Source organism: Pectobacterium atrosepticum, assembly GCF_000740965.1.
GTDB classification, from domain to species: domain Bacteria; phylum Pseudomonadota; class Gammaproteobacteria; order Enterobacterales; family Enterobacteriaceae; genus Pectobacterium; species Pectobacterium atrosepticum.
Genome location: NZ_CP009125.1, coordinates 3,055,210 through 3,112,108 on the forward strand (window position 1 = coordinate 3,055,210; position 56,899 = coordinate 3,112,108).

Here is a 56,899-nt window from a genome sequence, read left to right on the forward strand (position 1 = left end):
AATCCAGCCATGCCCACGACAAACAGGCGGCGTCGCCCAAATATATCTCCCAATCGGCCACCCGTAATCAGCAGCACACCGAAAGCCAGTTCGTAACCCGCAACGATAAAGCCGATCTGCGCGAAGCTGGCACCCAAGTCGGCCTGCATGCTGGGGATGGCAACATTGACCACGAACAGATCGAAGATCGTAACAAAGCCCGCCATGAGCAGCACAGACAGACCGAGCCAAGGCGGACTATTGGCCGTCGTCGTTACAGCCGAAGCACGATAAGTTGAGTTCATGTTGTCTATCCTTGTGTATCGCGAATTTATGTATCAAGAGTCATCACGCCATCATTCTCAAACCTCTTTTAAACGATTACAATTTAACAACTTATGCTATTACTAAAAGTAACTCGGTAAACGATGAGAACATTGGAGAGAACTCGCCACGATCTGGCGGCCTTTTTGCGCGCGCACCGCGAACGGGTGTCACCCGCTGATGTAGGTTTGCCCAGTGGTGGAAGACGGCGCACGCCGGGGCTGCGACGCGAAGAAGTGGCCGCACTGGCCGGGGTCGGCCTGACCTGGTATACCTGGCTCGAACAAGGACGCGACATTGGTGTGTCAGCAGCCTTTTTGGACAGCCTGGCACGGGTGCTCAAACTTGATGCGGCCGAACGTCGCCATCTGTACCTGCTGGCACATGAACGGCCACCTGTCGAGCCGGGTAAGACGTGGTGCGTGGTTCCACCACTGGTACGGCGTCTAATGCACGATCTGGCCCCGCATTCAGCTTACATACTCAATCTGCGCTGGGACGTACTGGCCTTTAATGAACCGGCGAACCAGTTTTTCGGCTTTGACGCGCATCCCTCCGAGAGACGTAACCTGCTCTGGCTCTTGTTTACCGATCCGTTGTTGCATGAGCGATTTGTCGGCTGGGAGAAACAAGCACCACAAATGTTGTCGAGTTTTCGCCGCGATTTCGCTCGCGCAACGCAGGAGGCTGATATTCATGAGCTAGTGGATGAACTGGAACAAGTGTCGCCAGACTTCAAAATGTGGTGGCGTCAGCATGATGTGCATGCGCCGTGCAGTGGGGTTCGCCAACTGATGATTGAGGGCAAGCCTGAAGCCTTCGAGCACACGTCGCTGACCATCGATGAAGATCGGCATCTGCGCCTGGTGGTTTATGCGCAGCAATCTCAGGAAAGAATATGATATGGCGCTGATGCGGTATCAGAAAGATAGACAAATATACGATAGGATCTCGCTACATAAGCAGATAAGAGTCTCGCCGTTCATGTTTTGAAGACCGTTTGATGATAACCATAAAAAAGGGGCTTTCGCCCCTTTCTGCAACTCCCCAACAACTCATCAATGGTTACGGATGTAGTCGTCCATATCGGTTTTCAGGTTATCGGATTTTGTACCGAAAATTGCCTGAACACCGGAACCTGCCACAACAACACCTGCTGCGCCCAGTTTTTTCAGGCCAGCCTGATCAACTTTAGCCACATCGCCTACGCTAACGCGCAAACGAGTGATGCATGCATCCAGGTTAGTGATGTTTTCTTTACCACCAAACGCGCTAACCAGTGCAGCAGCCATTTCGGTGCTGTCCTGCGAAACTTGCTCAGATGAGCTATCTTCACGGCCCGGCGTTTTCAGGTTCAGCTTAGTAATCAGAACGCGGAAAATGGTGTAGTAAATCAACGCATAGCACAGACCCACAATCGGGAACAGCCACAGGTTGCTACCGTTGCCGCTCAGTACCACAAAGTCGATCAGACCGTGAGAGAAGCTTGTACCATCACGCATACCCAACAGGATACAGATTGGGAACGCCAGACCCGCCAGAATCGCATGGATCACATACAGGATCGGCGCAACAAACATGAATGAGAACTCAATTGGCTCAGTGATACCCGTCAGGAACGAGGTCAGTGCCGCAGAGATCATGATACCGCCCACTTTCGCGCGGTTTTCTGGTTTAGCCGAATGCCAGATAGCAATCGCCGCCGCTGGCAGACCGTACATTTTGAACAGGAAGCCGCCGGACAATTTACCCGCAGTTGGGTCACCCGCGATGTAACGTGGGATATCACCGTGGAAAACCTGGCCAGCCGCATTGGTGAATTCACCCACTTGCATCTGGAAAGGTACGTTCCAGATATGGTGCAGACCAAACGGTACCAGAGAACGTTCAACGACACCGTAAATACCGAATGCCAACGTCGGGTTCTCATTCGCTGCCCAGTGAGAGAATACCTGGATAGCACTACCGACCGGTGGCCATATGAAAGACAACACCGTACCGATAATGATTGCCGTCAGACCCGAAATAATCGGTACAAAGCGTTTACCGGCAAAGAAGCCCAGATACTCAGGCAGTTGGATGCGGTAGAAGCGGTTAAACATATACGCGGCAATCGAACCGGCAATGATCCCGCCCAGAACACCGGTATCTGCCAAGTGCTTCGCAGTAATCTCGGCAGCCGGTAGATTAAGAACTATCGGCGCAATCGCCGCCATGGTTTTCACCATGATGCCGTAAGCCACCACCGCCGCCAGTGCGGAAACACCGTCATTGTTGGTGAAGCCCAGGGCAACACCGATAGCAAAAATCAGCGGCATGTTGGCAAATACCGAGTCACCAGCCTGTGCCATGACGCTGGAGACAATTTCAGGTAACCAGCTAAAATTGGCCGAACCGACACCCAGCAGAATACCTGCGATAGGGAGTACGGATACGGGCAGCATTAGCGACTTACCTACTTTTTGCAGGTTTGCGAATGCATTCTTGAACATAATTGAGTGTGCTCCTGAGTAATAGTGCTTTTACTTCTGATACTTCATCTATAAGCAAAGGTGGGGAGGATGGCCTTTGCGAGTTGGGGTGTCTTAGCCCCCTTTAATTTTTACGCAGAGTAAAATAAATAGCGTTCACAATGTTTGATTGCTATCACGTTTCCACAAGCCAACAGGCTGAGAACGAACAGATATTGCACTTTTTTGTGATATATCGCTAAAAAACACGCCCCCCTGAAGAGGAAAAACCTGATCAAGGGGATTATGTGTCGCTATTAATTACACGGGTAAAAAAAACTCGGCTATTCTCAGCCACTATTGTGCTGTGGTCAACCGAGCCGGATCGATGTGAAACAGGCGGGAAAAGTTTTCTGTCGTGGCAGCCGCGAGGGTTTCCAGCGATGTACCTTTCACTACGGCAAGGTATTCCGCGACATCACGCACATACGCAGGCTGGTTTTCCTGACCTCGGAATGGGACAGGCGCTAACCAAGGGGAATCTGTCTCAATCAACATCCTATCCAGCGGTACGTAGCGCGCTACGTCACGCAATTCCTCTGCATTACGAAACGTCACGATCCCAGAAAATGAGATGTAGAACCCCATATCCAGCAAGGCTTTTGCCGTGATCAAATCTTCCGTAAAGCAGTGTAGAACGCCACTGCATTTCTCCGCGTGTTCGTCACGCAGAATTGCCAGCGTATCTTCACGGGCAGCTCGCGTATGCACGATGACTGGCTTATTCAGGTCATTGCCAATCCGAATATGTTCGCGAAACGATTCCTGCTGTTGGACTTTCGTTTCCTGCTGATAGAAATAGTCCAACCCCGTTTCCCCCATTGCCACCACGCGACTGGCGCTGGCTAGCTCACGCAGTTCGGCATAATCATAGGGGGCTTCCTGATTGAGGGGATGAACACCGCAGGAAAACGCCACGTTATCACGCTCTCCGATCAACTCCACCATGGCACGATAGCCGGGCAGCGTTGTCGCCACCGCCAGAAGGAAACCGACATCGCGGCGTTTCGCTTTCTCCAGCACGTCGGAGACGTCTTTATGCAATGACTGATAATCCAGACCGTCAAGATGACAGTGGGAATCCACTAACAACATGATATTTACTCGATAGTAATTAAACAGAAAATGGATGGCTGTCGCGCTTAACCGATGAAGCAAGCGTGCGTTCGCCATCAAGAAGGCGTTCCGTTAACAGCAGTTCACGATTCACACCGGTGACAGTCAGCAATTTTTGTCGGCAAGCCAGCCACTGTTGCAGTTCATACTGTAAGTGCGCAGAAGGTTCGAGCGCCAGACGCTCAACCAGTTCGATCTGATCCTGATTCACCAGATGCTCACGGGCTCCCTGTTGCCATTTCATTGCATCCAGCAGTAGCGCGGCCAGCCAGTGAATACGTGCATCCGCATCGTCATGATTCAGTTGTGCTATCAACGAAAACTGGTCCCGTGAAGTCATCGCAGCAGAAAATGTTTGGCACAGCACGCTCCGCTGCTTCCAACGTTCTGGCTGCAATAATGCTTCGGCAGCGAGCGGCGCGCCCGATTGCAATCTCAATGCCGTACGCAATGCCTTACTATCATGACGATGGCGCGTATTCAGCCACAAGATACTCTGCGTCTCATTCGGCACATCCAGATAGTGATACAGGCAACGACTGCGTAAGGTTGCTAACAACCGAGCCGGCTCACGGCAACCCAATAAAAAGAAGGTATTTTGTGGGGGTTCTTCCAGCGTTTTCAGCAGTGCGTTCGCTGCGGCTTCTGTCAGTTGCTCAGCGGAAGCCAGCCAGATCACTTTTGCTCCGCCCTGTCGGGAGTGTTGGTATACTTTTTCCACGACGTCACGCACCGGATCGACACCCAGACTGTGCTTGCCTTTCTCCGGGCTCAGCACATGCCAATCTGGGTGCGTTCCCGCAGTCATCAAATTACAAGAATGGCACTGGCCGCAGCTTTTCATTCCGTCAGGTCGCTTGCAGATTAGCCAGCGACTCAGCGCATAAATAAGCGATTCATCACCCATGCCCGGCAGCGCATGCAGCAACACCGCATGGTGGCCTCTGCCTGCCTGATATTGACTGATAAGCTGCCGATAAGAGGCATTCAGCCACGGATACCAATCCATCAGTACTGTACCTGTACGACAGGCTGCAATCCTTGTTGCTGCAACCACTGCTGTAACGCGGCCTGAATATCCGCACTGACGGCATCAATAGATTGTGAAGCATCGATCGTCAGGATGCTGTCATCCTCCGCCGCCAACGCCTGATAGCGGGTACGTGTGCGATCAAAGAAAGCCAGCGACTCTTGCTCGATTCTATCCAGTTCGCCGCGTTGACGCGCACGCTGCAAACCGATGGCTGGCGGCAAATCAAGATAGAGCGTCAGGTCCGGACGAAAATTACCCAGCACGGTATCGCGCAGTGAGCGCAGCAGTTGCTGATCGATCCCACGTCCACCGCCCTGATAAGCCTGCGAAGAGAGATCGTGGCGATCGCCGATAACCCATTTCCCATCTGCCAATGCAGGTTTGATGACATTATCCACCAATTGAACTCTGGCCGCGTAGAGCATCAAAACTTCCGCTTTGTCGGTGACCTTCTCATCGGCCATACCTTGCTTGATGAGTTCACGTAGCTTCTCCGCCAACGGTGTACCGCCGGGCTCTCGCGTGAACAGCACCTCTTTCACACCATGTGATCGCAGCGTTTCCACAACAATATTGCGCGCCGTGGTCTTCCCTGCGCCTTCCAATCCTTCAATGACGATAAATTTACTGTTCATCCCGTTCCTTTAACGCTGAGCGGTATACCTTTACAGCACGATTATGGTCTGCAAGGTTAGTGGTAAAACTGTGTCCGCCTTTTCCATCCGCCACGAAATACAGATACGACGTTTTAGCAGGATGTGCAGCCGCATCCAATGACGCTTTCCCCGGCATCGCGATCGGCGTCGGCGGTAAGCCGGTGATGACATAAGTATTGTAAGGCGTCGGCGTATCTAATGCTTTACGGGTTATCACACCTTTATAGTCATCCCCCATGCCATAAATCACCGTGGGATCAGTTTGCAACCGCATACCAAGCCGTAAGCGATTGATAAAAACGGAAGCGACCTGCGTGCGTTCTTCATTGATTGCCGTTTCTTTTTCAATGATTGACGCCATCGTCAGCAACTCGTCAGGGGTCTTGTAGGGTAAGCCTTCTTCACGCCCTTTCCATACGTCATCCACCGTTTTTTTCATACGCTGATGCGCACGCTGTAACAGGGCGCTATCGCTCGTACCGGCCGTGTATGAATACGTGTCAGGATAAAACCAACCTTCCGGGTTCGCCTTATCGTTGATTTCCAACTGAGTGGCGATGTCCTGTTCGGTTTTATCGGCCAGCGCATGCTTGATATAAGGTGCCTGCTGTAATGTGACAATCCACTCTTTTAGACGTGAACCTTCAACAAAGCGGATGGTAAATTGCGCTTCCTTGCCGCTGGACAGTAAGGCCAACATCTCGCGTACGGTCATTCCCGTCGTAAAGCGATACGTACCTGCCTTGAATTTTGCCAATTCAGGCTCGATACGCAGCAGCCACGGAAAAAACGCACCATCAGTAATAATTTTTTGATCGAGAAGCAGCGTTTCCAGCCCTTCTCTTCCCGTACCGGCCGGAAGCGTGAAAATAGTTTCTTTTTCGATAGCCAATGGAGAACCAGCAAAACGCTGCATTTTCTGCCACGCTACCAGCAACATCAGAACAACAGCGGCGATAATCAGCAAACCAATTTTCTTTTTTTTCATAAATCAACCATCTACTAGCAGTCAGAACTCAGGAATTGATAAAGCTCTCGGGAGTGGTAACGCCAGACATGCGCCTGATTCACGGGGACTATCGGCATTAATGCGTTACAAATCAGCACTTCATCCGCGTCAGCCAATGTGTCTACTGATTCACTGACGATCTGGAGATCGAAGTCAGAATCTGCCAGCAAGGCAATCATATGCTGTCGCGCAACGCCATCCACACCTGATTGAGATAAATCCGGCGTATAGACACGATGATCCTTACGCCAGAATAAATTAGCGGCACAGCATTCCACTAGCGCACCAGAGGTGTCAAGCACGAGGGTCTCATCGGCTGGGGTCTGGTCAAGATGTGCACGAATTAACACTTGTTCAAGCCGATTCAGATGCTTGATTCCCGCCAACAGCGGGTTTTTAGCTAACGCCACAGGGCTCAAATTCAGGCTAATACCCTGCTCACGCCAGACGGCATACTGCGCAGGATAATCTGCCTGCATGACTATTCGGGTTGGCTGCACACAACCTTGCGCACTATAACCACGCCCGCCGACGCCACGCGTTAGCATGACTTTCACTACGCCGCTCGATCGTCCCTGCGCTGCGCTTATCATTTCAACGTGCAGATCTTCCCAGTCAACGGCAGGAAATAATAAGCGCGTAGCAGCCTGTTGCAGTCGTGCGATATGTCGATCGAGCCAGACAATCTCGCCATCACATATTCTGGCGGTCGTAAAACAGCCGTCACCATACTGTGTACCCCGATCGAGTACCGAGAGCTGTTCCTGTAACTGACCATTAATCCACAGCATAATAAGCTCCACGTCATTCATCGCCGTCAGCTTGCCAGTAAAGCGGCATCGTAGACAAGCAGGTGTGTCTGATTTTATTCAGGCAAAAAAAAACCCGGAAACCGGGTTTTTTATGACGCTATTGCAATCAAACTTTACGGAAGATCAGAGAACCGTTGGTTCCACCGAAACCGAAAGAGTTGCAGAGTACGTATTCCAGATTGCTGACCTGACGCGCCTCATGCGGCACAAAATCCAGATCGCAGCCTTCATCTGGATTATCCAAGTTGAGCGTTGGCGGAACAGCCTGATCGCGCAGAGCAAGAATACTGAAGATTGACTCCACCGCGCCTGCTGCACCCAACAAGTGACCCGTCATGGATTTTGTCGAGCTAACCAGTACACGACTGGCGTCCGCACCAAACACGGATTTCACGGCCTGTGTCTCAGCTTTATCACCCGCAGGCGTAGAAGTGCCATGCGCGTTGATATAACCGATCTGGCTCGTTGACACACCAGCATCACGCAGTGCGTTCTCCATCGCCAGCGCGGCGCCTGAACCGTCCTCCGGCGGAGACGTCATATGATACGCATCGCTGCTCATGCCAAACCCAACAATTTCTGCATAGATTTTCGCACCGCGCTTTTTCGCGTGTTCATACTCTTCCAGCACCATGAGGCCAGCGCCGTCGCCCAGTACAAAACCATCACGATCTTTATCCCACGGACGGCTTGCCGCCTGAGGATCGTCATTGCGCGTAGACAATGCACGAGCGGCACCGAATCCACCGACGCCTAATGGCGTACTGGCTTTTTCTGCACCACCGGCCAACATCACATCCGCATCGTTGTAGGCAATGATACGTGCGGCATGGCCAATATTATGCACGCCAGACGTACAGGCAGTAGCGATAGAAATGCTGGGGCCACGCAGTCCGAACATGATAGTAAGATGCCCAGCCACCATATTGACGATGGTTGACGGTACGAAGAACGGGCTGATTTTACGCGTGCCACCGTTCACCAGCGCAGTGTGGTTCTCTTCAATAAGACCCAGACCGCCGATGCCGGAACCAATCGCCGCACCGATACGCGGAGCGTTTTCTTCCGTTACTTCCAAACCGGAGTCCTGCATAGCCTGAACGCCAGCAGCAACACCATATTGAATAAAGGCATCCATTTTGCGTGCTTCTTTACGCGAAATGAATTCCTCAGAATTAAAATTCTTTACTAAGCCAGCAAAACGCGTTGCGTAGGCACTAGTATCGAAATGGTCGATCAGGCTGATACCACTCTGACCGGCAAGAAGAGCACTCCAGGTAGACTCAACTGTATTGCCGACAGGAGATAACATGCCCAGTCCGGTCACAACTACTCGACGCTTAGACACGCTTATCCTCCAGGGAGGGAAAAAAAAGACACTGCGGGACAAAAAAACTTAGGCGGTCGAATGACCGCCTAGATATGTTCGCTTACTGCTGGTTAGCCTGAATGAAATCAATGGCTGCCTGAACAGTCGTGATTTTTTCAGCTTCTTCGTCTGGAATCTCAGTATCAAACTCTTCTTCCAGAGCCATTACCAGCTCAACAGTGTCAAGAGAATCAGCGCCGAGGTCATCAACGAAAGAAGCATTGTTTACGACTTCTTCCTGCTTAACACCAAGCTGTTCAACGATGATTTTCTTAACGCGTTCTTCGATAGTGCTCATACTCTTAAATTTCCTATCAAAACTCGCTTTCGCGATGGTTTTCGTAGTGTATAAAATGTTTGAAAAGATGCAACAAAATCTCGGCTGGTCGAACCACGATTTTGTGCTATTTTGCGGTTATCACCGCAAATAAAGCAAATAGTTTTCGAGCTTTTTAGATCATATACATGCCGCCGTTGACATGCAATGTTTCGCCAGTAATGTAAGCAGCTTCATCAGAGGCTAAAAATACAACAGCACTGGCGATTTCTTTAGCATCACCGAGTCGGTTAGCTGGAACCGACGTCAAAATGCCTGCTCGCTGTTCTTCTGTCAATGCCTGAGTCATATCTGTTTCGATAAAACCAGGCGCGACCACGTTGACCGTAATACCACGAGAAGCCACTTCACGCGCGAGGGATTTGCTGAACCCAATCAGCCCCGCCTTCGCTGCCGCGTAGTTAGCTTGTCCTGCATTGCCCATCGTTCCCACAACGGAACCGATGGTAATGATACGGCCAAAACGTTTCTTCATCATGGCACGCATAACTGCTTTAGACATACGGAATACCGAGGTCAAATTGGTATCCAGAATATCGTGCCATTCATCATCTTTCATACGCATCAGCAGGTTATCACGGGTGATACCCGCGTTATTGATAAGAATATCAATTTCCCCGAATTCTGCGCGAATTTCTGCTAACACGCTTTCTACTGATGCTGCATCAGCAACATTCAGCATATAACCTTTACCGTTCTCACCCAGCCAGCTGCTAATGGCTTCAGCACCTTTTTCGCTGGTTGCAGTACCAATGACTTTTGCCCCGCGAGCAACCAACGTCTCGGCGATGGCACGCCCTATACCACGGCTTGCACCGGTAACCAGTGCAATTTTCCCCTCAAAACTCATTGTCTTCTCCGCTCTTATTTCTCAATCGCCGCTGATAGAGAAGCAGGATCGTTCACCGCAGCTGCTGTCAGGGTATCGACGATTCGTTTGGTTAAGCCAGTCAATACTTTACCCGGCCCGACTTCTAATAGTGACTCAACGCCCTGAGAGGCCATGAATTCAACACAGTCAGTCCAACGTACTGGGCAATGAAGTTGTCGCACCAGCGCATTGCGAATCGCTTCTGGTGTGGTTTCGATACTTGCATCTACATTATTTACAACTGGGATGACCGGAGAATTAAATGTCACGGATTCCAGTGCCACAGAAAGCTTCTTCGCAGCGGGCTCCATCAACGCGCAGTGTGACGGTACGCTGACAGGCAAAGGCAACGCGCGCTTCGCGCCAGCAGCTTTACACGCAGCACCAGCACGCTCAACGGCATCTTTATTACCCGCAATCACTACCTGCCCCGGTGAGTTGAAGTTTACCGGCGATACCACCTGCCCCTGCGCGGATTCTTCACACGCTTTGGCAATCGCATCGTTATCGAGGCCGATAATGGCATACATCGCACCAGTGCCTTCAGGCACCGCTTCTTGCATCAGTTTGCCACGCAATTCAACCAGACGAACAGTCTGTTGGAAATCCAGAACACCCGCACAAACCAGTGCAGAATACTCACCGAGGCTATGACCAGACATCAACGCAGGAGTTTTTCCTCCCTGCTGCTGCCAGGCACGCCAGATAGCAACAGAAGCGGTCAGTAACACAGGCTGTGTCTGCCAGGTTTTATTCAACTCTTCAGCTGGCCCTTGCTGGGTAAGCTGCCACAAGTCATAACCTAACACTTCGGAAGCTTGAGCAAACGTTTCGGTAACGACCGGGTATTCTGCTGCAAGTTCAGCCAACATCCCTACCGTCTGCGATCCCTGACCGGGAAACACCATTGCAAATTGCGTCATATCACAATCCTGTTTAATTAAAAGCGAACCAGCGCGGAACCCCAAGTAAAGCCACCACCGAAGGCTTCAAGCAGCACCAGTTGTCCTGGTTTAATACGCCCATCGCGTACCGCTTCATCAAGCGCTGAAGGCACGGAAGCCGCAGAGGTATTACCATGACGATCCAGCGTCACAACCACTTTGTCCATCCCCATGCCCAGCTTTTTCGCCGTGGCACTGATGATACGCAGGTTAGCCTGATGAGGCACCAGCCAGTCTAATTCACTTTTGTCCAGTTGAGCCGCTTGCAGCGTTTCTTCAACAATGTGTGCCAGTTCAGTCACAGCCACTTTAAAGACTTCATTACCCGCCATCGTCAGATAAGCAGGCTTATCAGTATGGTTACGATCCTGATGAGGCAACGTCAACAACTCGCCATAGCGGCCATCGGCATGAAGATGGGTGGAAAGAATACCCGGTTGCTCTGATGTTGTTAACAACACGGCACCCGCACCATCACCAAACAGAATAAGCGTACCGCGATCTTCAGGATCCAATGTACGAGACAACGTATCGGAACCGATCACCAGTGCGTATTTCACCGCACCGCTTTTAACGTATTGATCGGCAACGCTCAGCGCATAGGTAAAACCCGCGCAGGCAGCAGCCAGATCGAAAGCAATCGTATCTTTGATCCCTAATAACTGCTGAACCTGACAGGCTGAGCTAGGGAAAGCATGGCTTGATGATGTTGTAGCAACAATTAGAAGGCCGACTTCAGAAGCATCGACATTCGCCATCTCCAGCGCTTTCTGCGCGGCACGGTATCCCATGGTCGCAACGTTTTCATCCGGCGCAGCAATACGGCGCTCACGGATTCCAGTACGTGTGACGATCCATTCGTCCGTCGTTTCCACCATTTTTTCTAAATCAGCGTTCGTCCTGATTTCTTCAGGCAGATAGCTGCCTGTTCCGATTATTTTTGTATACATGTACGCTTAGTCACTCTTGGGTAATACTGCTTCTAGACGAGCGGCAATCCGCTCGGGAAGCTGCCGCCGTACCGTCTGCATTGCCTGTTCAATAGCAACCGCAAACGCTCTCTGGTTTGCTGCGCCATGGCTTTTGATTACAGTTCCCCGCAATCCTAGCAGGCATGCGCCATTATATTGATCGGGATTCAAATGACCGAAACGCTTTGATAAGCGTTTTTGTAACAAACGTCCCAGCCATTTCAACCACCAGGATCGCTTTTGTTTTTGCTCTGGGCCTGAAGCAGGAGACTTCAGCAGTGACAGGAACATCCTTACCACGCCTTCCACCGTTTTCAGTGTGACATTACCCACAAAGCCGTCACAGACCATCACATCCGTTTTTCCCGTCAGCAGATCGTTGCCTTCCAGATAACCGATATAATTTATTGATGGTGTCTCTTTTAGCTGTGCCGCTGCTTCACGGATAGTACTCAGCCCTTTGTTTTCTTCTTCACCGATATTCAACAACGCGACCCGAGGATTCGTCAGTTCCAGCACTTCTTCTGCCATCACTGAGCCCATCACAGCAAACTGAACCAACATTGTGCTGTCGCATTCAACATTAGCCCCCAGATCCAACACAACTGTCTTTCCGTGCTGCTGGTGAGGTAATACCGACACCAATGCAGGTCGCTCAATGCCTTCAAGTGGCTTAATCAGGAGCTTAGCCAGTCCCATAAGCGCACCCGTATTGCCTGCACTCACACAGGCCTGTGCCCTACCGTCTTTAATCAACTCAAGCGCGATGCGCATTGAGGTACCACGGCTCGCACGAATAGCCTGCGACGGCCTCGCATCACTAGCAATAACCGACTCCGCCGGAACAACTTCTAAGCGAGAGAGTAAATCAGAATCGACTTTGGCAAGTAATGGAGTAATCGCAGCAGGATCGCCGACTAATAGCAAATTGAGTGCTGGATTAGAAGCCAGTGCCTGCAATGCAGCAGGCACTGTTACGCAGGGACCAAAATCCCCGCCCATCGCATCTAACGCCAGAGTTAGGCGTGTCAAGGTATTGCCTTGCAAATAATTCGCAAGAATTACTTGGCAATGACCTTGCGACCGCGGTAGTAACCATCCGCAGTGATGTGGTGACGCAGGTGAGTTTCGCCAGAAACTTTATCTACGGATACAGAAGAGGTAGTCAGCGCATCATGTGAACGACGCATACCACGTTTGGAACGGCTAGGTTTGTTTTGTTGTACGGCCATGGACCTTACTCCTTAATTACTTATGCTTTAAACTGGCTAATACGGCAAACGGATTTGGTTTTTCCGCCTCTGCAGGCAGTTGACCAAAAACCATGTCCGCTTCGGACACTTCACAGTGTTCAGAATCATGTACCGGGGCGATAGGCAACATCAGAATAATTTCATCCTCAATCATTGCCAGCAGATCGACTTCGCCAAACTCATCAACGCCGATCGGCTCATACGCTCCCGGTAACGCTTCGGCCTGCTCATCATTGACGACCGGGCTGAAACAGAATGTCGCATGGACCTGATGTTCAAACGTCTTTCCGCAACGCTGACACATCAGTGTCACCGCAACGTCAGCGTTACCGTCAATCACAGCCAGACGCTGATTATCAATATTGAAAGATAAAGAGGCCTGAACATCACTATCCACACTCACCACTGACTCGGCAATACGCTCTACTTGTTCAGACGAATAGATACCAACGTAATCTAAACGTTTCTGAGCAGTACGGACCGCGTCAAGGGTTAAGGGTAATTTTACCTTTTGCATAGGGCGCGCATATTAACGTCGTAACGACATAGAGTCAAAGAAAAAGGCAGTTATACACCGCCCTTCACCAATATTCGCTTCCAGAGCGGCACACAGTTTAAAATGCCTTTCATCATTACGCTACGGTTTATCAAAAAATTATGCAGCAGATCGTTCTCGCCTCAACTTCGCCTTACCGTAAAGCCTTATTGGAAAAGCTGACGGTCCCCTTTGTCTGCGCGTCGCCAGACATCGATGAAACCCCTCGCATTGGCGAAAACGCCATCGATCTCGTGATCCGTCTTGCTGAAAGCAAAGCACGAGCGCTGGCCACACACTACACCAATCATTTGATTATTGGTTCCGATCAAGTTTGCGTACTGGGGAATTCCATTACGGGAAAACCGCATAATAAGATTAACGCAACACGGCAATTACAGCAGGCCAGCGGAAAATGCGTTTCCTTCTTTACCGGTTTAGCGCTTTTTAATAGCGCAACCCAATCAATACAGAGCATCGCAGAGCCCTTTGATGTGTATTTTCGTACACTAACGGAAGCTGAAATTGACGGCTATCTGGAGAAAGAGCAGCCATGGAACTGCGCGGGGAGTTTTAAAAGCGAAGGGTTGGGTATTACCCTCTTTGAACGGTTATCTGGTCGAGATCCAAATACGCTCATTGGATTGCCGCTGATCGCGCTAACACAGATGCTACAAAAGGAAGGTTTGAATCCATTGACAGTGAGAAATGAATAGGGATAGCCCGATGAAGCGCTATCCCGATAGATAAAAGCATATAGATATGAGTGGTTAGCTTTTTGTCTCGCGCAACACCTGTAGGCAGCGGCGTAATCCATTATCCAATGGCGCTTCGACTCTCAACGTCTCGCCAGTATTCGGGTGCTCAAAACGCAGCGCCTGCGCATGCAGGAATAGACGTTTTAAACCCGAACCTGCCAGTTGCCGATCGAACTCGCGATCGCCATAACGGTCGTCAAACGCTATCGGATGTCCGGCATACTGGGCGTGTACACGAATTTGATGTGTACGCCCGGTAACTGGGCTCGCCCTCACCAGAGTTGCGTGTTCAAAACGCTCTTCTATTTTAAAACGTGTTTCTGACGCTTTACCTTCGCTGTTTACCCGTACTATGCGTTCACCACTTTGCAGGATATTTTTCAACAGCGGCGCCTGAACGACCTTACAGTGAGACTGCCACTGGCCGCGAACCAGCGCCAGATAGTCTTTTTGCATACCTTTCAACCGCAGTTGTTCATGCAAAGAACGTAAGGCCGAACGTTTTTTTGCCACCAGTAAAACACCAGAAGTATCGCGATCGAGGCGGTGCACTAGCTCCAGAAAACGCGCTTCCGGGCGTAAAGCACGCAGCCCTTCAATTACGCCGAAGCTTAGGCCACTTCCGCCATGCACCGCAGTACCCGAGGGCTTATTCAGCACCAACAGGTAGTCATCTTCATAAATAATGCACTCGGCCAACGCCGCTACTTTACCAAGACTGGCAGAAACAGGCGTTTCGTCGCGTTCAGCCTGTCGAACAGGCGGAATACGGATGACATCACCGTCGAGCAATTTATACTCCGGCTTGACCCGTTTCTTATTTATCCTTACCTCACCTTTTCGCAAGATTCGGTAAACCATGCTTTTAGGCACACCCTTTAAGTGGGTATGCAAAAAATTATCGATACGCTGCCCCGCTTCATCTGCGGAGATCGTCACAAACTGTACTGAAGGATTATCTGTTTTCATGATGCGCGATTCTAAATAGAGCAACCCGATAGCGCCACTTCTTTTTCTGTGCTTAACTGTGTGTCTGACTTATGAAGATATTGTTGCACTATCGGGTGAGTAACGGGTGAATTGCGCTGTAGCATCAAACCCTGTCCGTTTTGGTGATAACAACAGAACTATCTTTATACAGACAGGCAAAGTCATCTTGCTATAACGGTATCAGCAGTGGAATAATGCTTTTGCGTTTCCCACGCGGATTTCCGATAAACAAGGGGAAATTGCGAAGTTACTAAATTTGCCTGATAACGCACACACGCAGCAATGGCGTAAGACGTAATGCGAAATCAAGCAGTTAGCGGGCTGTGGATTGCAGCTTGGCCGGCAAATGGAATCAGATCTGGCGACATTATTCAGAAGCTGTTCCCTCAGTAAATGCGCTGTTTTCCATCAGGAAATACAGGCTACCGAAACATGCGTCTCTATGCAGGCGACAACCGGGAGGTTGACGTCCCTGCGATAAGCCACGAGGCCATCGGTTCACTCCGGTCATGCGGTTCTTTTTGTCCGCAGCTCTATCAATAATGCAAGTAAAAATAACGAGTAAGTTGAAGATGAAAAGAATGTTAATTAACGCAACTCAGCAGGAAGAGTTGCGTGTTGCCTTGGTTGATGGTCAACGGCTGTATGATTTGGATATTGAAAGTCCAGGTCATGAGCAGAAGAAAGCAAATATCTACAAAGGTAAAATCACTCGTATCGAACCCAGTCTTGAAGCGGCTTTTGTTGATTACGGCGCTGAAAGGCATGGTTTCCTTCCTCTTAAAGAAATCGCCCGCGAATACTTCCCAAGCAACTATGCTTCCCATGGTCGTCCTAACATTAAAGACGTGTTACGTGAAGGTCAGGAAGTTATTGTTCAGGTAGATAAAGAAGAGCGTGGCAACAAAGGCGCAGCGCTGACTACCTTTATCAGCCTGGCTGGTAGCTATCTGGTCTTAATGCCGAATAACCCTCGCGCAGGCGGCATTTCACGCCGGATCGAAGGTGACGATCGTACCGAGCTTAAAGAAGCGCTGGGATCGTTGCAATTGCCCGATGGCATGGGACTCATTGTTCGTACTGCTGGTGTGGGTAAATCCGCTGAAGCACTACAATGGGATTTGGCTTTCCGTCTGAAACACTGGGACGCAATCAAAAAAGCCGCTGAAGGTCGCTCGGCGCCATTCCTGATTCATCAAGAAAGTAACGTGATCGTCCGTGCTTTCCGTGACTATCTGCGCCAGGATATTGGCGAAATCCTGATCGACAACCCGAAAATTCTCGAGCTGGCGAAAGAACATATTTCTGCGCTGGGTCGCCCTGACTTCAGCAGCAAAATCAAATTGTACAGTGGTGAAATCCCGCTTTTCAGCCACTATCAGATCGAATCGCAGATTGAATCGGCTTTCCAACGTGAAGTCCGCCTGCCGTCCGGCGGTTCTATCGTTATCGATACTACCGAAGCGTTGACGGCCATTGATATCAACTCCGCCCGTGCAACACGCGGTGGCGACATTGAAGAAACCGCGTTTAATACTAACCTTGAAGCCGCAGACGAAATTGCGCGCCAATTACGCCTGCGTGACCTTGGCGGCCTGATCGTCATCGACTTCATTGATATGACCCCGGTTCGTCACCAGCGTGAAGTTGAAAACCGCCTGCGCGATTCAGTACGCCAAGATCGTGCACGTATTCAGATCGGTCGGATTTCCCGCTTCGGTCTGCTGGAAATGTCACGTCAGCGTCTAAGTCCTTCACTGGGCGAATCCAGCCATCACGTTTGCCCACGCTGTACCGGCACAGGCACGATTCGTGACAATGAATCACTTTCGCTGTCCATTCTTCGCCTGATTGAAGAAGAAGCGCTGAAAGAAAACACCAAAGAAGTTCATGCGATTGTTCCAGTCCAGATTGCATCTTATCTGCTGAACGAGAAGCGTGATGCCGTTAACGCCATTGAGACACGTCAGGGCGGTGTACGCGCTATCATCGTGCCACACGACGGTATGCAAACACCGCACTACTCTGTGGTTCGCGTACGCAAAGGCGAAGAAAAACCGACGCTCAGCTATTTGTTGCCTCAGCGTTTGGAAACGGAAACACAGCAACTGCAAGACGAACAAACGATCGAGCGTAAACAGCCTGAGCAGCCAGCTTTAGCAACGTTCAGCATGGCTGAAATGCCAGAAGAAACCACGCCACCGGTTGCCAAAGCGGCTCCTGATGTAGCAAAAGCCGCAGAAGAAGCTCAACCGGGTCTCATTAGCCGTTTCTTCAGTGCCTTAAAAGGCGTTTTTGCTTCTGAACCAGCTGCAAAAGCAGTAGATAGCGTTGACGAGAAGAAAGTAGAAGAAGAGAAAGCCGGTGAAGGCCAGCGTTCTGAACGTCGGAACCCACGCCGTCAGGGTAATAACCGCCGTGACCGTGGCTCTCGTGAACAGCGTGATGATCAGCGCCGTAATAAGCGACAAACCGAAGAAGTGGTCGCGGAAACACGCGTTGCAGAAAATGTGGAGAAAGCCGATTCGGAAGAACAACCGCGCCGTGAACCACGCGCTGAACGTCAGCGTCGTCGTCAGGACGAGCGCCGTCAAGCTCCGGTAGAGGAGAAAATTCAGCCAGTGGCCGATGATTCCGATGACAACACAGCCGAGCAGGATAAGCCTACTCAGGTTATGCAACGTCGCCAACGTCGTCAGTTGACTCAGAAAGTACGTGTCCAGTCTGAAACTCAGCAGGATACTTTGTCTGATAACACGGCACCGATTGCTGAAGCCCCTGAGCTAGCTCAATCTTACGTCAAGCCAAACGATGTTGCGGTAGACAATAACGAGAGCGATAACGAGCAAAACGATGCAAATCGTGCCAATGGCGAAAATGGCGGTATGCCACGTCGCTCACGTCGTTCTCCTCGCCATCTGCGCGTCAGCGGCCAGCGCCGTCGTCGCTATCGTGATGAGCGTTACCCATCCCAGTCGCCGATGCAGTTGGAATTTGCCGCCGCGTCACCGGAAATGGCATCAGGGAAAGTGTGGATCAGCTACCCTGTCGCACAGTCACAGCAGGCTGAAAACCAACAGTTGGAAGAGAACGTGGCAGCTATCGAAACACCACTGTTACCAGCCGTTGTCGACGTCGCAGTGACGGCACAAGCCGATACCGCTGAATCCAACGCGATTGAAAACGTTGCGATTACTGAAGCAGTCGTTCACGAAGATGCCGTTGTAACAGCAACAGTACAATCTGCGGACGTCATTCAGGACAGCAATGTAGAGCATGTCGAAGTGAGTGCTGCAGACGAAGAGACTGTCGTTGAGCCAATCACAGAGAACACGGCGATCGATGATGTCATCGCTGCGATTGCTGTTAGTGCAGTTGAAGAAGCCAAAGCCGTTGAGGTTGATGATACTGATACGACACAGGCGACCGAAGATGTACAGGCCGTTGAAGCTGTCGTTGCTGAAGAAAAACAGGCAGATGACATCGCTGATGCGACCGAGAAAGCTGATGTAGCAGAACCGGTTTCTAGCCCAGTGGTTTCCGTAGTACAGGAAGTCAGCCAGCCACAAAGCATTCAGGATGAGCCAGTAGCTGCAATCAGCGCGCAGTCGGTTGTGGAAGAACCGGCATCGGGCGTAACAAAAGCAGCTACCGTTGTTGAACAGCCGCATTATAAGCTCCATGCAACGGCACCAATGACTAAAGCGCCAGCCCCAGCATATAACGCGGAGCCTGCTCGACACAGTGATTGGGTACGCCCAGACTATCCGTTCTCAGGAAAAGGCTCGGCAGGCGGTCATTCCGCAGTTAACCAATCAACTGCGCCAGCAACCAAGCCAGCGCCAGTTAACGAGTAACTCTGACTTTTATAGACAAACACCCGCCAATTGGCGGGTGTTTTTTTATCTACAATCTTTTGCTAATTGCTTAACCTAAAAAACTCAATAGCTTGATATCTACACTGTCCGTTTTACCATCCAGTTCGGCCAGGAAACTTTTAAAGTGCGCACTCTGCTCATGTAATGCCAGAGCCTCACGATCCTTCCAACGTTCGAAGAACACAAACGAACCGGGTTTACCCACGACTTCATGCAGATCATACTGCACATTGCCCGCTTCCTGCAGGCTGGGCGATACCACGCGTTTTAGCGTTGCGGTAACATCGGCAATGAACTCTGCCTTTGCCTGAATAGTGGCGACAATACGAATTTCCATATACATCCCTTATTTATCAATGAAAAGATAGTGCTATCAGATGCCAATCTGCGCCTAATTTCAAGCATTCATCAACAAACGGATGCATTCAAATGGCTTTACGCTTATCCTTATCCCCCGCCGTATCAGTCCCAAAACCAACCGAAAGACGATGTTTTTCTACTGACCGCCGGAGCGCAATTCCATGACCGCACAGCACACTATTCTTAAAATCCGTCGCCCTGACGATTGGCACATTCACCTGCGTGACGATCGGATGCTGGAAACCGTTCTCCCCTATACCAGCCGTTTCTTCGGCCGTGCGATTGTTATGCCAAATCTGACGCCACCGATTACCAGCGTAGCCAGCGCTATCGCGTATCGTCAGCGTATTTTAGCCGCAGTCCCGCAAGGCGATAATTTTCATCCACTGATGACGTGCTATCTGACTGATACGCTAGATGCCAATGAAATCGTGAGTGGTTTTGAGCAAGGCGTCTTTACCGCTGCCAAACTCTATCCAGCCAACGCCACAACGAACTCCAGCCATGGCGTAACTAGCGTCGCCACTATCTCCGGGATTCTGGAGAAAATGCAGAAAATTGGCATGCCGTTACTCATTCACGGTGAAGTCACCGATCCCGCTATTGATATATTCGATCGGGAAGCTCGCTTTATCGAAACCATTCTGGAACCGTTACGCCAGGATTTCCCTGAACTGAAGGTCGTCCTCGAACACATTACGACGAAAGAAGCAGCGGAATACGTTATTGCAGGCAATGATTATCTTGCAGCAACCATCACCCCCCAGCACTTGATGTTCAACCGCAATCATATGCTGGTTGGCGGCATCCGCACTCACTTATATTGTCTACCGATCTTAAAACGCAACACGCATCAACAAGCGTTGCGTGAAGCCGTCGCCAGCGGCTGCGACCGACTTTTCCTCGGTACAGATTCAGCGCCACATGCCAAACACAGAAAAGAATCCAGCTGCGGCTGTGCTGGTGTGTTCAATGCTCAGGCTGCATTAAGTACCTACGCCACCGTTTTTGAAGAAATGAATGCGCTTGATAAACTCGAAGCATTCTGTTCCCTGAATGGCCCGCGGTTTTATGGCCTGCCAGTGAACGACAGCTGGATTGAACTTCACCGTGAAGCAGTCACGTTCCCAGAAGAAATCGCTCTCGGCGACGAGTCGCTAATCCCCTTCCTTGCCGGACAAAGCCTCAACTGGTCAGTTCGTTAATCGGTAAGCCCATCCGCATTATGCCGATGGGCTAAATTTTATTGCACATCTTGTTCTTCCTCCCTAATAACTGTATAAATAAACAGTTAAAAAATTGGAGGTCAGCATGCGCGTAGAAATTACTCTTACAAAGACAGCGCCTTTACCCGCCGGTGCCATCGAAGCGCTCAGGCATGAGCTGGAAAAGCGTATTCACAAAATTTATCCCGATACACCCATTCAGGTTCGTTATGCATCCGCAAATAGCCTGACGGTGATGGGAGCTGGTAAAGATGACAAAGATCGTATCTCTGAAATTTTGCAGGAAACGTGGGAAAGTGCCGATGACTGGTTTACAGCAGAGTAATCTAAAGCTTGAAAGATAACGAAGATATAGGCTGTAATGGCAGTTTAAAGCGGCATTTCGCCATGTGCTATGATCGAGGGTATCTGTAATGACGGTAGAAAAACCAGACGAGGCAATGACATTCGGGGAACTACTGGAGCTGATTGGCGAGCAACAACGCAAGATCGATGCTCTGGAACTCGCCTTTTCGTCCCTGGCATTCTGCCTCGATGAAAAAGCAAACAAACTGATGATTCACAATCTGACATTGGAATCTCAAAATGAGAATCGGGATCCCGCGATGAAGAAATACCTTGCCCGACTTGCTGCCGCATTAGAAAAAAACTCAGGGCCAGCTACGGAATAATGTTCTACTGCTTCTGTAACAACACCTTCGGGATGAAAGCCTACTCATCCCGATATTTTATCTGATACATCGTTTATCTCTTCGACATACCTGCCTGTGTAATTTTTTTACGAAAAATTGAAAATATTTCCCATAAATTAAATAAGCCACAGTATACTGTTAATGCTCGTTTAAAATAATGAGCCACCTGAAGCCTCGTTAGTCACTCATGTTAGTAACTAGTCAATAAGGGGTATTTATGGATAGAAAAAATGAAGTTATTCAGACACATCCTCTTGTAGGTTGGGACATCAGCACCGTTGACAGTTATGACGCCATGATGATCCGTTTACACTACTTATCCACCTCGGATCAAGTACCAGATGAAGCACATGTAGACCGTACGCTTTGGCTAACGACCGACGTAGCAAGGCAGCTGATACACATACTTGAAGCCGGCATTGCGAAAATTGAATCAACAGACTGTGACGTCAGTGATTATCGAAAACATTAGCAATTTATAACGTTATTAATATTATATTCAATACTCAATAATTTGTTTTAATGTCATTTGCTTTAGTAACAACACCGCCCTATCGGCGGTGTTGCTATTTTAGGCCTATTCTCATTTCTTTTTATACCCGCGAATCAATTACACCGAGTCACCAGCCTTTATACCAATAATCACTCACTAGATAATTACTCAACTAATAGAGCACTCCCCATCCCTTTAATTTATTCCGCTATCGTATTTATTCATCTTTCTTTCGCCTGAAAACAGGTATCAGAAATATCTATTTCTATTAAAGAGTTTCCATAACCAAATTGAATAAATTATGAATTTAAATTCAAAAAATCTGCTCATGTTTATGATAATGTTGCAATTTGAAAGTTTATATTGCTTTTATGTTTCTTCCTGTTAAATTTTTTTCCGGATTGACCCCGTTACCGATCTGATTAAGGAATTATCACTATGCTTTGGCGTAATACCTCTTCCCGTTATGGCCATATCAGCATTCTTTTGCACTGGATTGCAGCGTTGACCGTTTATGGCATGTTCGCTTTAGGACTGTGGATGGTCACATTAGGGTACTACAGTACCTGGTATCACCGTGCTCCAGAGATTCACAGAGCCATTGGCGTGCTGCTCTTTTCCATCATTATTTTCCGCGTGGTATGGCGTTTCATCTCTCCGCCTCCACCGCCATTGAAAAGTTACTCCACATTGACCCGCGTCAGCGCGACGCTGGCGCATATTGCACTTTATGTCATTCTTTTCGCCATTCTCATAAGTGGATATCTCATTTCCACTGCGGAAGGACATCCAATCTCAGTTTTTGGCTGGTTTTCTATTCCGGCCATTGTCAGCGGCTTGACGGATCAGGCCGATATAGCAGGCGACGTGCATCTTTATCTTGCATGGGCGGTGGTTGCCTTATCAGCACTGCACGGTTTAGCCGCATTAAAACACCACTTTATCGATGGTGATAACACGTTGAAACGAATGTTGGGTCGCAACATTTCTTAACTTTCTGGATTTATGGAGAAAAACCAATGCTGAAGAAAACACTACTGAGCCTAACCGCAGTATCCATGCTTGCCTCTGCCGGTTCTGCACTGGCGGCAGAGTACAAGTTCGATAAAGAAGGCCAGCACGCGTTTATTGAATTCCGCATTAAACACCTCGGTTACAGCTGGCTTTATGGCAGCTTTAACGATTTCGACGGCACTTTTGCCTTTGATGAGAAAAACCCATCAGCGGATAAAGTGAATGTCACTATCAACACCAACAGCGTTGACACCAATCACGCTGAACGTGACAAGCACCTTCGCAGTGCAGAATTCTTAAACGTATCCAAGCATCCGCAGGCAACGTTTACCTCAACGGAAGTGAAGAAAGACGGTGATGACTACGATATTACCGGTAATCTAACCTTAAATGGCGTGACCAAGCCTGTTAAGTTGGATGCCAAGCTCATCGGTCAGGGGGATGATCCATGGGGTAACTATCGCGCAGGATTTCAGGCCGAAGGAACTATCAAGCTGAAAGATTTCAACATTACGACCGATTTGGGTCCCGCTTCACAGGATGTAGAACTGATTATTGCCGTTGAAGGCGTTCGCCAGAAATAAGGTTCCGTCATGTAGCTAACAGCAAAAAGCCCCTTCCAAAGGAAAGGGCTTTTATATTAGCGAGCAACAGTGAGTTATTCTGCGTTGTCTTTCGCTGCAGGTGCCGGAATATGTAACGTTGACTGCAATAATCCTTTAGATTTATTGAAAATCTTCATTCCATTTTCACGCCCGCTGCGTATTGCTCTTTGTTCTTCTAACGGCAATTTCATTTCATCCTGACACTGTGTGCTACAGCAACCTTCGTATTTTGCGGCACAGCTCGGACATTGGATAAACAGAAGATGGCAACCTTCATTACGACAGTTAGTGTGACTATCACACGAAGCACCACACTGATGACAATGCGCGATAACGTCATCAGAGATGCGTTCTCCCATGCGTTCATCAAATACGAAATTCTTGCCGATAAACTTCAGCGGTAACCCTTGTGCTTTAGCCTGGCGCGCATATTCAATAATACCACCCTCGACGTGATACACATTTTTAAAGCCATGATGCAGCATGTAGGCACTAGCCTTCTCGCAGCGAATGCCACCGGTACAGTACATAACAATATTTTTATCACGGATATCATCGAGCATATCCACAGCCATCGGCAACTGCTCACGAAAAGTATCCGACGGCACTTCCAATGCATTCTGAAAATGTCCGACTTCATATTCGTAGTGATTGCGCATATCGACGAAAACAGTATCAGGATCGTCGGCCATCGCATTAACCCGATCGGCTTTCAGATACTGCCCGACATTCGCCGGATTAAACGTAGGATCATCAATTCCATCGGCGACAATCCGTTCACGTACTTTCATACGCAATACCCAAAACGACTTTCCATCATCTTCCAGAGCGATATTTAAGCGAATCTGATCGAGCGCTGGATGCGCACTGAACAATCCCGTCTTAAAGGCATCAAACTGATTATTGGGTACGCTGATTTGGGCGTTAATCCCTTCAGCTGCAATATAAATACGCCCGAAGACCTTATATTGCTCAAGCTGAATATATAGGCGATCGCGAAATGCTTTTGGATCGTCTATCGTAAAATATTTATAGAAGGAAACTGTGGTACGCGGCTCGGTTTCCGCAAGCATACGAGCCTTCAGTTCCTCATTGGAAACTCGGTTATGTAACACTGGCATGGTGTACGTTCCTGTCTTCACTGAGGTTAGCATGTGACGTTCATTGCCGGCCATAGCCTGACACATTGAATCGCCCGGCATCATACCTGATAGCGCAGAAGCTGTCAGGGCATGAAATGAATAGCGAAACGATAAAGAGTGATCTACCGTAAACGGATGACCTCTGGGATTCACTTTCGCTTTCATGAAGTATCATCATCGAAGGATCTGTCATTATGAGTCAGCTTTTCTCCCCCGTATCTCTTGGTAAACTCGAACTGCCCAACCGAATCATCATTGCCCCAATGTGCCAATATTCGGCTGAGGATGGTAAGGCGACAGCCTGGCATACCATGCATTTAGGTAACCTGTCACATTCAGGAGCAGGACTACTCATTATCGAGGCCACAGCAGTTTCACCAGAAGGCAGGATTTCCCCGCACGATCTCGGCCTGTGGGATGACACCACCGAACAAGCCCTTGCCAGCGTGATTCAGTCTGTCAAAACCTATTCTGCCATGCCCCTTGGCATACAACTGGGACATGCTGGTCGCAAAGCCTCGACGGGCGTTCCGTGGAGCGAACGGGCATTTCTGCACCCGGAACAGGGAGGATGGCAGACTATCGCACCATCGGCGATTCCTTACAACGCCAGCGACGCTGCGCCACTGGCAATGTCAGAGCAGCACATCCGTGCGCTAGTTGATTCGTTCGTCGACTCTGCTAAGCGTGCGGACAGTCTGGGCTTTGACCTGATAGAAATTCATGCTGCTCACGGCTATTTACTGCACCAGTTCCTTTCTCCGCTGACAAATCAGCGCACAGATAGCTACGGCGGATCGCTTCAAAATCGGATGCATCTGGTCGTTGAAATTTATCGCGCGGTACGTGAAGTTTTCCCTGCACATAAAGCCGTCGGCGTACGTATTTCTGCAACAGATGGTGTTGAGGGAGGTTGGGATCTGGAGCAATCGGTGCAGCTCAGTAAAGCGTTGCACGAATTAGGCTGCGATTTCATCCATGTTTCCAGCGGCGGGCTATCACCGTTACAACAGATTCATCCCGCACCTAATTATCAGGTGCCCTATGCTCAGCGGATTAAGCAAGAAGTTGGCATCACCACCATCGCAGTGGGGCTAATAACCGAACCAGAACAGGCAGAAGCGATCGTCGCAACCGGTGAGGCAGATGCTATCGGGTTGGCCCGTGCCATACTTTTCGACCCACGCTGGCCATGGCATGCCGCCGCCCGATTGGGCGCTCAGGTATCTGCGCCCGCTCAGTACTGGCGCAGCGAGCCACGTTACGCCAGAGGTATTTTCAAGCAATAGCGGTAAAATATAATGTGCCAGGCGATCCTATCAGGGTCGCCTTTTCCCCACGCGACTACATAGCATGCCACCAAAGATCAAAACTCATTTTTTGGGAATGGTACGATTAAGGCCGTTTTTTGCATAAAAATCAGTCAATAAGATGGCAATAATTTGTTTTATTGTCAAAGCACGCAATAATCTATCTTGCAGTTAACCATTAACTCGATTCTTTTTAACGGTTCGCGTGCTGACCAGCACCAAAATGTTGATACTGAGGCCATGACACAGATCCCTTCCTTCAATCGTTCATTGCTGCATCCGCGCTACTGGCTCACCTGGTTGGGCATCGGCATCCTTTACCTTATCGTTTTGCTACCCTATCCCGTACTTTATCGTATCGGCACCGCCCTCGGTCATCTGGCTATGCGCCTGTTGCCACAGCGCGTCAAGATCGCTGCACGCAACCTTGAAATGTGTTTTCCACAGATGCCGCAGGCCGAGCGCAATGCACTACTCAGGAAGAACTTTGAATCTGTCGGTATGGGTGTGGTTGAAACAGGTATGGCGTGGTTTTGGCCGAATTGGCGTCTTGAACGCTGGTTTACGGTAACAGGCCTTGAGCACATACTCCCTGAGAACGAACGAGAGCAAGGAGTCTTGCTTATCGGACTGCATTTTTTAACGTTGGAACTCGGGGCGCGAGTTTTTGGTATGCACAACCCAGGGATCGGCGTGTATCGCCCGAATGATAACAAGCTGATTGACTGGTTACAGACGTGGGGCAGACTGCGATCCAACAAATCCATGCTGGACCGGAAAGATCTTAAAGGAATGATACGCGCCCTCAAGCAAGGTGACATCATCTGGTATGCGCCAGATCATGATTATGGCCCGCGCAGCAGCGTATTCGCCCCTCTGTTTGCCGTAGATACGGCGGCAACAACCCGCGGTAGCTATATGCTGATAAAAACGGCGCGCCCGGCAATCATCCCGTTTGTGCCGCGCCGCTTGCCCGAAGGAAAAGGTTATGAACTGCTGATTCAGCCTGCTGAACAAGGTGCGCCTGTAGATAATGAAGCCGTGACCGCTGCTTGGATGAACAAGGTTGTTGAAAACAATATTCTGCTCGCACCGGATCAATACATGTGGCTACATCGCCGTTTCAAAACTCGCCCAGAAGGCGAGCCGTCCTTTTATTAACTTACACGTTCCGATTGCTCATTTCAGGAACTGCGCACTTTGTTACAGACGAAAAAAAGCAACGGCGACTGCCGTTGCTTTATCTCTCAGACTAACAATCTTTCACACTACACGCAGTTAGCTTTTGATATGCGGTGCAGGAAGTTTTTGGTAAAACTCAACCCATGCCGCATACGCTTCCGGTTTTTGCCACACATGGTAGTGCATGCGCGATATTGTAACGGGATCGCTAAGCAGTGCCAGGCGCTGATTATTGCTCACCTCTTCCGGCTTACGATTCAAGGCCTCTCGCACATTCTGCTCACGTACGTCCTCAATCGCTCGGCTAAAGCGGTGACGCGCCGTCGCCATTGCACTGGCAAGAGCGTTAACTGACGGATCAAAAACGGCCTGCATAAACCCGTCATCGAGTCTACGCTGGTGGTTCAATCGACAATATTCATCCGTAGCAACCAGTTCACGCGGTGGATTGAATTCTTCCGGTATCAGCAGCAGCTTCGCACGTTTACAACCCAGCCCTAATGCTGCACGACTCGAATAAACCGACACCACCGGCGACAAAATCAGTGAGAAGACAATCGGCGACAGCCACCACAAGAAGCGCAGATCCAACCACGCCATACCAATCGCCCAGACCAGTCCCAGAATCAGTTGGGAACCATGGCGCACAAATGCCTCACTCCACGGCGTTGCGTCGTCGTCACGCTGTGGAGAATTCCACTGCACCGACCAACCGAGGAACGCGCTGACAACAAACACCGTGTGGAACAACATACGAACCGGTGCCAGCAGAACCGAGAACAGCATTTCCAGCAACAGAGAAAGGAATACGCGGAAAGCGCCACCGTACTCTTTTGCACCTTTCGCCCACACCAGAATCACGCTCAACAGTTTTGGCAAGAACAACAGAACCAATGTCGTGGAGAAGAGGGCGATAGCCAGTTCAGGTCGCCACTGTGGCCAGACGGGGAACAGCTGTCGGGGCTGCAAGAAGTACTGCGGTTCCATCAGCGTATGCACAACCTGCAACGCGGTAGAAAGCACCAGGAACATAAACCACAACGGTGCAGACAGATAGGACATCACGCCAGTCAGGAAAACTGCGCGGTGAACCGGATGCATGCCTTTAACCAAGAACAACCGGAAATTCATCAGGTTACCATGGCACCAGCGGCGGTCACGTTTCAGTTCATCCAACAGGTTAGGCGGCAGCTCTTCATAGCTTCCCGGGAGGTCGTATGCAATCCAAACGCCCCACCCCGCACGACGCATCAGCGCAGCTTCAACGAAGTCGTGAGAAAGAATCGCACCAGCGAACGAACCTTCACCCGGCAGAGGTGCTAGTGCACAATGCTCAATGAACGGTTTAACGCGGATAATCGCGTTATGTCCCCAGTAATGCGACTCACCCAACTGCCAAAAATGCAGACCTGCGGTGAACAATGGGCCATAAACACGCGTCGCAAACTGCTGACAGCGCGCATACAGTGTATCCATGCCAGAAGCTTTCGGCGAAGACTGAATGATGCCAGCGTTCGGATTCGCTTCCATCAGTCTGACCAGAGATGTCAGACATTCGCCACTCATGACGCTATCGGCATCCAGAATCACCATGTAACTATACTGGTTACCCCAGCGGCGGCAGAAGTCATCGATATTGCCGCTCTTACGTTTGACGCGGCGACGGCGACGGCGATAGAAAATACGCCCTGCTCCCCCAACATCGCGGCACAGCTCCATCCAGGCTTTTTGCTCTGCTACACAGATATCGGGATCGTTACTGTCGCTCAGAACGTAAATATCAAAATGCTCAAGATTACCCGTCGCTTCAACCGATTCATACGTCGCACGTAGCCCCGCAAACACACGTTCTACGTCTTCGTTACAAATCGGCATGATTAACGCCGTGCGATGCTCAGGATTCAGGGCCTCGTCACCTACCGTCGTGGAAGAGATACTGTATTTATCTCGACCAATAAGCAGTTGTAGAAACCCCATCAGCGCGGTCCAGAACCCAGCCGATACCCAGCAGAACAGTACCGCAAACAAAACGAGTATGCCGCTTTGCAGCACATAAGGCAGCAACTGCATCAACGAACGCGTCCAAGGCTGCCCCGCCATTTCAAACGGATCGATCAGCGCCCAGCCCTGATAAGGCAGGATGGTTTTCATGTACCACGTCGCGATCGCCGTCTGGAACAGCGTCAACGCCAGCAGAATATAGCGGCGAATTGTTCCCACCAGGCGCCAACGGTTCTCGGAAATTTTCTCTTCCGGGCTGTAATGAGGACGAGGCGGTACGGTACGCCCCAGCAGGCTTTCCCACCAGCGAATCAATGGGTTCGTCCGCCAAACATCTGGGAACATAGAGGCGCGGGTAATGACAGGCATCGCTTTTAATGCCGCCCGCCCTTCTCTGTCTGTACCGAGTTGCTTACCGTTGTCCAGACCATCAGCCCAAGCCATTTCAAGACGCGCCTGCACAGAATGTAGCGCAACATCGTCTTCAGCCTGAACATTAACTTGGTTACCTTCAGACAGGGCCTGATGCAAAACGGCCTGATCGTTCCAGGCCGCTTGCGGTAATTTTTCGCGAAGAACCTCTGCCTGCTCGGCAGGCAGAGGTAGTTTCTCAATGTAATCGAGAGAAGAAGTTGACTTATTCATTAGCAGGTAGCTGATTGCTCCAGGTTTCAGTCAATGTCGTCTCGCCATTAACCAACGCAGCTCTCATTTCAGTCGGCTGTTTCGCATCTTTCACACGCACACGCAGCGTCAGACGCCAACCATGAGTTACTGGGTTATAGCGAACATTATTTTCTACAATCTCGCCGTTATCGCCGATGCTGACCTGAGAGGCTACCGGAGCGTTCTCATCCAACTCTTTCAAATTCGGTCCAATGAAATCAACAATATAAGCGATCGTGCCGTCAGGCTGGCGGATCAGGTTAGATTGTTTAACATCACCGGCAGAACGACGAGTCTGTTGGACATAAGCAATATTCGGGGAATGTAATTGATCTTCATCGCGCGTAAAGTGCAGACGATATTTAACATCCAGTGGTTTGCCCGTTTCTGGCAACACATCAGGCGTCCAGAAAGCAACGATATTGTCGTTAGTTTCATCTGCGGTAGGGATTTCAACCAGCTCAACCTTCCCTTTACCCCACTCGCCTTTCGGCTCAATCCAACCGCTTGGACGCAGATCGTAACGGTCATCAAGATCTTCATAGGCGGTAAAATCACGTCCGCGTTGCAGCAGACCAAATCCTTTCGGATTTTCTACCGCATAGGTGCTCACAGACAGATGCTTCGGATTATTCAGCGGACGCCAAATCCATTCACCATTACCGGCATGAATTGACAAGCCGTTCGAGTCGTTGAGCGCCGGACGATAGTTCAGCGTCGGCGACGGCTGGTTCGGCCCAAACAGATACATACTGGTCAGCGGAGCAATGCCCAGCTTGCCCACTTTGTCACGCAGGAAGACTTTAGCCTGAACGTCTACTACGCTGTCACGCCCCGGATAAACGGTAAAGCGGTAAGCCCCTGCGGCACGTGGAGAATCCAGCAGCGCATAAATAACCAAGTGTTTATCATTTGGTTTGGGACGTTCAATCCAGAACTCACGGAAGCGAGGGAATTCTTCGCCGGAAGGCAATGCGGTATCGATGGCAAGACCACGGGCAGACAAGCCATAAATCTGGCCTTTACCTACCACACGGAAATAGCTGGCACCCAGCATACTGACAATTTCATCGTTCTTATCGGCTTTATTGATCGGATAGAGAACTTTAAAACCGGCAAAGCCGAGATTTTTAACCGACTCAGGATCATGGTTAACGGGGCCAAAATCAAAGAACTCAGGAGCGTATTTAATCTCATCAACCGTTGTCGCGGTGACTTCATTAATTTTCACCGGAGTATCGAAATACATCCCCTGATGGTAAAACTGGAGTTTGAATGGCGTCTGTACATTATTCCAGTATGACTTATCGTTATTGAAACGAATTTGCTGATAGTCCGCAAATTTCATATCACGAAATTGCGCAGGAAGATTACTTTTCGGCGCTTCAAAACCCTTTTGTGCCAGCTTTTCAGCCTGCTGTGCAACGTCATCAATAGAGAATGCCCAAGCAGGCACTGCGCTTACAGACAGCATAATGGCGGCAGACAGCCAGCGAAGGCTAGCAACCCGCTGTTTAAACCCAAATTTATTATCCAGCACAGCTCCCCCTGTTGGTGTGCTTCAATCAACTAAAATCCATATTAATGGATAAGTTAGCCTTCCTACAACTTGATAAAGATATTGTTCATCATAATAGGTCAGCGTTTAAACAACGAGAACGCTAAAGCATGATAAACCGGGTTGTAAAAATGGAAAACAGCCACGGACTATAGCGAATATCGACCTGCGCGGGCGTAGGATTATTCCGTTTACGCCTGCACCATGTATTATTGCCCCACCGATAAAAGTCCTGACGGACAGTGACATCGGCTCACATACTGCTTGAAGCATGGCAGGTATAAACATTTGTGTAACAATACAGGGACAAGTAAAGTACACTTCCCGTCTGAACCCAGTATTGTTGAATTAAGACTGCTATGCCTTTGTCCGCATTACGACGGCGAAGTTTCCCAGCCTGGGTCGGCATCTTCGCTATTTTGACCATCTTCATTGCCCCAGTGATTTCACAAACACTGGTACTCCACGAGCACGGGCTTTATGAAGTTGGTACAACCACAAACAGTACGACCACCACACATAGTACTACCGCGCATGATACAACTGCGCCCGCTAGTCACAGCGGCAGTATAGCTGAACCGCATCATAATCATACTGGCAACGCGATGCCCGAGCATCACTCGGCGCAATTACACCATTCTCCCTCATCGCCGTCCATGATGATGGATCATGCTGCATGCGGCTACTGTGTACTTTTTTCGTATACGCCAGCACTGTTCACAACAGACTCCCCTAATCCCATACTGACGTCATCTTTATCAGAAGCGTTGGTTATTCACTTTATTTCTCGCATTGTCCTTCCTGAACGCTACGCCTCTCCCATCGTACGCGCGCCACCTTTCTGAACTATGCAGCATCATGCCTGCGGGCATTTATAACGCATCGCGCTATACCTTTTTCGGTATGGTGTTCGATCATTTTTTGCTAAATGATTTCAGAAGGTTTTATGTCACACCCTAATCAGGCATCAGCCACTGCTGCCTCCGGCACGCGCCCAGCCAGAAAAATCGCGGGCGAAAAACATGCAATGGATAAGGTATCGCCACGTGCCGCGATCGTCGCCCTGTTCATCCGACTTCATTTCTACATCGGTATTTTTGTCAGCCCGTTTATTTTCGTTGCAGCTCTGACAGGAACGTTGTACGTCCTGACACCGCAAATTGAAAACCGACTGTATTCGCACCTGCTTTTCACTGAAAGCCAAGGTACGCCGCATTCACTGGCAGAACAAATTCGAGCGGCACAGGAGGGACTCTCACACTCTCAAGATGCCAAGCTGCTTGCGATACGCCCTGCTCCCGTCACCGGAGAAACCACTCGCGTCATGTTTGCCTTGCCGGAATTGGGGCCATCGGAAAGCCGTGCTGTCTTCATTGATCCCGTTTCGCTGGAAAATCGCGGCAGTGAGACTGTATACGGCACCAGCGGTATCCTGCCATTTCGTACCTGGCTTGATTACCTGCACCGAGGACTGCTGTTAGGCGATATCGGGCGTAATTACAGCGAACTGGCAGCGTCCTGGCTGTGGGTCGCAGCATTGGGCGGAGTTGTCATCAGGTGGTCAACCCATAATATGTCGTCAGCAACCAAGCGGCAGAAATTGAAAAATAGCCAGACGACGGTAGCAAAAACGCAGCGCTTGCGTCACTGGCACGCCACGATGGGACTTAGCCTTCTACTTGGTTTGCTCTTTTTTTCCGTGACGGGATTAACCTGGTCGCAGTGGGCAGGAAGCAACATCTCTGTCGCACGTACAGCGTTAGGGTGGCAAACTCCATCGGTGAAAACCCAATTACCCGCGCCGATGTCTCACCATGACATGATGCACGGGCATGATATGGCGATGACGGCGGATGAACACGCAGAACACCATGCGTCAATGCCGATGGAGGATACCGAAACCTATTCACCTGAGTTATTTGATAAGGTGCTAACTGCCGCGCGTCACGCTGGGATTGATACCAATAAAATCGAAATTCGCCCCGCGACCAAGCCACACCGCGCCTGGACAGTCAATGAGATCGATCGTTCTTGGCCAACTCAGGTTGATGCCGTGTCGGTAAATCCAGATACATTGGAGATTGTGGACAAAACCGATTTCAACGCCTTCCCGCTCGCCGCCAAACTCACCCGCTGGGGCGTCGATGCGCACATGGGCGTGTTATTCGGTCTGCCAAACCAGCTGATTCTCGCGGCATTTGGCCTTGGGCTCTGTGCGATGATCGTGTGGGGCTATCGGATGTGGTGGATACGTCGTCCAAAATCGCGTCATGACGCGAATCCGGTCAACACACTAACAGCGGCATTGCTACGGGTTCCTGTCTTTCACCGGGTGCTCATTGCGCTCATTACACTGCTGCTGGCAGTGAGTTTGCCCGTTATGGGGATCAGCCTGCTCATCTTCCTGCTGATTGACGTTGTTCGGTGGTATATGAGCCATCCAAAGCAGGATATCGTCAAAAACTGATTGATTCATGACCATCATCGCTCGACCCAGCAATAAAAAAACCGCCCTTGTTTGCAACACAATTTGTGCAACACAATGGCGGTTTTTCAGCAATACACCGCTAGCGACAAGGGATTAGAACGTGGTCCAGTCCGCCAATTCGCCTTTAGCAGACGTTTTTTCTGCACGGTTATTTTTAGGTGCAGCCAGCGCAGGCGTTTCCGTTTTTCTATTTAACGCAGCACTTTTATAAGATGCACCAAGGTTGAATACGCTGACCGTACGCGCGAGGCTATTTGCCTGATCCTGCAAAGAGAGAGCCGCGGCAGCAGATTCTTCAACCAACGACGCATTTTGCTGGGTTGTGGTATCAATCTGCCCAACAGCCAGATTGATTTGGTTGATTCCATCACTTTGCTCACGGCTGGCCTGCGCAATTTCGCTGATAATCCCTGTTACGCCCTGCACGTTCGTCACCAGAGAATTCATCGTGACACCAGTTTCTTCTACCAGCCCCATGCCGTCCTGTACTTTCTTGAACGAGTCATCGATAAGTTCTTTGATTTCTTTTGCCGCCGTCGCGCTTCGCTGAGCCAGCGCTCGCACTTCGCTGGCGACAACAGCAAATCCTCTCCCCTGTTCACCAGCACGCGCAGCCTCAACGGCCGCATTCAGCGCCAGAATATTAGTTTGGAAAGCAATGCCATCAATCACGCCGATAATTTCCGCCATACGCTTTGACGAATCGCGGATGCCACGCATTTCCTGCGTTACCGTTTCCATCATCGCGCCGCTTTTCTTCACCGTTTCAGAAGCGCTGGCCGCAAGGTCTGTCGCCTGCGTCGTATTATCTGCGGTATTTCTTATCGTTGACGTCAATTGTTCCATCGATGACGCCGTCTCTTCCAGCGAACTGGCCTGCTCTTCTGTTCTGGCAGATAAATCCTGATTCCCTGCAGCAATTTGCGATGCGGCACTGGAGATCGTCTCTGCACCATCACGCACCTGGCTGACAATCTGTCTCAGGCTACCGTTCATATTATTTAAGGCGGACAACAGCTGGCCCGTCTCATCTGTACGGTCGGTATAGATTTCAGAGGTTAAATCGCCTTTTGCGACTTTTTCAGCAACACCTAGCGCTTCCCGTATCGGCTGGGTTACGCTGCGGGTAATCAATGAAGCAATAACCAATCCAGCCAGCGCACTGATTATAATGATCGTGGCAAGAACCATCAGCGCATTTCTATAGCTTTCCCCAACTTCTTGCGCTGAGGATGACATCTTATCATCCTGTATATCGATGAACTCATTCACTTTACTGGTGTATTTTGCTTGTGTAACACGCGTTACATTGAAATATTCTTCGGCAGCTGCATCAGTATTCCCTGCCGAGATCAGTGAAGAGAGCTTATTCGCTGACCCAAGGAAATCACGTCTGATGTCACTAATATCACGCAGTACCGCAACAGATCTATCGTCATTTACGGACTGATTTAAATACTCCATGAGTTCAGATATCTTTCCTGAACGTTCCTTATTCAATGCCAACTGTTTATTGATTTCACTTTCTGATTTAAGTAATAGCAAAAGTTGTTGATTATTGAGATAACCATTCAGCTCATCAATGAGCTTATTACTTTTGACAGTTAATGGATAGTTTTGTGAAACAATATCATCCATTTTCTCGTGAAAATCACTTAGTTTTGAAATTGCAACGCTGCCAATTATCAAAAGCATTAATACCAGAAAAGAAAACCCCGCTCCTAATCGATATCCTATACGCCAGTTGGACAAACTCATTAACATCTCCTTAATTAATTTTCTCTATCTGCATAAAAATATATAATTTAAAAATTAATATTTATTGAATAAATACAGATAGCTCCAATACTATTTTTCATAAAAAATACACATCTCTGGACAGACCATTTATATGCACTGGTGAGAAACTGCAGGTAGACATGCTCATCAAACCACATTCATCATGGCGCCGTCGAATTGGTCTAACCAGATACAGCGCGCCGTACCAGACTTCTGCACATGCTGATAGTAAAAACACGTCATCCTTTACACCTCACCTTTCGCCGCACTTTTCCGTACCATAACCTGGTTTTTACATTCTCATGGCCTATAAAACCCAAGAGAATTACCGTTACTAAAATTATGGTTTAATAGCAGCAACAGGAAATAATACAAGCCAGAACAAATTTTCCTGACGCCGAAGGCGGTATCGGCCTTTTGTAGATAATCTTTATATTTTCTAACTTATGGTATCAATATCTATTTAATCGATCATTTCCTTATAATCTATCTATTTATAAGATACATGTATTTTATAAAAGTAAATATTGCATTTAGAATGTAACAATAAAACCAAAAACAAATAATAACAATTTGTTATACATTTAAATAAATACTGCCTGGGTTTATGTGATATCGCTCGTTGGGAATATATATATGGGATTAAAAATAGCGTGGGATAGACTTCTTTCCAGAGGTTTTTACTTTTTACACGAATGTCAGGCATTGAGCAAAAAAGGCTCACCCAGCCACCTTTTCATCAAGATGCCTGGGTGATTTAATTTTATTATCTATTCTTGGAACCAATCAGCGTTCAGAATCACATTCCAGCATTACTTTTTTTTGGAAGTCGCTTTGGATTTACCTTTCAGCAATTCCCGGAGTTTCTTGAGTTCTTTCTGCGTCAATGGCGCTTCTGCACCCACTTCTTCCGTCCCCTGACTGTCCACCGATTCAGGAGACAGTTCTGAAGCTTGTTGGCTTTCATCAAAGCTTCTCAGCAGTCGGGCACTGACTTCTGCACTGAGGGATACTTCATTTTCTAGGGCAGCGGCTTTGATTTTTTCTTTCAGCTCTGGGGAAATTTTCAGGGACAGGCTAGATATCTCACTCATTTTATTACCTTTCTAATGGGGTAAAATAGTAAGCTATGACAGCTAGCCTACAATGTCCATACTGAAATAAAAATTTAATATTTCTGTCACATAAATAATTTAATTAATTTATTAGCAAAGAGATTATTATTTCGCTATTTTAATTCTCCTGTCAGATGTTATGTATTCCCATTTTTCATTATCCAGTCGTCAATCATTTTTCTTGTCACATCGTCTTTGTAACAAATTGGCGTATAGCCGCCAACTCGACTCCATGCGCTACGTTTACCACATTTGCTACCATTACGAGCTGAATTATAAGGACAAGGGCAATTACCGGAATAAGACGAAATCGATTCCTGAATAATCTTTTCTTTGATCTGCTCATCAGAAATCCGAGAACTTTTTGCCATACTAGGCGTAGAAACAGAAAGCAGGGCCACAGCACACACCATCGCAACAGCCAGCGTTGTTTTCATACCGGAGGTCTCATTTTAACCAGAGGATACTAACTGTAGTACAAAATACGCACCGCAGAATGGGACATCCCTGCTACCCATTAGGGGTTAAAAAATTGATCATAAAATATTAACAACATAAAATGCAGACGCTTCGAGGATAAAAGGAAACAACCGTGCCACATCACTCCTTCTGGGAACTCATAAAACTAACCTACATGATCGGTTTTGTCGTTTCCCTGTTCGTTACTTTCTTGTTAAGTAAAGACAAATCCCTGTTCATCCGATTTTTTGCTTCGTTAATAGTCGGTCTAACCTGGCCGTTGAGCTTTCCTGTCGTCCTGCTGTTCTCCATTTTTTGAAGCAGCACTCTCTTCCCAGACAACATGCTTTATGGCTCAATGCAGCAACGCCTATACTCGCCTTTTAGAGGAAAAGCCCCACGATGAGTAATATTCTGATCAGCGCCTGTCTTTCCGGCTTTCCCGTTCGTTATAACGGTACTGAAAAGAAATCTGTCGGCGACTATCTCATCCAGTGGCGCAAACAGGCGAGGCTGATTACGTTTTGTCCGGAATTGGCCGCAGGTTTCCCAACCCCTAGACCTTCAGCAGAGATTATTCCGGCTTCTGGTAGCAATTCGGTTATCAAGGCTGGAGCCAAAGTTGTCGAAGCCACCGGCGGCGATGTGACCGAGCGTTATATTCTGGGAGCCTGGCTAACGCTGCAAATGGCGCAACAGCATAACTGCCGCTTCGCTCTCCTTACGGAAGGAAGCCCATCCTGTGGCAGCAACATCATATACAGCGGGCGATTTGATGGTTCACAAACGGCAGGCAATGGTGTTACCGCAGAGTTGCTGCGTCACCACGGTATCGAAGTGTTTTCCGATCGCGATATCGAGCGGTTGATCGAACGCGTTGAATATTGCGATCGCCATGCTAACGCATAGCGTCGCTGCTGCCCGTCACAACACCCAAACGCAGCAGCGTTATAAAAACTAACGGACAACGAGGACTGACATTTTCGCATGGCGAACGATAGCAGCAGCATTTGAGCCAAGCAGATAGGTTTTCACATCCGGTCGGCGTGAACCGATGACGATCAAATCTGCATTAATCTCCTCCGCCAGCGATAGCACCTCATCTCTTGCCGATCCGAAGCTGACGCTGCATGACAAACGCGATACAGGAAGATCGATTGTTTTCATCAGTGATTTAAGCTTGTCATTCGCTTTCACCACTGCTTCATTCTCAAACTCTTTGATACCAAAAGAATAAGCAGATAAAAATGCCGATGCATCAGGAAGGGAATGAAAGAGGTGTATTGCAGCACCCGACATTTTGGCCAACCTGACTGCATGCGTAAGCGCGTGTTTGGTGAGTTCATCTTCTTCTATATCTACTGGCACCAGAATGCTCGTGTACATAATCACCTCTCCCCAGCGTAGATAACTGATTACCTGTCAGTATGTAAGAAGCGTAGTCTGCTCGTCGTCAGTAGAATATGATCCCGTTCACTTTTACGTATGTTGCCCGCAATTTTTAACCAGATAGACGCATAACCGGGCACCATTAACTCATCAATTTACGTTTAAAGCGAGCGGGTATAAATGCGTGACGACTCACCCCAAGGGTGATAACCCATCCCAGTTAAGTGGAACCCATAGCGTTCATAAAAATCGAGCAGTTCAGTGCATAAGTGCAGCTGAGAAAAACCAGCGCGGTGGGTTTGCTGAACAACGTATTCGATCAACTGCCCCGCATAACCCTTGCCACGATGACTCTCTTCAACATAAAGCGCACACAGCCACGGGTAAAGATCCATACGGCTGATGAAATCATTGGTAATTAATCCTGCACCACCAATGATATCCCCCTCTTTTTCCATCAAATACCAATCAGGCAATGGATTTTCAGCATCAATGCAGTGGCTGATACAATCTTCATAAAGAATCAATGTTTCATCCGACGCCCAGTGGCGTTGGAAATAGTGGATCGCCCGGTCTTTGTATTCGGGGCGATTTCTGACAGAAATAATATTCAGCATGGGGCTAGCGGCTCGCATTCCATGAAGCAACAATGTTTTCCGTTGTTTCTACCGTAATCGTGTTACCCGGAATAATAAAATCCCGCCACACATTATTGTAATGCGTGATTAGTTGCTCTGCTTTCAACTCACCGCGATTAGCCGTCGTGTGTGCATCAGAAGCAATCGTCAACGCATAACCACGGCTAGCCGCATTTTTAATGGTTGCATCAACGCAATAATCCGTCGCACATCCGCAAATCGTCAGGTGATTAACACCCAAATCAGCCAACACATCGGCCAACGACGTACGATAAAACGCATCGCACGCTGTTTTTGTTATCGACATACTGCCCTCTGGCTGGTGCAGCTCAGGTAATAACTGCCATCCCTCGCCGCCTGACAGCATTCCATCCCCTTCGTGCTGAATAAAAATCGTCCGATCTGCTGCACCTGAAAGCTGGTTTATCAATGCGACGGTCTGCGTTTGTCGCGCTCTTGGCATTGCAAACACTGCATTCTGCATATCAATGGCTATCAAAACCTGCATCTTTTTTTCCTTATTTTGGCGCTTAACATCATCATCACGAAGGCAACAGCTTGCTATCACTCACCCCAGCCATTCGGCTGCTGCTAAATCATGTCCACTATACCATGAGGATAAAAATTGATTTCCCCGGAGCGCAGCAAATCAATATCAAACCAACGGGTCACGATCGGAACGCCGTTTGTCTCTATACCATGGATGATATCTTGCTGATAAAGCAACTCATCTTGAAAGCGAGCTTCATAGACAAAGACAATTTCATGCCCTGGCTTGCCATTGCAGGAAAAGATATTCTCTGAAACGCCCAACAGCGAAAAGTCACTGGTCGCTGCGCTAATTTCTTCCTGAACTTCCCTCTCCGCCGCCGCCTGCGACGATTCACCAAACTCGATGCCACCACCGAGAGGCAAAACATAGTGCTCATCTTTTATGGGGTCATACCCTTCAGCTAACAGAATCTTGCCATCGTTTCGGAAAAGACAAACTGCTTTTGCTCTGATCTTTTGCATGCCGACGCTCCAGGTAAACTACGGTGCCATTCTCAATAAACAGGTTTTGATAAAAAGACATTTTTTGATAAACGGCACGTGCTACAGAAAAATGTCATCTCCTAGTACAGATCAAAATCCTATCGACTTAATCAAAATGCATTAATAGTCTTTATGTCCAGTTAATCTATTTCCCGGCCTCTTTTCATCTCGTCATGTTTAACTTATTGAAGTTATACACCTCGCATAATTATTTCAGACATAATATTTGTGGGAAAAGATAAATTCATATTTATCCACCTGACCATTGATCGCCGTCATCCTTTCACGCTCGGGCGAGCCGCTGAGTAACGCAGTGTTTATTTATCTTATCGACTGGTTTTATGCGTATGATCGACTAAAGTTAACTAACCATTTCTTCATGTCTGGCGGACCGCGGATTCCTACTGTCTGGCAGGGTGTGTATTGACCATGTCAGAAAGCGCGAAAGGGAGAAGATGCAATGTATTCAGAGGTACCTCAAAACGAGCGCCCGATATCTAATGTCCTCGGCATTGATTCCCACATCAGTGACATGGAAATGCTCGGCAACATTGTGGAAGAAATCATCCAATCCGGCCATTCCGTCAGCAACAAGGCCATCATCGCTAAATTAATTCACAAAATTGAAACAGAAGCCAACACCGCTTTTCAGGAAAAATATCGAACCCTGCTGGATTTGATAGTTTATAAAACTCAGGATGATTTCCTGATTTAATATCCCGTAAATATATTCAACCATCACCTCGGTAAGATATGTATATCTGCTGGATATTTTTTATTTAACTAACGGTACCGTCGATAATGAATAGACCGGTACGGAGGAGTCAAAATACCTTCACTTCTATATTTTGGTTATCCATTATGAATGGATATATTCAAAATCAGGTATGATATATATTTATTTTTTGCTAATCGTTAGCATTCATTTCCGAATGAATAAGTGATGAAAGACTCCCGCACGACACTCGCACAGATTTAAACAACTTAGTACATTCTGACCCAAACAGAAATAAAAACACCACAATGCAAAACGCGATGTCGGATTCGACAGCGGAAACGAAAACGGGCTAGCCTAAGCTAACCCGTTGAATTTTTTTGGCGGAGGAGTAGAGATTCGAACTCTAGAACACTTTCGCGTCGCCGGTTTTCAAGACCGGTGCCTTCAACCACTCGGCCACTCCTCCGCAATGACGCGAACTATAAACAGTGTGTAGGATCTTGTAAAGCATCACAGCGCTCAATTGCCTGAAAAACAACCTAATGAAACGTAATTGAACGCAAAATCGTCATGCGATGCATGAAATAGAGCAATTTATCCCCACCCTCATACGAATTGCAGGACAAAACACGAACGCTAACACGGAGTATGACGAATTTGCAGAGTAAAGAAGGGTAAAACATCTTTAATAACGTTCTGCAACTATTTATTCTTTGACGTTGGATAATAGCACCCTGAAGAGAGAGTCGCTGATATGGATCGTATTGTTGTTTCCTCTACCCGTGAAAGTTCACTACTCAGCACTCACAAAGTGCTGCGTAATACCTATTTCCTGCTGTCGCTGACGCTGGGTTTTTCTGCCATTACTGCAACGGCAAGTACTGTACTTAACCTGCCCGCCCCTGGCTTAATTCTGATGCTAGTTGGGTTTTATGGTCTGATGTTCCTGACGCATAAACTGGCGAACAGCCCTGCTGGTATTTTGGCGACATTCGCACTGACTGGGTTTATGGGTTATACGCTAGGCCCAATTTTAAGCTCACTGATTTCTTCCGGTGCAGGCGACATTGTCATGTTGGCGTTGGGCGGTACGGCACTGGTGTTCTTCTGCTGTTCAGCCTATGTATTAACGACACGTAAGGATATGTCCTTCTTGTCTGGCATGATGATGGCAGGATTCGTTGTACTGATTGTTGCCGTCATTGCCAATCTGTTCCTACAGATCCCAGCCTTGCATCTGGCTATCAGCACCCTGTTTATTCTATTTTCTGCGGGTGCCATCCTGTGGGAAACCAGTAACATCATTCACGGTGGCGAAACCAACTACATCCGGGCGACGGTTAGCCTGTATGTCGCGATATACAATATCTTCGTTAGCCTGTTGAGCATTCTGGGCATCATGCGTAACGACTAAAGCGCGTTTATCGCAACACCGAAAGCCCCATTTGGGGCTTTTTTTTTGGTTCACGCTAATACGCGATGAACCTTTTTTATTCCGGCACAGACAGCAAAATTTGTTAAACTGTGGGCTGAGATATCGCAGGCGGAGAGAAAATGTTGGAGTTTGAAGGGCGAACGATCGCCACAGACGCGCAGGGTTACCTGATGGACAGTACAGCATGGAGTGAAGCGTTGGCTCCCGTGTTGGCTGAACAGGAAGGCATCGCGTTGACAGAACCGCATTGGGAAGTCGTCCGGTTTGTGCGAAACTTTTATCAGGAGTTCAACACCTCACCCGCTATACGCATGTTGGTTAAAGCGATGGCACAGAAGTACGGTGAAGAGAAAGGAAATAGCCGCTACTTGTATAAACTTTTTCCCAAAGGCCCAGCAAAGCAGGCAACCAAAATAGCTGGCTTACCCAAACCAGTGAAGTGCATCTAACTTCCCCAGTATCAATAGCGGATCGTAAAACCTTTATAGTCCGTCTTGCCATGTGGCTCAATAAGCACCTTATCAACTCTGGCGCTTCGTGGGCCACCTTGCTTCAGCCACTCAATCAACATCTCTACCGCATGAGGCTCTCCGCTTGCCACGACTTCTACACTGCCATCATCACAATTGCGCGCATACCCACTGAGCTCCAGTTGCGCAGCCTGACGTTGCGTGCTGTAACGAAAGCCCACGCCCTGAACCACACCGTAGACATAAGCCGCTGTCGCTACCTTGTCCATATTTCCCCCTTCTCGGCCCAAGCAGCCAAACAACATTTCATTAGCCGGACTGTATCTTCTAAAAATTTACACCATACTGTTAATAATGTGTTCAGCCAGCGTTCAACGAGCACATACGTCATCTCTTAAAAAACCTCTGTACGCCAAAAGACGTTATCGGATGCGGTTGTCCTTCCTCTACAAAATCCGCAGCGAGTAGAAAGTGTAATCAATTTCCAGGGGGTTATATGATCATCAGTAAATTTGGTCTCGGACAACAGATTCGTCATAAACTCCTGGGGTTTCCAGGGGTCATTATCGATATCGATCCCGAATACTCATTAGAAACGCCCACCTGGGAAGAAATCAGCGGCAATGACACGCCGCGCTCCGAACCGTGGTACCACGTTGTGATGGAAGATAACGAAGGCCAACCAATGCATACCTATCTGGCGGAGGCACATCTGATGAAGGAAGAGCTTTCTGAGCACGACCACCCTTCACTAAACGAATTGGCCGAAGTCATTCAACGCCGCGCACCACAGTTGCGCCACTAACATCCACCAACAGTAGATACGGGTCACCACAGTCAGGCATTGGCGATGTTGTGATATTCAGCATCGCCCAGCGCCTACGACCTATTTATCCAAACCCAGCCGTGGGATTTCAATTTTCGGGCAACGGTCCATCACGACTTTCAGCACGGCATCGTGAGCCAAAATCGCCGCCTGTTCATTAATAACGCCGATCTGCAACCACAGTACGGAAGCACCGATGGCGATGGCCTCTTTGGCGACCTCATAAGCCGCTTCCGGCTGACGAAACACATCGACCATATCAACGGATTTAGGAATATCCGCTAAGCTGGCATACGCTTTTTGGCCCAAGAGTGTCTGCCCGGCCAGATTGGGGCTAACGGGGATAACGTCGTAGCCCTGCTCAAGTAAATACGCCATGACGCCATAACTCGGACGAGATAACTTATCGCTGGCCCCCACCAATGCAATGGTTTTTACCGTTTTCAGCACAGATTCAATATCACCGTCATTCATGCTCTTCAGCCTCTCTTACGTGATTTATTAGAGTGTATCGCACATTCCAAGAATAGCGGAAAATGGCGCAAGGACCCCACAGCCTGATGTCGCACGGAACGAAAAATGCCATAACAGCCTGTTTCAAATTGAAACCTTTGACACATTCAGACAATTCCTCAACAATACTCAAATTACGTGCTATCTGGGAAAATTATGAAATTCGGCTTCATCACTGTCTGCCTTTTTATTGCGGGTTTAAGCACCTCAGCAATTGCGGCAACAACGTTGAAATTAGATCAGAAGATCGATCTCCTGATGGTTGACGGGCAAAGAATGTCAGGCTCGTTGCTGAAAGGTGCCGATAGCCTCGAACTTGGCAGTGGGCAACACCAGATTCTGTTTAAAGTTGTCGATAACGTCGATGCCCAAACTGGCGCGCCATCGACTTATTTCCCTTCGACATTTATTGCGACATTTAACACAGAAAAAGTGGCCTCAGTGTCATTTAAATTGCCGCCACTGCAAACCCTTCAGGATCGCCAAAACTTTACTGCCCTCCCCCAATATCAATTGCTTGATGAAAAAAATCAGGTTATCCCCGCACGTACCGATGCGCTTGTCATTGCTGATAATGAATTGCTCGATATAGAGCGAAAAATGTCGGAATACAACGCCGCGGCGAAAGGTGCTTCAGTTGCAGGTTTTGCTAGCGCACTGAATGAATCTGTAACCTGGTGATTTTACGCGCAGTCACATCAGATTTTTGATACCCGTTCGCCTTTTCCCGCTTTTATCGCTTTGCACTGAAACAGCGTTTCCGTAATCTGTCCTTACCCTAGCGTCAGCTTTACTACACCAGATTGAAGGACGTAACCATGGAGTTCACCACCCGTACCATCCCCGCGCAAAAACATATTGCGCTGGTAGCCCACGACCACTGCAAACAATCTTTGCTGGATTGGGTTGGTACTAATAAACAACAGCTCACAGAGCACACGCTTTACGCCACCGGGACCACCGGAAACCTGATTCAGTCAAATACGGGCCTGCCCGTAAAAAGTATGCTGAGTGGGCCGATGGGGGGCGACCAACAGGTCGGCGCACTCATCTCCGAAGGGAAAATCGATTTGATGATCTTCTTTTGGGATCCACTTAACGCCGTGCCACACGATCCCGATGTAAAGGCGCTGCTGAGACTCGCGACAGTTTGGAACATTCCTGTTGCTACCAACCGTGCAACGGCGGATTTCCTGATCAACTCTGCGCTATTTAAAGAACCGGTTCAGATAGCCATCCCTGATTATCAGCGCTACCTGCAAGACCGACTGAAATAATATCAGTACATCAAAATGGACCAGCGGCGTGCGATACATCCGACGCTGGTCTCTGCGGTTAAACGGCTTTGTTCCGCTTTAGCTATCCTGGCTTACGCTGTGTCGGGACGCCTAAACGATGAAGATGTTCAACAAACACCGACGGGTTTGTCACGTCCTGTAGCAACCAGACGCGATGTTTCGCCCTCGTCAACGCCACATACAATAAGCGACGTTCTTCTGCATCGGGGAAATCCTCAGGTTCAGGTAACAGCACCGCTTCAATCACAGACTCTCGTGCCGGAGCCGGGAAGCCATCTTTCCCCTCGTGCATACCCACAATAATGACGTATTCCGCCTGCTGCCCTTTACTGGCATGCACTGTCATGAAATCAATCTGCAAATTCGGCCATTTGGTTGCTGCCTTTTCTAAAATCGCTGGGCGCAAATGGTGATAACGGGCAAGCACGAGAATGCGCTCATCATCCTTAACAAAGCCGCTCAGTTTATCCAGAAGTGGCTCAAGCTGATCCTGTGGAAGAATGGTTACCGCTTTTTTATCCCCTTTGCTCAGGCTATTCAGCGGTTTCTTTAACTGGTACGGATTCTGTTGTATGAACGTGTTAGCAATTTCACCAATACGCTCATTAAAGCGATAAGTTGTATCCAACGCGCACTGCTCACCTACGCCAAAATGCTGTTCAAACGCCGTCGTCAACGCCAGCTCAGCGCCGCTAAAACGGTAAATTGCCTGCCAGTCATCTCCCACGGCAAAAAGGCAGGTACGGCTATTTTGTCGACGCAGTGCCGCTAACAAACTTGCACGCTGTGGCGAGATATCCTGAAATTCATCCACTAGAATATGTTTCCAGGGACTCACAAAACGCCCTTTATCCAGCAAATTCACCGCCTGATGGATAAGGCCGGAGAAGTCGACCGCGTTTTCGTCTTTAAGCGCTTTTTTCCAAGCTTTTAACAACGGGGCCATCAGGCGAATACGTTGCTGAAACTCCGTCTGAATGGATTCTGGTGCTTGTTCAACCATTTCACTTTGGCTGCCACCGTGCATACGCATCAACCCTAACCAGCGCTCAAGTCGCCCTGCCAGCCGACTCGCCAGCTTCGGATCGTTCCAGAAATCACCTTCTGGCACATCCCACTCCAGCTCTTCAGTTAACCAGCGTCGCCATCCGTTAGCCTGCGTTTTTTTCTCAGCACATTGCTGTTGCCAGTGAGAAATCAGCAGTTCGCGACGCTGTTTTGCATCACTTTCTAGCTGGCTTATCATCGGAGCTTTACGACTAGCCTGCTGAATGATGTGCAATGCTAAAGCATGAAACGTCTTAGCCTGAATTTCATCCGTGTGGAGCCGCTCATGGATGCGCTCATTCATCTCTTCGGCTGCTTTACGACCAAATGCCAGCAGCAAAATCTGATCGGGCGTGGCCTCTTGTCGATGCATTAACCACGCTGCTCGGGCCACCAGCACGGAGGTTTTCCCACTGCCTGCACCCGCCAGCACCAGTACACCCTCTTCACCATTAATCACGGCTTTACTCTGCGACATGTTTAATGGCGAACTCTCTACCGTTTCAAAGAAAGGCTGCTCTGCCGCCAGCGTGCGATCCATCCATGCCTGATTCGCCGCAGTGCGCATTTCGTCGCCCTGCTCAAGCCAGCGTAAGCAGTGCTGGTAATTATCACAGCAGTTATCGAAGGTTTCTAATCGGGAAACCGGCAGAGGCAGCGCCGCTAGCGAATCACGGATAGCACTCTGCAATGTTGACAGAGCCTGACGGTTACACCATTTATCCTGCTGCGTCAGTGTTTGAATACTGTCCGTCTGACGCTGTAAAACCTCAGCGCTGATCAGACTCATCTCCTCGCTCCAGTCAAGCCAGGATTTGAGAAGATGGCGGTAAAAAGCCTGCGTTTCCTGCCACTCCGTGCCATGCAAACGCACCACTTTTCCAGCCGGCAATTCAAACTCCAGCTCACCCCACACCAGCCCTCTTTTGCAGTGAATACTCAGCAACTGATTAAAGGGGATCAGGTATTCATGCTTATCGCCACTCACTTCGACACCGGCATTCAGTAACCGCACCCGATTGTAAGGATGCTGGGCCAGATGTTTACCTAACGAGGTAGATTTCAGTTCCATGATGTTCGCGCCATGACTATGTGAGAGGATATTCGTCTATTGTTTGTCGTTTCTCTGTTACCTAGTTTACCCGTTATCGGACTTCACGCTCTAGCCTTAAAAACAGGTTAGGATATCCTGATGCTTAGTGTGATAATTCTTTTACCATCAGCGAGTTTGGTTATCTTATCTGGTTACCTTACAAATAAAGGAGAGACTATGCGTACTGTGTTAAACATCCTTAATTTCGTACTGGGTGGTTTTTTCACCACGTTAGCCTGGCTTCTGGCGACAGTTGTCAGCGTGCTGCTGATTTTTACCTTACCGTTAACACGTTCATGCTGGGAAATCACCAAGCTGTCGCTCTTGCCTTATGGCAATGAAGCCATTCATGTTGACGAGCTACGCCCGGAGGAAAAGAGCACTATTCTCAGCGCAGGCGGTTCCCTGCTGAATATCTTCTGGTTCATTTTCTTTGGCTGGTGGCTTTGTCTGTCGCACATCATTACCGGCATCGCTCAGTGCATTACGATCATTGGCATTCCTGTTGGCATCGCTAACTTTAAAATTGCTGCCATCGCGCTGTGGCCAGTAGGCCGCCGCGTGGTTTCTGTCGAACTGGCGCAGGCTGCGCGGGAAAATAATGCTCGCCGCCACTACCGCTAACGGCATCTAAGGACATTACGTTGCTTACCTTTGCCCCAGGAATTCGTCGCTATGTGTATAACAGCAGTTGGCTGTATACCATCCGTATTCTCATTGCACTCAGTGGTGCGACAGCCGTTCCCTGGTGGTTAGGTCAACCAACATCAACCATTCCGGTCACACTTGGCGTCGTCGCGGCCGCTCTCACCGACCTCGACGATCGTCTCACTGGGCGTTTGCGTAATTTATTCATTACGCTGGCCTGTTTTTTTGTCGCTTCCGTTTCGATCGAACTGCTTTTTCCCTATCCCTGGCTGTTCGGCCTTGGTCTGGCGGTGTCGACCTGTGGTTTTATTCTGCTCGGCGCATTGGGGCAGCGCTATGCGACTATTGCATTCGGCGCACTGCTGATCGCAATTTATACCATGCTAGGAATATCCCTTTACGACAACTGGTATCAGCAACCCATCATGCTGCTGATCGGGGCATTGTGGTACAATTTGCTTACGCTGTTCGGCCATCTGATATTCCCCATCCGCCCGTTACAGGACAACCTCGCGCAGTGCTATCAGCAGTTGGCTCGCTACTTAGATGCAAAAGCCAATCTGTTCGATCCCGATATTGAAGAAGAAACCGACAAACCCTTAATTGACGTCGCGATGGCAAATAGCCAACTGGTTGCGACGCTCAATCAGACTAAATCATCGTTGTTAACGCGTCTGCGTGGCGATCGCGGCCAGCGCGGGACGCGCCAAACGCTGCATTACTATTTTGTTGCTCAGGATATTCACGAACGCGCCAGTTCATCGCATGTTTACTATCCGCAATTGCGTGAAAAGCTGCGCTATAGCGACGTCTTATTTCGCTTTCAGCGCCTGCTGAGCATGCAGGCCAAATCCTGTCAGCAACTGTCACAATCCATCCTGCTGCACCAAAAATATCAGCATGACAGCCGTATTGAACGGGCTTTTGTGCATCTCGAATCTGCTATTGCGCGTATCGCTGCCAACAAAATGGCAGATGCCGCGCAAACCAAGGCGCTCACTTATCTATTGAACAACCTGCGCGCCATTGATGCTCAGTTGGCGACTATCGAATCCGAACAGGCCATTGAGCAAGAAAACAACCCCGAAAACACATTAGCAGATGACAAAATCACAGGTTGGAGCGATATCCGCTTACGCATTAGCCGCCACCTGACACCTCAGTCTGCGCTGTTTCGCCATGCCATCCGCATGTCCGTGCTGCTCTGTAGCGGCTACGCGTTGATTCAGGTAACGGGCTTGCAACACGGTTACTGGATTCTGCTGACCAGCTTGTTCGTTTGTCAGCCCAACTATAACGCGACTCGGCGGCGGCTCACGTTGAGGATTATCGGGACATTAACCGGTATTTTGCTCGGCCTGCCCATCCTGTACTTCGTCCCTTCGCTGGAAGGACAGCTAACGCTGATAGTCATTAGCGGTGTACTGTTTTTTGCCTTTCGCAACGTGCAATACGCGCATGCGACCATGTTCATTACGCTGCTTGTTCTGCTCTGTTTCAATCTGTTGGGCGAAGGTTTTGAAGTCGCGGTGCCACGTATTATTGATACCTTGTTGGGGTGTGCCATCGCGTGGGCGGCGGTGAGCTTTATCTGGCCAGACTGGCGTTTTCGCGGTCTGCCAACCGTTATCAATAAAACATTGAATGCCAACTGCCGTTATCTTGATGCGATCATGGTTCAATATCATCAGGGGAAAGATAATAGCTTGCCTTATCGCATTGCCCGCCGCGATGCACATAACTGCGATGCAGAACTGGCATCTGTTGTGTCAAATATGTCTTCTGAACCCCATGCCACCAAGAATAAGCTGGACAGCGCATTCCGCTTCATGTGCCTGAACCATACGTTGTTAAGTTATATCTCAACGCTCGGCGCACACCGTGGAAAAATCACTTCATCGGAAACGCTGCAATTGCTGGATGATGCTGTATGCCATGTTGATGACGCGCTACACGGCAGCGAAGAGAAAAATGGGCGTATCAATCAGGGATTGAAAACCATTACCGCCAGCATTCAATCCCTTTCACCTGAATCAGACAGTAAAGAGTCATTAATTATTCAGCAAATCGGTCTGCTCATCGGCCTCTTACCCGAACTCGTACAGCTAAAAAATGACATGACTGCACAGTAACAATATGACGCATTTCTTAGTGCTTTGGCCCTTTGGAGACCGCATTGTTTTTATACCATTCCAACAGTTCGTTGCGGATGCCGTGTGGGAGTGCCGCCTGATGCGTGCCACAAATGGCACCAGCAAGCGCCAATAGCACGTTAACACTCAGATTAGCCCGAACTTTTCGCAACTCAAGATAGCTGTATTTCGCACCATAATGCTGTAATTCATCGACATTCTTTATCCCCGCTTTCCACAGCAGGCGCTCAATATCATGGTTAAGATTCGGAAGGTCCTTCAATCTCCCGTTCGTACTTCTGACGGTTTTATCATACTGCGCGCCCATCAGCGCCATACGGGCAAAATGCAGTAGTTGCACAGATTCTTGCCATAATGCTTCATCGACAAGGAAGTAGTTCAGCGGGACCGGCATACCGCGTTTGGTATAAATCAGATTAGGCATATCGCGCTGCTGAAAATATTCTTCATCTTTTTTACTCGCGCGAAGATAAAGTTCCCCTTCCGACACCAGTCCAAAAATCATTTTATTTGCTGCGATGCTGTAGCCACCAAATTGGGAACGCGAAGTAATGTCCCCCAAAGATGAAAAAGACTGCTGGGATTGCAAAATCCTTTTTTTGCATAATTGCTTCATTGCTATAATCCTTAGTATTGAAATGATCTCTTCTTGAACAATTAAAATATTTGTAGCAGGAACAAATAATTAAACACAGCCCCGAGGTGGCTTCAAACATAAAATGTGTTTACTGTCTCTTGCATAAGGAATATGCGAAGCGCTTTCAAAAAAATCAGGTTGATTTTCACGCACACAGCAGATACTGTATGTTCATACAGTATCACTATGGGTAGGACTCATTATGAGTACGCAATCAGTCAGCTCTCACAACATCGAGTCATCATCTTTCTCTGCAAATCAACACGCAGCAGAACCCTCGGTTGCCACGGGCGGAATTATCAGCGAAATCGTGTACAACGCCGATCAGCCCATAGTCACACACCTGTTATTACCGCTCTTACAACAGTTGGGCACACAGTCTCGTTGGCTGCTGTGGCTTTCACCTCAGCAAAGATTGAGCCGCCCATGGGTACAGCAATCTGGGTTACCGCTGGATAAAATGGTGCAACTTCACCACATCAATCCTCTGTTTACGGTTGATGCCATGGAGAGAGCCTTGTTGACAGGGAATTACAGCGCCGTTTTGTGCTGGTTACCGCACGAATTGACGGAAGAAGAGAAGGTTCGGTTACGGCACGCCGCACAGGCAGGAAATACGTACGGCTTTATTATGCGGCCAGAAAGTGCTGGCGATGACGCCTATAGACTGTTTCCTAGCCTTAAAATTCATTCGACATTGTATCATTAAGTAAATTAAGAATTTTCTCAGCCCACTCAGGCTATATGTCTTGGCGATCGCCGCAGAGCGGTATTCTGCGGGATTTTTGGATATATTTAATACAGCCAAAAGACGTAAGTTCTGTCAAAAGCCTCTACTCTTTGTTAGCAAGTATGTATGAATCGTGCGATTTTCTTATGACACAAATCACATCATACTTGTAACTTTCTCATCAGGTTGTAGACTTTAACTCGCTGGAGTTGCTCTTTTATAACGTCAGTTGACTGACAGTGAGTCATAAATAAGGGCAAAGTTCTCCAACCCAAGGATTTTAACCAAAGGTTTATTAGCCCTCCAGGTTAATTGCCGATTTGGATGATAATGAGGCGTAAAATGAAAAAAACAGCTATCGCAGTTGCAGTGGCACTGGCAAGCTTCGCGACCATCGCGCAAGCAGCTCCTAAAGACAATACCTGGTACACCGGTGGTAAACTGGGTGTGTCTCAATTCCACGATACTGGTTTCTATGGTAATGGTTACACCGGTGTCAACAACAACCCGATCAAAAGTAAGTTAGGTGCTGGTGCGTTTGTTGGTTATCAAGCCAACCCGTACTTGGGCTTTGAGCTGGGCTACGACTGGCTGGGCCGCATGAAATATGCAGGCTCAACTGCATCAAACGATGACAGCGCTAGCTTCAAGGCACAGGGCATCCAACTGGCAGCTAAATTGAGCTACCCAGTTATGCCAGATCTGGACGTTTATACTCGTCTGGGTGGTATGGTATGGCGCGCTGACAGCCATGCGGCCACATCTGTAAACACGGGTACAAGAGCTGACATCAACAACGACGACACTGGCGTTTCCCCGCTGGCTGCAATCGGTGTTGAATACGCTATCGACAAAAACTGGGCTACCCGCGTTGACTACCAATGGGTAAGCAACATTGGTGATGCTGGTACCGTTGGTGCCCGTCCAGACAACCTGCTGATGAGCGTTGGCTTGTCTTACCGTTTCGGTCAGGATGATCGCGTAGCACCTGTTGCTGCTCCAGCTCCGACTCCAGCCCCAGCTCCAGTTGTTGAAACCAAGCGTTTCACCCTGAAATCTGACGTGCTGTTCAACTTCAACAAAGCAACGCTGAAACCAGAAGGCCAGCAATCACTGGATCAGCTGTACACTCAGCTGAGCTCTCTGGATCCGAAAGACGGTTCCGTTGTTGTTCTGGGCTTCACTGACCGTTTAGGTTCAGAGCAATACAACCAAGCTCTGTCTGAAAAACGTGCACAGAGCGTAGTTGATTACCTGGTTTCTAAGGGTATCCCTGCGAACAAAGTCTCTGCTCGTGGCTTGGGTAAATCTCAACCAGTTACTGGTTCTACCTGTGACAACGTGAAACCTCGTGCTGCGCTGATCGACTGCCTGGCACCGGATCGTCGCGTAGAGATCGAAGTTAAAGGCATCAAAGACGTTGTAACTCAGCCTCAGGCTTAAGTTATTAACGAAAAAAAACCTCGCTTCGGCGAGGTTTTTTTATACTTTTTTATCAGTAGATATATGACAAAAACTGATTACTTTTCGTCTTTATTCAGAATGGCTTTAAGATCCTGCTTAAGCAGCGACATCTGGCTGGCATATTTTTCTTTATGCTCAGCGTCTTCAATTAGCTGCACAATCGTTTCTGACAAGGTAGACCCACGTCTCTGAGAGAGAGCCGCAAGGCGCTGCCAGACCAGATATTCCAGATCGATCGATTTCTTGCGTGTATGCTGGTGCTCCGCGTTGAAATGACGCTTACGCCGCGCGCGAATCGTTTGCTTCATTCGATTTTCTAAGGTGGGATTCATACATTGCGCAATCCACTCCAGCACTTTAACTGGCTGGTTTTCCATTTTAAGCAATGCCTGTACGGCGTCATCCGCAGCACTTTGCTCCAGAAAACGCGTAATCTCCTCTCCCTCCCGATGCTTCTTAACGAGGTATTTCCATTTCCATCCGCACTCAAGATTTTCTAGTTGTTGATATTTCATATTAAATTCTTCAGTGACCGCGTAACGTTACTTTCAGCATAACAGTTTTCCCTGATTTTGACCGCTTTCTGGCGGCTTTCCGAGAGCTTTTAAGACGATTAGCCAAACACGGATTGAGCTTCAACGTGTGAAAGATGACGGAGAGATGACTCTCCTTATGCGCAGTCCGCATTATTCTTGTATAATCACGCTTTTCCTTTAGACGATTACATTGATACTTTGACCAGTAACCGACTCTCATGGCAGCATTTACTGCCAAATAATACGCCTTATCAAACGCTATTCACTCAGGCAGCTCAGCTTGCTCCTGCTGAATTCTCCGCTATTCAGTCGCGTCTGGCAGACAGTCTGACGCTCTTTTGCCACCCTCGTTCTCCATCCCGCTTTATGCTGTTGAAAGCGCAAGAGAACGATGAATATATGGCATTGATCGCCCGTGCGCTGAACGCCATCAGGCCAGACTCCGGGGCGATACATGGCAGTAAATATATCATTGAGGGTCGTCATATCCGGGTCGAACCCGCCACTCAGCCTGCGGATAATTTTGCCGCACAGCAATCCTGTGGCTATCAGGAATGGATTGAGCCCGAACAACTCTTCGGCTGTGTACGCAATTTTCACGATGAAATCACCCTGCATCCAGGACTGATTCATCAGGTTAATGGCGGCACGTTGATCCTGTCTGCCAGAGCATTGCTAGCTCAGCCGTTGATGTGGCTGCGTCTGAAGCAGATTATGGCAGAGGGACTCTATCGTTGGCACTCGCCAGACGAGCGCAAACCACTTCCTGTTGATGTGCCACCGATGCCGCTTGATATTCGCCTGATTATTCTCGGTGACCGAGAAAGTCTGGCAGATATCCATGATATGGAGCCGGAATTAGGCGAACACGCGATTTATGGTGAGTTCGAAGCGCAATTGCAGTTGATTGAAACAGATGACATGGCGCGCTGGTGTACCTACATCAATGCACTATGCAGCGAGAATCAACTGCCGCTGCTAGATGTGGATGCCTGGCCGGCATTAGTCAACATCGCGGTACGCTACAGCGGCGATCAGGGCAATTTACCATTATGCCCGCGTTGGTTAATCAGCCAATTAAAATATGCATCTCTGTACGCCAGAGATGGTCAGATTACCGAGCAGGCGCTGATTGACGCGATTGCCGCTCGCCAATGGCGTGAAGGCTATCTTCATGAGCGCATGCAGGATGAAATAGAACTAGGCCAGATTCTGATCGAAACAGAAGGCGAAGTCGTCGGTCAGGTTAATGGACTTTCCGTGCTGGAATTCCCAGGCTACCCTGTTGCCTTCGGTGAGCCGACACGCATCAGCTGCGTAGTTCACGCTGGCGACGGTGAATTTACTGACGTCGAGCGCAAAGCCGAGCTTGCTGGCAATTTACACGCTAAAGGCATGATGATCATGCAGGCGTTTCTGATTACCGAACTGGAACTTGATCAACAACTTCCTTTCTCGGCCTCCATGGTCTTCGAGCAATCGTACAGCGAAGTTGATGGTGACAGCGCTTCACTGGCAGAGTTGTGCGCACTGGTCAGTGCCCTCTCCTTGCGACCAATCAATCAGCAGTTCGCCGTTACCGGTTCCGTCGATCAATTTGGTCGTGTCCAGCCAATTGGCGGCGTGAATGAGAAAATCGAAGGCTTCTTTGAGGTCTGCCAGCGTCGTGGGCTGACAGGTACCCAGGGCGTGATTTTACCTGCGACTAACTTGCGCCATCTCTGTTTACAGGAAGATGTCGTTGAGGCAGTACGCGAAGGGAAATTCCATTTGTTCCCGGTAGAGACCGCGTCGGAAGCTGTGTCATTACTCACCAATTTCGCTTACGACGATGAGCAGCAGCCAAACCTGCTAGCGGAGATTCGCGAGCGAATTGGACAATTTGCACCGCAAGAGCGTAGACGTTTCCCTTGGTTTTTCCGTTAAACCAACTGGTTCAACCAGACGCAACAGACTTGCCCAGCGTACAGGTGTACGCTAATCTGCGTGCTTCATTAAAACAAGGCTTACAGAGACCATGGTAGATAAACGCGAATCCTATACAAAAGAAGACCTCCTTGCCTCCAGTCGTGGTGAACTGTTCGGCCCGCAAGGCCCTCAGTTACCCGCCCCTAACATGCTAATGATGGACCGCGTCGTTAAAATGACAGAAGACGGCGGTAAGTACGGCAAAGGCTTTGTGGAAGCCGAATTGGATATCACGCCTGACCAGTGGTTCTTCGGTTGCCATTTCATCGGCGATCCAGTGATGCCAGGCTGCCTTGGTCTGGATGCTATGTGGCAGCTAGTCGGCTTCTATCTGGGCTGGCTGGGTGGCGAAGGCAAAGGTCGTGCACTTGGCGTGGGTGAAGTCAAATTCTCCGGACAAGTTCTGCCAACAGCTAAAAAAGTGACTTACCGCATTCACTTCAAACGCGTAATCAATCGCCGTTTAGTAATGGGTATTGCTGATGGTGAAGTGCTGGTTGATGGCCAACACATCTATGCTGCTGATGAACTGAAAGTCGGTCTGTTCAAAGACGCGAGCTCTTTCTAAGTGCCAGATGATAACGCGGGCCAATAATTTTTCGCCCGCGTTATCCCTTCCATTTATCCGATTGTATCCAACCGCAGCCCTAAACCACTCGACTTATCATGATGGGCTTTTAAGTTCATTGGTGATCGACTGCCGCACGTCTTGCGGTATCTTCAATTCCGTCGCTAACGCATCCAGATAGCTTTTCTCCATGAAGTGATCGACATCAATGACCGCGCAGCTCAGGAAGTAGACCTCAAGCGCTTCTTCCTCATTCTTCACGTCTTTCGCCAGCAAAACCGGGTCAAGCGGTTGTTCT

60 protein-coding genes and 1 tRNA gene (2 of these 61 running past the window's edge) are annotated in these 56,899 nt (G+C 48.8%); 27 read left to right on the forward strand and 34 right to left on the reverse strand.

Going from position 1 to position 56,899, the window contains the following annotated elements; genetic code table 11:
- On the reverse strand, window positions 1-284 hold the 5' end (the start) of the coding sequence (locus GZ59_RS13450) for an MFS transporter (RefSeq protein ID WP_039292438.1). It extends 1,168 nt beyond the left edge of the window; 284 of the gene's 1,452 nt are visible here — the first part of the coding sequence; its start codon is at window positions 282-284; its stop codon lies off the left edge, out of view.
- 123 nt (window positions 285-407) lie between these two features.
- Between GZ59_RS13450 and GZ59_RS13455 the strand changes: the two genes are divergently transcribed.
- The gene (locus GZ59_RS13455) at window positions 408-1,205 is read left to right on the forward strand and encodes a helix-turn-helix transcriptional regulator (protein ID WP_039292441.1); all 798 of its coding nucleotides are present in this window, start codon (window positions 408-410) and stop codon (window positions 1,203-1,205) included.
- Between the two features lie 156 nt (window positions 1,206-1,361).
- Here the strand turns inward: GZ59_RS13455 and ptsG are convergent, their stop codons facing one another.
- The 14 genes from ptsG to yceD form a co-directional block, all read right to left on the reverse strand.
- Window positions 1,362-2,795, reverse strand: coding sequence for a PTS glucose transporter subunit IIBC (gene ptsG, locus GZ59_RS13460; RefSeq protein WP_011093380.1), 1,434 nt, complete (start codon window positions 2,793-2,795; stop codon window positions 1,362-1,364).
- A gap of 315 nt (window positions 2,796-3,110) precedes the next feature.
- Window positions 3,111-3,908 (reverse strand): metal-dependent hydrolase, encoded by a 798-nt coding sequence (locus tag GZ59_RS13465; RefSeq protein ID WP_011093379.1) that lies wholly within the window; start codon window positions 3,906-3,908, stop codon window positions 3,111-3,113.
- Between the two features lie 19 nt (window positions 3,909-3,927).
- Window positions 3,928-4,938, reverse strand: a complete 1,011-nt coding sequence (holB, locus tag GZ59_RS13470) for a DNA polymerase III subunit delta' (RefSeq protein WP_011093378.1) — start codon at window positions 4,936-4,938, stop codon at window positions 3,928-3,930.
- On the reverse strand, window positions 4,938-5,597 hold the full coding sequence (gene tmk / locus GZ59_RS13475; RefSeq protein WP_011093377.1) for a dTMP kinase: 660 nt from the start codon (window positions 5,595-5,597) through the stop codon (window positions 4,938-4,940). Before tmk ends, holB begins: the two co-directional genes overlap by 1 nt.
- Window positions 5,587-6,606 carry an endolytic transglycosylase MltG gene (gene mltG, locus GZ59_RS13480; RefSeq protein WP_039292443.1) on the reverse strand — a complete coding sequence of 340 codons (1,020 nt, stop codon included), beginning with the start codon at window positions 6,604-6,606 and terminating at the stop codon, window positions 5,587-5,589. The genes tmk and mltG overlap by 11 nt, the downstream gene beginning before the upstream one ends.
- A 14-nt stretch (window positions 6,607-6,620) precedes the next feature.
- Entirely contained in the window at window positions 6,621-7,418 is a 798-nt protein-coding gene (pabC, locus tag GZ59_RS13485) for an aminodeoxychorismate lyase (RefSeq protein ID WP_039292444.1), read from the reverse strand.
- 127 nt (window positions 7,419-7,545) lie between these two features.
- Window positions 7,546-8,787: a beta-ketoacyl-ACP synthase II gene (gene fabF / locus GZ59_RS13490; protein ID WP_011093374.1), complete on the reverse strand. Its 1,242-nt coding sequence runs from the start codon at window positions 8,785-8,787 to the stop codon at window positions 7,546-7,548.
- An 82-nt stretch (window positions 8,788-8,869) separates the two neighbouring features.
- Window positions 8,870-9,106, reverse strand: a complete 237-nt coding sequence (acpP, locus tag GZ59_RS13495) for an acyl carrier protein (RefSeq protein ID WP_005970506.1) — start codon at window positions 9,104-9,106, stop codon at window positions 8,870-8,872.
- 154 nt (window positions 9,107-9,260) lie between these two features.
- The gene (gene fabG / locus GZ59_RS13500; protein ID WP_011093373.1) at window positions 9,261-9,995 is read right to left on the reverse strand and encodes a 3-oxoacyl-ACP reductase FabG; all 735 of its coding nucleotides are present in this window, start codon (window positions 9,993-9,995) and stop codon (window positions 9,261-9,263) included.
- A gap of 14 nt (window positions 9,996-10,009) precedes the next feature.
- A complete protein-coding gene (gene fabD / locus GZ59_RS13505) occupies window positions 10,010-10,939 on the reverse strand; it encodes an ACP S-malonyltransferase (RefSeq protein ID WP_011093372.1) in 930 nt (309 codons plus the stop codon).
- 17 nt (window positions 10,940-10,956) lie between these two features.
- A complete protein-coding gene (locus GZ59_RS13510; protein ID WP_011093371.1) occupies window positions 10,957-11,910 on the reverse strand; it encodes a beta-ketoacyl-ACP synthase III in 954 nt (317 codons plus the stop codon).
- A gap of 6 nt (window positions 11,911-11,916) precedes the next feature.
- On the reverse strand, window positions 11,917-12,963 hold the full coding sequence (gene plsX, locus GZ59_RS13515) for a phosphate acyltransferase PlsX (protein ID WP_039292449.1): 1,047 nt from the start codon (window positions 12,961-12,963) through the stop codon (window positions 11,917-11,919).
- 29 nt (window positions 12,964-12,992) lie between these two features.
- Window positions 12,993-13,163, reverse strand: coding sequence for a 50S ribosomal protein L32 (gene rpmF / locus GZ59_RS13520; RefSeq protein WP_011093369.1), 171 nt, complete (start codon window positions 13,161-13,163; stop codon window positions 12,993-12,995).
- 16 nt (window positions 13,164-13,179) lie between these two features.
- Window positions 13,180-13,701, reverse strand: a complete 522-nt coding sequence (yceD, locus tag GZ59_RS13525) for a 23S rRNA accumulation protein YceD (protein ID WP_011093368.1) — start codon at window positions 13,699-13,701, stop codon at window positions 13,180-13,182.
- A gap of 140 nt (window positions 13,702-13,841) precedes the next feature.
- On the opposite strand from yceD, the gene GZ59_RS13530 reads away from it, so the two are divergent.
- Entirely contained in the window at window positions 13,842-14,435 is a 594-nt protein-coding gene (locus GZ59_RS13530) for a Maf family protein (protein ID WP_011093367.1), read from the forward strand.
- A 54-nt stretch (window positions 14,436-14,489) separates the two neighbouring features.
- Here GZ59_RS13530 and rluC read toward each other — a convergent pair whose 3' ends face one another.
- A complete protein-coding gene (rluC, locus tag GZ59_RS13535; RefSeq protein ID WP_011093366.1) occupies window positions 14,490-15,446 on the reverse strand; it encodes a 23S rRNA pseudouridine(955/2504/2580) synthase RluC in 957 nt (318 codons plus the stop codon).
- A 593-nt stretch (window positions 15,447-16,039) separates the two neighbouring features.
- Between rluC and rne the strand changes: the two genes are divergently transcribed.
- Window positions 16,040-19,324 carry a ribonuclease E gene (gene rne / locus GZ59_RS13540; protein ID WP_011093365.1) on the forward strand — a complete coding sequence of 1,095 codons (3,285 nt, stop codon included), beginning with the start codon at window positions 16,040-16,042 and terminating at the stop codon, window positions 19,322-19,324.
- Between the two features lie 70 nt (window positions 19,325-19,394).
- Here rne and GZ59_RS13545 read toward each other — a convergent pair whose 3' ends face one another.
- Window positions 19,395-19,682 (reverse strand): putative quinol monooxygenase, encoded by a 288-nt coding sequence (locus GZ59_RS13545; RefSeq protein ID WP_011093364.1) that lies wholly within the window; start codon window positions 19,680-19,682, stop codon window positions 19,395-19,397.
- Window positions 19,683-19,866: 184 nt separating this feature from the next.
- Between GZ59_RS13545 and pyrC the strand changes: the two genes are divergently transcribed.
- The 6 genes from pyrC (at window position 19,867) to GZ59_RS13575 (ending at window position 23,714) form a co-directional block, all read left to right on the forward strand.
- The gene (gene pyrC, locus GZ59_RS13550; protein WP_011093363.1) at window positions 19,867-20,910 is read left to right on the forward strand and encodes a dihydroorotase; all 1,044 of its coding nucleotides are present in this window, start codon (window positions 19,867-19,869) and stop codon (window positions 20,908-20,910) included.
- A gap of 106 nt (window positions 20,911-21,016) precedes the next feature.
- Window positions 21,017-21,256 (forward strand): DNA damage-inducible protein I, encoded by a 240-nt coding sequence (gene dinI, locus GZ59_RS13555; RefSeq protein WP_011093362.1) that lies wholly within the window; start codon window positions 21,017-21,019, stop codon window positions 21,254-21,256.
- An 88-nt stretch (window positions 21,257-21,344) separates the two neighbouring features.
- A complete protein-coding gene (locus GZ59_RS13560; protein ID WP_011093361.1) occupies window positions 21,345-21,602 on the forward strand; it encodes a hypothetical protein in 258 nt (85 codons plus the stop codon).
- Window positions 21,603-21,840: 238 nt separating this feature from the next.
- Window positions 21,841-22,095, forward strand: coding sequence for a biofilm formation regulator BssS (gene bssS / locus GZ59_RS13565; RefSeq protein ID WP_011093360.1), 255 nt, complete (start codon window positions 21,841-21,843; stop codon window positions 22,093-22,095).
- 459 nt (window positions 22,096-22,554) lie between these two features.
- Window positions 22,555-23,109: a cytochrome b gene (locus GZ59_RS13570; protein ID WP_011093359.1), complete on the forward strand. Its 555-nt coding sequence runs from the start codon at window positions 22,555-22,557 to the stop codon at window positions 23,107-23,109.
- A gap of 29 nt (window positions 23,110-23,138) precedes the next feature.
- Window positions 23,139-23,714 (forward strand): YceI family protein, encoded by a 576-nt coding sequence (locus tag GZ59_RS13575; protein WP_086935244.1) that lies wholly within the window; start codon window positions 23,139-23,141, stop codon window positions 23,712-23,714.
- 74 nt (window positions 23,715-23,788) lie between these two features.
- Here GZ59_RS13575 and trhO read toward each other — a convergent pair whose 3' ends face one another.
- A complete protein-coding gene (trhO, locus tag GZ59_RS13580) occupies window positions 23,789-24,856 on the reverse strand; it encodes an oxygen-dependent tRNA uridine(34) hydroxylase TrhO (protein ID WP_039295108.1) in 1,068 nt (355 codons plus the stop codon).
- A 215-nt stretch (window positions 24,857-25,071) separates the two neighbouring features.
- Between trhO and GZ59_RS13585 the strand changes: the two genes are divergently transcribed.
- Window positions 25,072-26,166 carry an NADH:flavin oxidoreductase/NADH oxidase gene (locus tag GZ59_RS13585; RefSeq protein WP_011093356.1) on the forward strand — a complete coding sequence of 365 codons (1,095 nt, stop codon included), beginning with the start codon at window positions 25,072-25,074 and terminating at the stop codon, window positions 26,164-26,166.
- A 261-nt stretch (window positions 26,167-26,427) separates the two neighbouring features.
- Window positions 26,428-27,348 carry a Kdo(2)-lipid IV(A) acyltransferase gene (locus tag GZ59_RS13590; RefSeq protein ID WP_011093355.1) on the forward strand — a complete coding sequence of 307 codons (921 nt, stop codon included), beginning with the start codon at window positions 26,428-26,430 and terminating at the stop codon, window positions 27,346-27,348.
- 117 nt (window positions 27,349-27,465) lie between these two features.
- Here the strand turns inward: GZ59_RS13590 and mdoH are convergent, their stop codons facing one another.
- Both mdoH and GZ59_RS13600 read right to left on the reverse strand, forming a co-directional pair.
- The gene (gene mdoH / locus GZ59_RS13595; RefSeq protein ID WP_039292461.1) at window positions 27,466-30,015 is read right to left on the reverse strand and encodes a glucans biosynthesis glucosyltransferase MdoH; all 2,550 of its coding nucleotides are present in this window, start codon (window positions 30,013-30,015) and stop codon (window positions 27,466-27,468) included.
- Entirely contained in the window at window positions 30,008-31,510 is a 1,503-nt protein-coding gene (locus GZ59_RS13600; protein WP_100675294.1) for a glucan biosynthesis protein G, read from the reverse strand. Before GZ59_RS13600 ends, mdoH begins: the two co-directional genes overlap by 8 nt.
- A gap of 443 nt (window positions 31,511-31,953) precedes the next feature.
- On the opposite strand from GZ59_RS13600, the gene GZ59_RS23010 reads away from it, so the two are divergent.
- The gene (locus tag GZ59_RS23010) at window positions 31,954-32,439 is read left to right on the forward strand and encodes a DUF2946 domain-containing protein (protein ID WP_071598501.1); all 486 of its coding nucleotides are present in this window, start codon (window positions 31,954-31,956) and stop codon (window positions 32,437-32,439) included.
- A gap of 101 nt (window positions 32,440-32,540) precedes the next feature.
- Window positions 32,541-34,061, forward strand: a complete 1,521-nt coding sequence (locus GZ59_RS13605; RefSeq protein WP_039295110.1) for a PepSY-associated TM helix domain-containing protein — start codon at window positions 32,541-32,543, stop codon at window positions 34,059-34,061.
- A 114-nt stretch (window positions 34,062-34,175) separates the two neighbouring features.
- Here GZ59_RS13605 and GZ59_RS13610 read toward each other — a convergent pair whose 3' ends face one another.
- The 3 genes from GZ59_RS13610 to GZ59_RS13620 all read right to left on the reverse strand — a co-directional run bounded on the left by GZ59_RS13610 (window position 34,176) and on the right by GZ59_RS13620 (window position 37,413).
- Window positions 34,176-35,840 carry a methyl-accepting chemotaxis protein gene (locus tag GZ59_RS13610; RefSeq protein ID WP_039292467.1) on the reverse strand — a complete coding sequence of 555 codons (1,665 nt, stop codon included), beginning with the start codon at window positions 35,838-35,840 and terminating at the stop codon, window positions 34,176-34,178.
- An 833-nt stretch (window positions 35,841-36,673) separates the two neighbouring features.
- The gene (locus GZ59_RS13615) at window positions 36,674-36,955 is read right to left on the reverse strand and encodes a hypothetical protein (RefSeq protein ID WP_011093349.1); all 282 of its coding nucleotides are present in this window, start codon (window positions 36,953-36,955) and stop codon (window positions 36,674-36,676) included.
- 158 nt (window positions 36,956-37,113) lie between these two features.
- Window positions 37,114-37,413, reverse strand: coding sequence for a hypothetical protein (locus tag GZ59_RS13620; RefSeq protein WP_011093348.1), 300 nt, complete (start codon window positions 37,411-37,413; stop codon window positions 37,114-37,116).
- A 155-nt stretch (window positions 37,414-37,568) separates the two neighbouring features.
- Between GZ59_RS13620 and GZ59_RS23015 the strand changes: the two genes are divergently transcribed.
- Window positions 37,569-37,754, forward strand: a complete 186-nt coding sequence (locus GZ59_RS23015) for a GhoT/OrtT family toxin (RefSeq protein ID WP_011093347.1) — start codon at window positions 37,569-37,571, stop codon at window positions 37,752-37,754.
- Between the two features lie 83 nt (window positions 37,755-37,837).
- On the forward strand, window positions 37,838-38,344 hold the full coding sequence (locus GZ59_RS13625) for a 2-thiouracil desulfurase family protein (protein ID WP_011093346.1): 507 nt from the start codon (window positions 37,838-37,840) through the stop codon (window positions 38,342-38,344).
- A gap of 48 nt (window positions 38,345-38,392) precedes the next feature.
- Here the strand turns inward: GZ59_RS13625 and GZ59_RS13630 are convergent, their stop codons facing one another.
- The 4 genes from GZ59_RS13630 to GZ59_RS13645 form a co-directional block, all read right to left on the reverse strand.
- Complete coding sequence (locus tag GZ59_RS13630) at window positions 38,393-38,821, reverse strand: universal stress protein (protein WP_011093345.1); 429 nt, start codon at window positions 38,819-38,821, stop codon at window positions 38,393-38,395.
- 164 nt (window positions 38,822-38,985) lie between these two features.
- Window positions 38,986-39,441, reverse strand: coding sequence for a GNAT family N-acetyltransferase (locus tag GZ59_RS13635; protein ID WP_011093344.1), 456 nt, complete (start codon window positions 39,439-39,441; stop codon window positions 38,986-38,988).
- 4 nt (window positions 39,442-39,445) lie between these two features.
- A complete protein-coding gene (locus GZ59_RS13640) occupies window positions 39,446-39,970 on the reverse strand; it encodes an isochorismatase family protein (protein ID WP_039292478.1) in 525 nt (174 codons plus the stop codon).
- 83 nt (window positions 39,971-40,053) lie between these two features.
- Window positions 40,054-40,476, reverse strand: coding sequence for an NUDIX hydrolase (locus GZ59_RS13645; RefSeq protein ID WP_011093342.1), 423 nt, complete (start codon window positions 40,474-40,476; stop codon window positions 40,054-40,056).
- A 481-nt stretch (window positions 40,477-40,957) separates the two neighbouring features.
- Here GZ59_RS13645 and GZ59_RS13650 point away from each other — a divergent pair, with 481 nt between their 5' ends.
- Window positions 40,958-41,212 carry a biofilm/acid-resistance regulator YmgB/AriR gene (locus GZ59_RS13650; protein ID WP_011093340.1) on the forward strand — a complete coding sequence of 85 codons (255 nt, stop codon included), beginning with the start codon at window positions 40,958-40,960 and terminating at the stop codon, window positions 41,210-41,212.
- A 381-nt stretch (window positions 41,213-41,593) separates the two neighbouring features.
- On the opposite strand, the gene GZ59_RS13655 is transcribed toward GZ59_RS13650, so the two are convergent.
- Window positions 41,594-41,681: transfer RNA gene (locus GZ59_RS13655), tRNA-Ser, on the reverse strand.
- Window positions 41,682-41,969: 288 nt separating this feature from the next.
- Between GZ59_RS13655 and yccA the strand changes: the two genes are divergently transcribed.
- Together yccA and tusE are read left to right on the forward strand one after the other, a co-directional pair.
- Complete coding sequence (gene yccA, locus GZ59_RS13660; protein ID WP_011093339.1) at window positions 41,970-42,629, forward strand: FtsH protease modulator YccA; 660 nt, start codon at window positions 41,970-41,972, stop codon at window positions 42,627-42,629.
- Window positions 42,630-42,769: 140 nt separating this feature from the next.
- Window positions 42,770-43,099 carry a sulfurtransferase TusE gene (tusE, locus tag GZ59_RS13665; protein WP_011093338.1) on the forward strand — a complete coding sequence of 110 codons (330 nt, stop codon included), beginning with the start codon at window positions 42,770-42,772 and terminating at the stop codon, window positions 43,097-43,099.
- Between the two features lie 11 nt (window positions 43,100-43,110).
- Here the strand turns inward: tusE and yccX are convergent, their stop codons facing one another.
- The gene (yccX, locus tag GZ59_RS13670) at window positions 43,111-43,389 is read right to left on the reverse strand and encodes an acylphosphatase (RefSeq protein WP_011093337.1); all 279 of its coding nucleotides are present in this window, start codon (window positions 43,387-43,389) and stop codon (window positions 43,111-43,113) included.
- A 227-nt stretch (window positions 43,390-43,616) separates the two neighbouring features.
- On the opposite strand from yccX, the gene hspQ reads away from it, so the two are divergent.
- Window positions 43,617-43,925, forward strand: coding sequence for a heat shock protein HspQ (gene hspQ / locus GZ59_RS13675; RefSeq protein ID WP_011093336.1), 309 nt, complete (start codon window positions 43,617-43,619; stop codon window positions 43,923-43,925).
- Window positions 43,926-44,006: 81 nt separating this feature from the next.
- On the opposite strand, the gene GZ59_RS13680 is transcribed toward hspQ, so the two are convergent.
- Window positions 44,007-44,420 (reverse strand): CoA-binding protein, encoded by a 414-nt coding sequence (locus GZ59_RS13680; protein ID WP_039292486.1) that lies wholly within the window; start codon window positions 44,418-44,420, stop codon window positions 44,007-44,009.
- 195 nt (window positions 44,421-44,615) lie between these two features.
- Here GZ59_RS13680 and GZ59_RS13685 point away from each other — a divergent pair, with 195 nt between their 5' ends.
- The gene (locus GZ59_RS13685; protein ID WP_011093334.1) at window positions 44,616-45,140 is read left to right on the forward strand and encodes a DUF2057 family protein; all 525 of its coding nucleotides are present in this window, start codon (window positions 44,616-44,618) and stop codon (window positions 45,138-45,140) included.
- 137 nt (window positions 45,141-45,277) lie between these two features.
- Window positions 45,278-45,736, forward strand: a complete 459-nt coding sequence (locus GZ59_RS13690; RefSeq protein ID WP_011093333.1) for a methylglyoxal synthase — start codon at window positions 45,278-45,280, stop codon at window positions 45,734-45,736.
- Window positions 45,737-45,818: 82 nt separating this feature from the next.
- On the opposite strand, the gene helD is transcribed toward GZ59_RS13690, so the two are convergent.
- Window positions 45,819-47,876 (reverse strand): DNA helicase IV, encoded by a 2,058-nt coding sequence (gene helD, locus GZ59_RS13695; protein WP_011093332.1) that lies wholly within the window; start codon window positions 47,874-47,876, stop codon window positions 45,819-45,821.
- Window positions 47,877-48,074: 198 nt separating this feature from the next.
- On the opposite strand from helD, the gene GZ59_RS13700 reads away from it, so the two are divergent.
- Window positions 48,075-48,521 (forward strand): YccF domain-containing protein, encoded by a 447-nt coding sequence (locus tag GZ59_RS13700; protein WP_011093331.1) that lies wholly within the window; start codon window positions 48,075-48,077, stop codon window positions 48,519-48,521.
- Between the two features lie 20 nt (window positions 48,522-48,541).
- Window positions 48,542-50,677: a YccS family putative transporter gene (yccS, locus tag GZ59_RS13705; RefSeq protein WP_011093330.1), complete on the forward strand. Its 2,136-nt coding sequence runs from the start codon at window positions 48,542-48,544 to the stop codon at window positions 50,675-50,677.
- Between the two features lie 16 nt (window positions 50,678-50,693).
- On the opposite strand, the gene GZ59_RS13710 is transcribed toward yccS, so the two are convergent.
- Window positions 50,694-51,314: a TfoX/Sxy family DNA transformation protein gene (locus tag GZ59_RS13710; protein WP_011093329.1), complete on the reverse strand. Its 621-nt coding sequence runs from the start codon at window positions 51,312-51,314 to the stop codon at window positions 50,694-50,696.
- A gap of 223 nt (window positions 51,315-51,537) precedes the next feature.
- Between GZ59_RS13710 and sulA the strand changes: the two genes are divergently transcribed.
- The gene (gene sulA / locus GZ59_RS13715) at window positions 51,538-52,044 is read left to right on the forward strand and encodes an SOS-induced cell division inhibitor SulA (RefSeq protein WP_011093328.1); all 507 of its coding nucleotides are present in this window, start codon (window positions 51,538-51,540) and stop codon (window positions 52,042-52,044) included.
- 363 nt (window positions 52,045-52,407) lie between these two features.
- On the forward strand, window positions 52,408-53,508 hold the full coding sequence (ompA, locus tag GZ59_RS13720) for a porin OmpA (RefSeq protein ID WP_011093327.1): 1,101 nt from the start codon (window positions 52,408-52,410) through the stop codon (window positions 53,506-53,508).
- 77 nt (window positions 53,509-53,585) lie between these two features.
- On the opposite strand, the gene matP is transcribed toward ompA, so the two are convergent.
- Window positions 53,586-54,044 (reverse strand): macrodomain Ter protein MatP, encoded by a 459-nt coding sequence (matP, locus tag GZ59_RS13725; RefSeq protein WP_011093326.1) that lies wholly within the window; start codon window positions 54,042-54,044, stop codon window positions 53,586-53,588.
- A gap of 177 nt (window positions 54,045-54,221) precedes the next feature.
- Here matP and GZ59_RS13730 point away from each other — a divergent pair, with 177 nt between their 5' ends.
- Both GZ59_RS13730 and fabA read left to right on the forward strand, forming a co-directional pair.
- The gene (locus GZ59_RS13730; protein ID WP_039292505.1) at window positions 54,222-55,991 is read left to right on the forward strand and encodes an AAA family ATPase; all 1,770 of its coding nucleotides are present in this window, start codon (window positions 54,222-54,224) and stop codon (window positions 55,989-55,991) included.
- A gap of 91 nt (window positions 55,992-56,082) precedes the next feature.
- Window positions 56,083-56,601 (forward strand): bifunctional 3-hydroxydecanoyl-ACP dehydratase/trans-2-decenoyl-ACP isomerase, encoded by a 519-nt coding sequence (gene fabA, locus GZ59_RS13735; protein ID WP_011093324.1) that lies wholly within the window; start codon window positions 56,083-56,085, stop codon window positions 56,599-56,601.
- A 96-nt stretch (window positions 56,602-56,697) separates the two neighbouring features.
- Here the strand turns inward: fabA and GZ59_RS13740 are convergent, their stop codons facing one another.
- Window positions 56,698-56,899: the end of a tellurite resistance TerB family protein gene (locus tag GZ59_RS13740; RefSeq protein ID WP_011093323.1), read on the reverse strand. 452 nt of this gene lie beyond the right edge of the window; 202 of the gene's 654 nt are visible here — the last part of the coding sequence; its start codon lies off the right edge, out of view; its stop codon occupies window positions 56,698-56,700.

Coding starts and splice junctions, on each gene's coding strand:
- bssS (WP_011093360.1), top strand. CDS start 21,841: ATGGATAGAAAAAATGAAGTTATTCAGACACATCCTCTTGTAGGTTGG.
- tmk (WP_011093377.1), bottom strand. CDS start 5,597: ATGAACAGTAAATTTATCGTCATTGAAGGATTGGAAGGCGCAGGGAAG.
- GZ59_RS13640 (WP_039292478.1), bottom strand. CDS start 39,970: ATGCAGGTTTTGATAGCCATTGATATGCAGAATGCAGTGTTTGCAATG.
- trhO (WP_039295108.1), bottom strand. CDS start 24,856: ATGCCAGTGTTACATAACCGAGTTTCCAATGAGGAACTGAAGGCTCGT.
- GZ59_RS13625 (WP_011093346.1), top strand. CDS start 37,838: ATGAGTAATATTCTGATCAGCGCCTGTCTTTCCGGCTTTCCCGTTCGT.
- tusE (WP_011093338.1), top strand. CDS start 42,770: ATGTTGGAGTTTGAAGGGCGAACGATCGCCACAGACGCGCAGGGTTAC.
- fabD (WP_011093372.1), bottom strand. CDS start 10,939: ATGACGCAATTTGCAATGGTGTTTCCCGGTCAGGGATCGCAGACGGTA.
- hspQ (WP_011093336.1), top strand. CDS start 43,617: ATGATCATCAGTAAATTTGGTCTCGGACAACAGATTCGTCATAAACTC.
- GZ59_RS13560 (WP_011093361.1), top strand. CDS start 21,345: ATGACGGTAGAAAAACCAGACGAGGCAATGACATTCGGGGAACTACTG.
- yccX (WP_011093337.1), bottom strand. CDS start 43,389: ATGGACAAGGTAGCGACAGCGGCTTATGTCTACGGTGTGGTTCAGGGC.
- pabC (WP_039292444.1), bottom strand. CDS start 7,418: ATGCTGTGGATTAATGGTCAGTTACAGGAACAGCTCTCGGTACTCGAT.
- GZ59_RS13645 (WP_011093342.1), bottom strand. CDS start 40,476: ATGCAAAAGATCAGAGCAAAAGCAGTTTGTCTTTTCCGAAACGATGGC.
- rluC (WP_011093366.1), bottom strand. CDS start 15,446: ATGAAAACAGATAATCCTTCAGTACAGTTTGTGACGATCTCCGCAGAT.
- GZ59_RS13710 (WP_011093329.1), bottom strand. CDS start 51,314: ATGAAGCAATTATGCAAAAAAAGGATTTTGCAATCCCAGCAGTCTTTT.
- ptsG (WP_011093380.1), bottom strand. CDS start 2,795: ATGTTCAAGAATGCATTCGCAAACCTGCAAAAAGTAGGTAAGTCGCTA.
- sulA (WP_011093328.1), top strand. CDS start 51,538: ATGAGTACGCAATCAGTCAGCTCTCACAACATCGAGTCATCATCTTTC.
- GZ59_RS13630 (WP_011093345.1), bottom strand. CDS start 38,821: ATGTACACGAGCATTCTGGTGCCAGTAGATATAGAAGAAGATGAACTC.
- GZ59_RS13530 (WP_011093367.1), top strand. CDS start 13,842: ATGCAGCAGATCGTTCTCGCCTCAACTTCGCCTTACCGTAAAGCCTTA.
- ompA (WP_011093327.1), top strand. CDS start 52,408: ATGAAAAAAACAGCTATCGCAGTTGCAGTGGCACTGGCAAGCTTCGCG.
- GZ59_RS13545 (WP_011093364.1), bottom strand. CDS start 19,682: ATGGAAATTCGTATTGTCGCCACTATTCAGGCAAAGGCAGAGTTCATT.
- GZ59_RS13585 (WP_011093356.1), top strand. CDS start 25,072: ATGAGTCAGCTTTTCTCCCCCGTATCTCTTGGTAAACTCGAACTGCCC.
- yccA (WP_011093339.1), top strand. CDS start 41,970: ATGGATCGTATTGTTGTTTCCTCTACCCGTGAAAGTTCACTACTCAGC.
- mdoH (WP_039292461.1), bottom strand. CDS start 30,015: ATGAATAAGTCAACTTCTTCTCTCGATTACATTGAGAAACTACCTCTG.
- pyrC (WP_011093363.1), top strand. CDS start 19,867: ATGACCGCACAGCACACTATTCTTAAAATCCGTCGCCCTGACGATTGG.
- yceD (WP_011093368.1), bottom strand. CDS start 13,701: ATGCAAAAGGTAAAATTACCCTTAACCCTTGACGCGGTCCGTACTGCT.
- GZ59_RS13610 (WP_039292467.1), bottom strand. CDS start 35,840: ATGAGTTTGTCCAACTGGCGTATAGGATATCGATTAGGAGCGGGGTTT.
- GZ59_RS13635 (WP_011093344.1), bottom strand. CDS start 39,441: ATGCTGAATATTATTTCTGTCAGAAATCGCCCCGAATACAAAGACCGG.
- GZ59_RS13615 (WP_011093349.1), bottom strand. CDS start 36,955: ATGAGTGAGATATCTAGCCTGTCCCTGAAAATTTCCCCAGAGCTGAAA.
- mltG (WP_039292443.1), bottom strand. CDS start 6,606: ATGAAAAAAAAGAAAATTGGTTTGCTGATTATCGCCGCTGTTGTTCTG.
- fabA (WP_011093324.1), top strand. CDS start 56,083: ATGGTAGATAAACGCGAATCCTATACAAAAGAAGACCTCCTTGCCTCC.
- GZ59_RS13680 (WP_039292486.1), bottom strand. CDS start 44,420: ATGAATGACGGTGATATTGAATCTGTGCTGAAAACGGTAAAAACCATT.
- GZ59_RS13700 (WP_011093331.1), top strand. CDS start 48,075: ATGCGTACTGTGTTAAACATCCTTAATTTCGTACTGGGTGGTTTTTTC.
- GZ59_RS13590 (WP_011093355.1), top strand. CDS start 26,428: ATGACACAGATCCCTTCCTTCAATCGTTCATTGCTGCATCCGCGCTAC.
- matP (WP_011093326.1), bottom strand. CDS start 54,044: ATGAAATATCAACAACTAGAAAATCTTGAGTGCGGATGGAAATGGAAA.
- GZ59_RS13685 (WP_011093334.1), top strand. CDS start 44,616: ATGAAATTCGGCTTCATCACTGTCTGCCTTTTTATTGCGGGTTTAAGC.
- GZ59_RS13620 (WP_011093348.1), bottom strand. CDS start 37,413: ATGAAAACAACGCTGGCTGTTGCGATGGTGTGTGCTGTGGCCCTGCTT.
- GZ59_RS13510 (WP_011093371.1), bottom strand. CDS start 11,910: ATGTATACAAAAATAATCGGAACAGGCAGCTATCTGCCTGAAGAAATC.
- rne (WP_011093365.1), top strand. CDS start 16,040: ATGAAAAGAATGTTAATTAACGCAACTCAGCAGGAAGAGTTGCGTGTT.
- GZ59_RS13690 (WP_011093333.1), top strand. CDS start 45,278: ATGGAGTTCACCACCCGTACCATCCCCGCGCAAAAACATATTGCGCTG.
- GZ59_RS13465 (WP_011093379.1), bottom strand. CDS start 3,908: ATGTTGTTAGTGGATTCCCACTGTCATCTTGACGGTCTGGATTATCAG.
- GZ59_RS23010 (WP_071598501.1), top strand. CDS start 31,954: ATGCCTTTGTCCGCATTACGACGGCGAAGTTTCCCAGCCTGGGTCGGC.
- GZ59_RS13650 (WP_011093340.1), top strand. CDS start 40,958: ATGTATTCAGAGGTACCTCAAAACGAGCGCCCGATATCTAATGTCCTC.
- GZ59_RS13455 (WP_039292441.1), top strand. CDS start 408: ATGAGAACATTGGAGAGAACTCGCCACGATCTGGCGGCCTTTTTGCGC.
- rpmF (WP_011093369.1), bottom strand. CDS start 13,163: ATGGCCGTACAACAAAACAAACCTAGCCGTTCCAAACGTGGTATGCGT.
- GZ59_RS13570 (WP_011093359.1), top strand. CDS start 22,555: ATGCTTTGGCGTAATACCTCTTCCCGTTATGGCCATATCAGCATTCTT.
- helD (WP_011093332.1), bottom strand. CDS start 47,876: ATGGAACTGAAATCTACCTCGTTAGGTAAACATCTGGCCCAGCATCCT.
- GZ59_RS13605 (WP_039295110.1), top strand. CDS start 32,541: ATGTCACACCCTAATCAGGCATCAGCCACTGCTGCCTCCGGCACGCGC.
- dinI (WP_011093362.1), top strand. CDS start 21,017: ATGCGCGTAGAAATTACTCTTACAAAGACAGCGCCTTTACCCGCCGGT.
- fabG (WP_011093373.1), bottom strand. CDS start 9,995: ATGAGTTTTGAGGGGAAAATTGCACTGGTTACCGGTGCAAGCCGTGGT.
- GZ59_RS13600 (WP_100675294.1), bottom strand. CDS start 31,510: ATGCTGTCTGTAAGCGCAGTGCCTGCTTGGGCATTCTCTATTGATGAC.
- holB (WP_011093378.1), bottom strand. CDS start 4,938: ATGGATTGGTATCCGTGGCTGAATGCCTCTTATCGGCAGCTTATCAGT.
- acpP (WP_005970506.1), bottom strand. CDS start 9,106: ATGAGCACTATCGAAGAACGCGTTAAGAAAATCATCGTTGAACAGCTT.